Genomic DNA, 57,671 nt, shown 5'->3' on the forward strand with positions numbered 1-57,671 from the left:
CGAGTGCTGGCCGACAAGGCCTACGGATCCCGCGCCAACCGGTCCTACCTGCGTGGCCGTGGTATCCGGTGCACCATCCCGGAAAAGACCGACCAGATCCGCAACCGCAAGAACAAGGGCCGTGCCGGTGGTCGCCCACCGGCCTTCGATCCGGAGATCTACAAGCAGCGCCACGCCGTGGAATGCGGGATCAACCGGCTCAAACGCAACCGTGCCGTCGCCACCAGGTACGACAAACTCGCCGTCCGCTACGAGGCCACGGTCCACATCGCCACGATCAACGAGTGGCTACGACTTTGAGACACAGCCTAGTCGCGGCGGGCTTCTTCGCGCAGGGGTCCGCCGGGCCGGAGGAGTTTTTCCATGACGGCCAGCGGGTGGTGCTCGACGCGGTACCAGCTCCAGGTGCCGCGGCGTTCGCGGGACAGGATGCCCGCGGCGACGAGGATCTTGAGGTGGTGGCTGAGTGAGGACTGCGGCATGGCGAACTCGTCGGCCAGGTCGCAGAAACACGCCTCGCCCTGTGGGGACTGCCTGACCAGTGCGACGAGTTGGACCCGGACGGGGTCGGACAGAGCCTTGAAGAGCCGGGCCGCGGCCGCGGCGCCGTGGTCGTCGAGGGGGTCCTCGCCGACACGCAGAACTGCCAGCGGTACCACCCCGTTCCTCTGCTCGACCGTCGATCCACCCGCCATGATGACATCATCAGCATCCTTGGTGAATGGAAGGTGAACGAGGCTGGTCGGCGTCGGGCACGAGGAACTGATATCCGAGGCCGCGGATGACCCGAATCCACTGTGGATTGTGGTCGTCGTCACCCAGCCGTCTGCGCAACCGGGCGATGTGGACAGTCAGGGTGTTGCTGCGCGCTTTGGGACGGTCGTCCCAGACACCGCGCAGCAGCTCGGCGCGGGTCAGCACAGCGCCTGCCCGCTCGGCGAAGAATCGCAGCAGCAGGAACTCCAGCGGTGGCAGTTCGATGAGGCGCCCGTCGAGCCACATGCGGGGGACGGCGCCGTCGATGCGCAGCCTGCCCAGGTCGATCGCCATCGGCCGAAGTTCGACGTGGGTGGGGTCGGGCGCGAGGGAACGCAGCAGGGCGAGCAACTCGGTCGGTCGGTACGGGCGAGGTGCGACCATGCTCGCGCCCAACTCGGTGACCCTGGCGGCGAAGTCGCCGGACCCTGCTCCCGCGCCGACCACCACCGGCATGTCGGGGTCGTCGGCGCGGACGATGGACAGGAACTCGACCGGGTCGAGCCTGCCGACCGCGGGGCCGAGTACGACCACGTCCGGACACGTGCGGCCGAGCACGAGCAACGCTTCGGCCGGGTCCGCGCAGACCCGGACCTCGACGGGTTGCCCGGCCCACGCCGCGACGAGTTCGTGCACGATGTCGGCCTCGTGGTCGACTACGAGGACGGCAAGCCGGTCCGGCAGTCTGCCGTTCGCGGCCAGGCACGCCCGCCGCCGCGCGTGGAACTGCGAGTTGTCTGACTCCCACGGGCGCACCAGTGTCCCCTTCACGGTGTCAGCCGAATCGGCCGGAGATGTAGGCCTCGGTCCGCGGGTCCGCGGGGTGTTGGAAGATCGTCTCGGTGGTGTCGAACTCGACGAGCTTGCCGGTGCGGTGGCCGAGTTCGTCGGCCTCGGCGGTGAAGAACCCGGTGCGCTGAGAGATCCGGGCCGCCTGCTGCATGTTGTGGGTGACGATGATGATGGTGAACACGCTCGCCAGGTCCGCCATCAGGTCCTCGATCTTGGCGGTGGCGATCGGGTCCAGTGCCGAGCAGGGCTCGTCCATCAGGATGACCTCGGGCCGGGTCGCGATGGCGCGGGCGATGCACAGCCGCTGCTGCTGCCCGCCGGAGAGCCCGTAGGCGTTCTGCTTGAGCTTGTCCTTGACCTCGTCCCACAGGGCCGCGCCGCGCAGCGCCTCCTCGACGGTGTCGTCCATGTTGTCGACTTTCATACCGGTGACCCGCGGGCCGTAGGCGACGTTGTCGTAGATGGATTTCGGGAACGGGTTGGGCTTCTGGAACACCATGCCGATGCGGCGGCGGACCTCGATGACATCGACGCCGTCGCCGTAGATGTCCACGCCGTGGAAGGCGACCACGCCGTCGACCCGGGCTCCCGCGACCAGGTCGTTCATCCGGTTCAGGCAGCGCAGCACGGTGGACTTGCCGCATCCGGACGGGCCGATCAGCGCGGTGATCTCCGTGCTGCCGAAGTGCATGTCGACGTCGGTCACCGCGAGGAAGTCGCCGTAGTAGACGCTGAGGTCCTTGATGCTGATCACGCCGTCAGGTGCTCCGGTCGGGGATTCGAGGGCGTGCCCGGCCCCGGTGTGGATCTTGGCTACCGGGGCGTGGCGGACGGGGTCGGCTGAGGTCACAGTGGTGGACTCCGGTCGGGTCATGGGCGTACTCCTGTCACCAGTTGCGTCGGTAGCGGTTTCGCAGCCAGATCGCGACGGCGTTCATCGCCAGCAGCATGATGATCAGCAACAGGATCGCGGCATAGGCGAGGTCGCGGAACGCGACGCCGGGCTGCGGGATCAGGTTGTAGATCTGGACGGGCATGGTGGTGTATCGGGAGAGCACACCGTCGGGGTTGAACGTGACGAACGTGGTGGCACCGACCAGGATCAGTGGAGCCGCCTCGCCGATCGCCCGGGACAGCGCCAGGATCGACCCGGTCGCGATACCTGGCACCGCGGAGGGCAGCACCTGCTTCCAGGTGGTCTGCCACTGGGTCGCTCCCAACGCGAGCGAGCCGTCGCGGATTTCTCTGGGCACCGACCGCAGCGCCTCGCGGGTGGTGATGATGATGACCGGGAGGATCAGCAGCGCCAGCGCGATCCCGCCGGCGAGCAGAACGGCGCCGATCGAGACCGGGCCGCGCACGACGAACGCGAGCGCGAGGATGCCGTAGATCACCGCGGGCACCGCGGCGAGGTTCTGGATGTTCAGCTCGATGAGCCGGTTCCACCACCGGCGCGGATCGGCGTACTCCTCCAGGTAGATCGCGGCCGCGATCCCCAGGGGCAAGGCCAGGGCGGCGGTGACGCCCATGACCCAGAGCGTGCCGTAGAACGCCGACTCCACGCCCGCGGTCTCCGGGGTGATCTTCGAGGGCTGCGCGGTGATCAACTCCGGGCCGAACCGGGCGAGCCCGTCCCGCAGGATCGTGAACAGCAGGAAGAACAGGAAAACCACGGCGATCGCCAGGCACGCCCACAGCACCAACGCGAACAGGGCAGAGGCCGGGCTTGATCTGCGAGCGTCGGTCAGCGACCGCTCGGACGGCGGAACGGGGAGCCGGGTCGCGGTGCTCATCAGTAGGCCTGCCTGTACTTGCGGACCAGCCGGATGCTGATCATGTTGATCACCAGGGTGATGAGGAACAGCAGCGAGCCGATCGCGAACAGCGAGTAGTAGACCGGGCTGCCCTGGGGTGCGTCGCCGGTGGCGACCTGGGCGATGAACCCGGTCATGGTCTGCGCGCTCTCGGTCGGGTCGAGGCTGAGCCGGACCTGGTTGCCCGCGGCGATGGCGACGATCATCGTCTCGCCCACGGCGCGGGAGATGCCGAGCACGATCGCGGCGACGATCCCGGACAGCGCCGCAGGGAACACCACGCGCAGTGTGGTCTTCATCCGGTTGGCGCCCAAGGCATACGAGCCCTGCCGCAGCGCGCTCGGCACCGCCGACATCGCGTCCTCCGACAGTGACGCGACGGTGGGCAGGATCATGAAGCCCATGACGAGGCCGGCCGACAGCACGCTGAACAGGCCGTTGATGTCGACGAACGTCTGCAGCAGCGGGGTGACCACCGTGATCGCGAAGAAGCCGTAGACCACGGTCGGGATGCCCGCGAGTACTTCCAGGATCGGCTTGACGATGGACCGCAACCTGCTCGACGCGTACTCCGAGAGCAGCATCGCCACTCCGAGGCCGAGCGGGACGGCGACCAGCAGCGCGATCACGGTGGTCACCATGGTGGCGGTGACCAACGGCAGGGCGCCGTAGGACTTGTCGGTCCAGTCGAACTTGGCACCGAAGATCGCCGTCCACTCGGTACCGAAGAGGAACTCGACGATGCTGACGTTCTGAAAGAATGTGACCGTAGGGGCGAGCAGCGAGAACACGATGCCGACGGTGATCAGGACCGACAGCAGCGCGGCACCGACCAGCGCGATCTTGATGATCCGCTCGCCCCAGCGTGGATGCTGCCTGCTCAGGTCGATCGTCGCGCCGGAAGACCCGAGCGGGCGGCTCCCCCCGGTGGGGGAGCCGCCGCCCGGCCGGCGGATGCCGGTCGTCACTTGCCGCCTGCCTTGGACTTCAACGTGTCGAGCGCCGACTTGGCCTTGGCCTTCTGCTCATCGGTCATCGGCACGAACTTCGCCGCCTTGACGATGTCGTCGTTCTTCGCCAGATAGAACTCGGCGAACCCGACGACCTGGGCCTTCTTCAGACCCGCGTCGGAGACGTAGATGAACAGTGGCCGCGCGAGCGGGGAGTAACTGCCGTCCTGCGCGGTCTTGAGGGACGGCTCGACGCAGCCCTTGCCGCCGTCGACCTTGAGCGCCTTGAGCTTGTCGGTGGCCTCTTCGTAGTAAGAGAAGCCGAAGTAGCCCAGCGCGCCCTTCGAACCGCTGACACCCTGGATGGTGACGTTGTCGTCCTCGGTCGGGTTGTAGTCCTTGCGGCTGTCGCCTTCCTTGCCGTTGATCTCGGCAGTGAAGTAGTCGAAGGTGCCCGAGTCCGCGCCCGCGCCGTAGAGGCTCATCGGCTCGTTCGGGTACTTCGGGTCGAGCTCGTTCCAGTTCTTGATCGTCGAGGTCGGTTCCCAGATCTTCTTCAACTGCTCGACTGTGATGCAGTCGATCCAGTTGTTGTTCTTGTTCACCACGACGGTCAGCGCATCGTTGGCGACCTGGAGCTCGCTGTAGGCGATGTTCTTCTCCGTGCACAGCTTCTTCTCCTCGTCCTTGATCGGACGGGAGGCGTCGGAGATGTCGGTCTCGCCATTGCAGAACTTCTTGAAACCGCCGCCGGTACCGGAGGTGCCCACGGTGACGGTGACACCGCCGTTCGCGTTCTGGAACAGCTCGGCCGCGGCCGACGACAGCGGCTCGACGGTGCTGGACCCGTCGATCACGACCGGCCCGGACAGCGACGCACCGCCGCCACCGGGAGTGCTGCCGCCACCGTCGTTGTTGCCGCCGCAGGCGGCCAAGGTCAGAGCGGCGACCGCGACGACGGTCGCGATCGGCGCCCGCTTGAACTGGCGGATGCTCACTGGGTGCCCCTCCTGAGGGGATCGGTCCCGGCCCGTCCGGGACTGGTGTCGCCCCGCGAATACGAGACCCCTGGATCGAAGTTCACCGTTCTAAACGGACAGTGAACGCAAGATGACTTCGATGACTCGGATTGAAAAAAGTCGATCCAAATGGCTGAGGGTCACCGGCCGATCGCCATGAGTTGCCCGAATAGCGGTGCGAGCGCGTCCAGTCGGTCCGTCGCGACCGAATACCAGGCCCAGGAGCCGCGTTGTTCGCGGACGATCAGTCCCGCGGCGGCGAGCGCCCGCAGATGGTGGCTCACCGTGGACTGGGTCAACCCGATGCGGTCGACCAGGTCGCCGACACGCGACGCGCCGCGCGGCGCGTCGCGCAGCAGGGCGATGAGTCGGACCCGGGTCGGACTCGACAGCGCTTGGAAGATGGCGGCGATGACTTCAGCGTCCGGCAGGGCGATCGGCGCGCCGAGATCGCCCGCGCATCGAACGACATCGTTCATCGCGCCTTCACCGCCGAGGCTCGTCGAGGCTCCGCCATGGACCGAGGGTAGCGACTGCATTGATAGAAGTCGATGCAACCTGGTGACGTCGTACCCGAATCAGTCGTTTCAGCGACCACGGCCGAGCCGGAGGACTCACCAGCGTGACCGTCCCGCAGGTTCTGTTCGTCTGCGTCCACAACGTCGGCCGCTCCCAGTTCGCCGCCGCTCTGCTCGACTACCACGCCTTTGGGCCGGTGGGACATCTCGCCACGGCGCGCCGGCGCGCGTTCGCCAGCGAATCCCGCCGATGAGCTGCCGTTCGGTCCACTTCGGCGGGCGAGCTGGCTTCTTGCCATTCGGCAGGAGCGGTTCCAGCACCCGCCCATTACGCGTCGGTCAGGTCGGCCCGCCCCGCCACCGCTACGCCGGCCACGAGGTCCCCGGTGTTCTGGATCTTCTTCGTCGTTGACCGACCCACCGAAGACCTCATCTATTGATCAACGACACGCGACGCGAGCGGCAGGCTGGTCAAGTCTTTGAGACACGTCCTAGAAGCACGAGCGAGGGAGCGCGGGTATGGACATCGTGGCGATTGTGATCCTGGCGGTGGTGGTGCTGTTGGTCGCTATCGGCGTCGCGGTGTCCCGCCAGCACCCGACACTCAGTCCCCCGGGCGCGCAGGCCGCCGCGCACCGGGGGGAGTCGCAACCGGCCAAGCCGGGCGCGCGGGCCGCCGCGCACCGGGGGGTGTCGCAACCGCTCAAGCCGGGCGAGCTGGCCTGTCCGTTGTGTGCGCACTCGTTCCGCCCGCCCGACGTCACGGTCATGACCACGGCTCAAGCGAAGAGGTACGGCAAGGACTCCGAGCAGTGCCCGCGCTGTAGCCACATCTGGACGCCGCCCGGGCGCCCCGGGCGATCCACGATCGGTCCGTTCTAGCCCGACCTGGCAGTGAGTGGCACGGGAGTTGTTGCCACCGCTGTGACCTCGACTCCGCCACCGTGGCGGGCCGATGATCCGAAGCAGCGTTGCACGCATTCGGTTCGCGGCGAGCGGCAGGAGTCCCCGGATTCTCGGGGAACCGCGCCGGTTCGTGGCCACGGTGGTGAGGTGGAAGATGGTTGCGGTCGACGATCCCCGTGCCCGGCTGGACTTCCCGGTCTCCGATGAGCCGATAGCAGTCGTCGGCCTGGCGTGCAGGTTGCCCAAGGCGGCGGACCCGCAACGGTTCTGGGGCCTGCTGCGCGACGGCGTCGACGCGGTGACCGAGATCCCGGCGGGGCGCCTCGGCGCCGATTCCACCCCGGAGTACCGCTTCGGCGGTTTCCTCGACCAGGTCGACACCTTCGACGCGGACTTCTTCGGCATCTCGCCGAAGGAGGCCGCCGCGATGGACCCGCAGCAGCGGCTGGTGCTGGAACTGGCCTGGGAAGCCTTGGAGCAGGCCAGAATCGTGCCCGCCGACCTGCGCGACAGCCGCACCGGCGTGTTCGTCGGCGCGATCGCGGACGACTACGCCACGCTGGTGCGGGGGCAGGGCGACGGCGCCATCGACCGGTATTCGATGACTGGACTGCACCGCGCCATGATCGCCAACCGGGTGTCCTACGCCCTCGGTCTGCGCGGGCCGAGCCTGACCGTCGACGCGGCGCAGTCGTCGTCACTGGTGGCGGTGCACATGGCGTGCGAGAGTCTGCGCCGGGGCGAGTCCACGATGGCGATCGCGGGCGGCGTGCACCTCAACCTCGCGCCGGAGAGCACGCTCAGCGCGGCGCGGTTCGGCGGACTTTCCCCGGACGGCAAGTGTTTCACCTTCGACGCCCGCGCCAACGGCTTCGTCCGCGGCGAGGGCGGCGGCCTGGTGGTGCTCAAGCGGCTGTCCGCGGCGGTGGCGGACGGCGATCCGATCGTCTGCGTGGTCCTCGGCGGTGCGATGAACAACGACGGCGCGAGCGACGGGCTGACCGTGCCGAGCACCCGCGCCCAGGAGGAAACCCTTCGGCTGGCCTACGAACGGGCGGGCGTGGCGCCGGAGGCGGTGCAGTACGTCGAGTTGCACGGCAGCGGCACCGCCGTCGGCGACCCGATCGAGGCGGCCGCGCTCGGCGCGGTGCTGGGCGCGGGCCGACCGGCGGACCGGCCGCTGCCGGTGGGGTCGGTCAAGACGAACATCGGGCACCTGGAGGGCGCCGGGGGCATCGCGGGGCTGCTCAAGGCCGCGCTTAGCATCGCCCACGGGCAGCTCCCGCCGAGCCTGAACCACGAGCAGCCCAACCCGGCGATCCCGTTCGACGAGCTGCGCATCCGGGTGCAGCGCGAACTCGGGCCGTGGCCCAGCCCGGACGAGCCGCTGATCGCGGGCGTGTCGTCGTTCGGCATGGGCGGCACCAACTGCCACCTGGTACTCGGCGAATCGCCCGCGGGCCACAGCGAGTCTCATGTGGACGGTCCGGCCCCGGACGGTGAGCTGCCCTGGGTGTTGTCCGCGCGCAGCCGGGCCGGGCTGGCCGCGCAGGCCGCGCGGCTGGCGGACTCGGTGGTCGGTCTCGACCCCGCCGATGTGGGGTTGTCGCTGGCCGTGTCGCGGTCGGCGTTCGAAGACCGGGCCGTGGTGTTCGGCTGCGACGAGGGCGAACTTGTCGACGGCTTAAGGGGTTTGGCGGACGGGACCGGCGCGGCGGGGGTGACCGCGGGCCGGGTCGTCGGCGGACCGGGGCCGGTGTTCGTCTTCCCCGGCCAGGGCTGGCAGTGGGCCGGGATGGGCGCGCGGCTGATCGAGACCTCGCCGGTGTTCGCCGAGTCGATCGCCGACTGCGAGGACGCGTTGGCGCCGTACGTCGACTGGTCGCTGCGCGAAGTGCTGCTCGGGCTCCCGGACGCCCCGAGCCTGGACCGGGTCGAGGTGGTGCAGCCCGCGCTGTGGGCGGTGATGGTGTCGCTGGCGGCGCTGTGGCGGTCGGTCGGCGTGGTTCCCTCGGCCGTCGTGGGTCATTCGCAGGGGGAGATCGCGGCGGCCGTTGTGGCGGGCGGATTGTCGCTGGCCGACGGTGCGCGCGTGGTCGCGTTGCGCAGTAGGCTCATCGCCGGATTGCCTGCCGGGCAAGGCGGAATGCTGTCGGTGGGCCTCGCGGTGGCGGACGCGCAGGTGCTGATCGCGGACCGGCCCGCGGTGTCGGTCGCCGCCGTGAACGGCGTGTCGGCCACGGTGCTGTCCGGCGATCTGCCTGTCCTGGAGGAACTTCGGGCGCTGCTGGACGCGCGGGGCGTGCCCGCGCGGGTGCTGCCGGTCGACTACGCCTCCCACTCCGCGCACGTCGAAGTCCTGCGCGCGGACCTGCTCGCGGCCGTGGCCGACGTTCGCCCGCGCACGGGCGAGGTCCCGTTCGTCTCCGCGACGACCGGCGCGGCGCTGGACACGGCGAGCCTGGATTCCGAGTACTGGTACCGGAATCTGCGCCAGCCGGTCAGGTTCGACACCGCGATCCGCACCCTGGTCGATGGCGGTCACCGGCTGTTCATCGAGGTGTCCGGCCACCCCGTGCTCATGATGGGCGTTGGCGAACTGGTGGAGTCGCTGGACGTGACCGGTGCCGTGGTCGGGTCGCTGCGCCGCGACGATGGTGGGCTCGACCGGTTCTGGCGGTCGGCGGCCGAGGCGTGGACGCGCGGCGCGCCCGTGCGGTGGGCGGGGCGCTCTTCGGGGCGGGTCGTGGACCTGCCGACGTATCCGTTCCAGCGCAACCGGTACTGGGTCGACACCGCCACCGGAAAGCCGATCATCGCACCGTCGCGGGCCGTCGAGGTGGCGTCGCTCGTGGAGTCCGGTCTTGACGAGCGGGGGCTGCTGCGGGTCGTGCTGACCAACGCGGCCATCGTGCTGGGCCACGGATCGGCGGACGCCGTCGATCCCACCAGGACATTCAAGGACCTCGGGTTCGACTCGCTCGGTGCGGTGGAACTGCGCAACCGGCTGGCGGCGGTCACCGGGATGACCCTGCCGACCGGCGTGCTGTTCGACCATCCGACCCCCGCCGCGCTGGGCAGGCACCTCGCGGGCGGGCCCGCGCGAAACCGGCCCGTGACAACGCAAGCGCCCGCCGACGACCCCATCGTGATCACCGCGATGAGCTGCCGCTACCCCGGCGGGGTCGGCTCGCCGGAAGACCTGTGGCGCCTGGTCGCCGAGGGCGCCGACGCGACCTCGGAGTTCCCCGACAACCGCGACTGGGACCTCGCGACCCTGTCCGACCCGGACCCCGGCAGGCTCGGCGTCTCGCACACCGCGCGCGGCGGGTTCCTGCACGACGCCGACCGCTTCGACGCAGGCTTCTTCGACATCAGCCCGCGGGAGGCGACCGCGATGGACCCGCAGCAGCGGCTGCTGCTGGAGACCGCGTGGGAGGCGTTCGAGCAGGCGGGCATCGACCCGGTCTCCCTGCGCGGCAAGCAGGTCGGCGTGTTCGTCGGCGCGATGTCGCAGGACTACGGGCCGCGCCTGCACCGGCCGGTCGAGGGCTACGACGGCTACCTGCTGACCGGCACCACGGCCAGCGTCGCGTCGGGCAGGCTCGCGTACTACTTCGGGTTCGAGGGGCCCGCGGTCACCGTCGACACCGCGTGCTCGTCCTCCCTGGTCGCGCTGCACCTTGCTGTTCGGGCCCTGCGGGCGGGCGACTGCGACCTGGCGCTCGCGGGCGGCGTCGCGGTGATGTCCAGCCCCGGGCTCTTCGTCGACTTCAGCAGGCAGGGCGGGCTCGCGCCGGACGGCCGGTGCAAATCCTTCGGTGCGGGTGCCGATGGCACGGCGTGGGCCGAGGGTGTCGGAATGCTTGTGGTGCAACGACTTTCCGATGCCCGCAGGCGCGGCCACCGGGTGCTGGCGGTGATCCGCGGCTCGGCGGTGAACTCCGACGGCGCGTCCAACGGCCTGACCGCGCCGAACGGGCCGTCGCAGCAGCGGGTCATCGAGGACGCCCTCGCCGCCGCTGGTCTGCGTCCGTCCGATGTGGACGCCGTGGACGCGCATGGCACCGGGACCACACTCGGCGACCCGATCGAGGCCGAGGCGCTCATCGCCACCTACGGTCGCGACCGCGCGGCCGACCGTCCACTGTGGCTCGGCTCGCTCAAGTCCAACATCGGGCACGCCCAGGCGGCCGCGGGCGTGGGCAGCCTGATCAAGATGATCATGGCCGTACGGCACGGAGAACTGCCGCGGACCCTGCACGCCGACGAGCCCACCCCGCACGTCGACTGGTCCGGCGGCGCCGTCCGGCTGCTCACGCGGGCACAGCCCTGGCCGAACGCCGACCGGCCGCGCCGCGCCGGGGTGTCGTCGTTCGGGATCAGCGGCACCAACGCGCACGTGATCATCGAGGCCGCGCCCGAGGACACCGAGACCGCCGCCGGGTACGTGGGCGAGGTGCCGTGGGTGCTGTCGGCCCGCACCGAGTCCGCCCTCGCCGAGCAGGCAGGCAGGCTGGCCGAGTTCGTCCGCGAAAATCCCGCCGAACTCGGCGACATCGCCTATTCGCTGGGCTCCGCCCGGTCGCTGTTCAGCCACCGGGCCGCTGTGATCGGCGGCGACCGCGCGGAACTCGTGGCCGCGCTCGACATACTCGGTGACGACCCGAACACCGTGCGGGAAGCCGCGAAACCCGGTGGCCGCACCGCGTTCCTGTTCTCCGGTCAGGGTTCCCAGCGCGCCGGCGCGTGCCGCGAGCTGTATGCCGCGCGGCCCGCGTTCCGGCGGGCACTGGACGAGATCGCCGAAGCCTTTGGTACCAAGGTGGATCGTCCCGTGCTGGACCTTGTGCTCGCCGAGCCCGGCACGCCCGAGGCCGACCTGCTCGACCGGACCCGCTACACCCAGCCGGTGCTGTTCGCCATCGAGGTGGCGCTGTTCCGGCTGCTGGAGTCCTGGGGCGTGGTGCCCGACTTCCTGATGGGCCACTCGATCGGCGAGTTGTCGGCGGCCCATGTCGCCGGGGTGCTGTCGCTGTCCGACGCCTGCACGCTGGTGGCCGCCCGGGGCGCGCTGATGCAGGCGCTGCCCGAGTCCGGCGCGATGGTGTCGGTGCGGGCGGGCGAGGAGGAAGTCCGCGCGGTGGCGGGGAACGACGTCGACATCGCCGCTGTGAACGGGCCGAACTCCACGGTGCTCTCCGGCGACGAGACGGCGGTGCTCGCCGTCGCCGCGATCCTCGCCGAGCGCGGGCACAAGACCACCCGGCTGCGGGTGAGCCATGCCTTCCATTCGGTCCTGATGGAACCGATGCTCGCCGAACTGCGGCAGGTAGCCGAGACGCTGACTTTCCACCCACCGACCATTCCGATCGTCTCCAACGTCACCGGCGAACTCGCCGACCCGGCGCGGCTCGGCACCCCCGACTACTGGGTCGAGCAGGTGCGCGGCACGGTCCGGTTCCTGCCGGGCATCCAGGCGCTGCGCGCCGAGCAGGTCGACACGTTCGTCGAACTGGGCCCGGCGGGCACGCTCGCCGCGATGGTCGCCGACTGCCTGCCGGATGACGCCGATGTCCTTGCCGTGCCGCTGTTGCGCGACCGGCACCCCGAGCCGCGAACCGTGCTCGACGCCGTCACCCGAATCCACCTGCGCAGGCCCACACTCGACTGGGCGGCGGTGATCCCCGGTGGCCGGATGGTCGACCTGCCGACATATCCGTTCGAACGGCGTCGATACTGGCTGTCCTCCGTGGAGAGTGGCGGCACCGGCCTCGATCACCCGCTGCTCGACGCGGTCGTGGACGTCGCGGGCGCGGGCGAGGTGGTGCTCAGCGGGCGGCTGTCGCTGGGTGGCCAGCCGTGGCTCGCCGACCACGCGGTGGGCGAAGTCGTTGTGCTACCCGGGACCGCGATGGTCGAGGTGGTCACCCAAGCGTGTGCGCACGCGGGCGGCGGCTCGATCGAAGACCTGACCCTGGAGTCGCCGTGCGTGCTCGACGGCCGCGACGGCCTGGTCCTCCAGGTGGTTGTCGGGCCCGCGGACGACGACGGCAGGCGTTCGGTGAGTGTCTACTCGCGACCGGACCGGCGCGACGACGAGATCGAGTGGACCCGGCACGCCTCGGGCCTGGTGACCAGTGTTGCCGCCGAGCCGGACATCGCCGACTGGGCGGTGCACTGGCCGCCCGCCGGGGCCGAACCGGCCGACCTGGCTGATGTCTACATCAGACTCGCCGACCGTGGTTACCACTACGGTCCGGTGTTCCAAGGGCTGCGCGAACTGTGGCGGGTCGACGGCGACAAGTACGTCGAGGTCGAGCTGGGCGCCGAGCAGCGGGACGCGGCGCGCTCCTACGGCGTGCACCCGGCCCTGCTCGACGCGGTGCTGCACGCCGTCGTGCTGGACCGGCCCGACAGTGGGACCGGCGAGATCGCGCTGCCGTTCGCCTGGAGCGGGGTGCGCGTGCACGCCGTCGGGGCGGGCCTGCTGCGGGCGCGGGTGCGCTCGGTCGGCACCGACACGGTTTCCGTGGTCGCCACCGATGCGCTCGGCACCCCGGTCGTCAGCATCGATTCCCTGACACTGCGGCCGATCGCCGCCGATCGGCTGGTCGCCCGGGCCGCTACCCGGAACCTCTACGAGGTGCGGTGGGTGCGGATCGACCCCGGCGCGGCGGAGGCCGACGCGCAGTGGGCTGTGCTCGGCGACACCGAGCTGGTGCAGGAGACCGCGATCGAGCTGGGCGCGGCGGGCCGGTCGGTGCAGACGCACTACGACCTGATGTCGCTGGCCGATTCTGTCGGCTACGGCGGCGACGTGCCGTCCGTGGTCCTGGTGGATTGCGTTGGGGCAGGCGGAATCGTGCCCGCGGACGTGCAGGCGACCACGCACCAGGTGTTGGAGGTTGTGCAGTCCTGGCTCGCCGAGGAGCGGCTGGCCGACGCGCGGCTTGTCGTGCTCACCAGGGATGCCGCTGGGGCAGCCGAGGGGCCGACCGACCTGGCCGCGGCGACGGCGCGGGGCCTGCTTCGCAGTGCGCAGAACGAAAACCCCGGCCGGTTCGTGCTGGTGGATCTGGACGACGACCCCGCGTCCTACGGCGCGCTGCCCGCCGCCGTCGCGACCGGTGAGCCGGAGTTGGCCGTGCGGGGCGGCATGATCCACGCCGCCCGGCTGACCGGTGTGGCGCCGTCCGAGCCCGCGGAAACCCCGCTGGGCAGCGGAACCGTGCTGATCACCGGCGGCACCGGGGCACTGGGCAGTCTGCTCGCCCGGGCTCTGGTCGAGACCGGCAAGACCCGAAACCTGGTGCTGACGGGCCGACGCGGACTCGAAGCCGAGGGTGCGGCGGAACTGGTCGCCGAGCTGACCGAGGCGGGCGCGCGGGTCACGATCGCCGCGTGTGACGCGGCCGACCGCCGGGCCCTCGCCGAGCTGCTCGCCGCGATCCCGGCCGACCGGCCGCTCACCGCCGTCATCCACGCGGCGGGCGTGCTGGACGACGCCACCGTGGCCGCGACGAGTCCACATCGGATCGACGCGGTGCTCCGGCCGAAGGTCGACGGCGCGTGGAATCTGCACGAGCTGACCAAAGAGCTCGACCTGGCCGCGTTCGTGCTGTTCTCCTCCGTCGCCGCGACCATGGGCACGGCGGGTCAGGGCGGGTACGCCGCCGCCAACGCCTTCCTCGATGCCCTCGCGCGACACCGCCGCGGCACCGGCCTGCCCGCGGTCTCGCTCGGCTGGGGACTGTGGGCCGCGGGCATGGCCGAGACCCTGACCAGCGCCGACCTCGCTCGGATGGCTCGGGCGGGGATCGCCCCACTGTCCACTGAGGATGCCCTGGCGATGTTCGGTCAGGCGCTGGCGGTCGACGCCGCGCACCTGCTGCCGGTCCGGCTGGAGCTGTCCGCGCTGCGTGCGGATCCCCCGGCGCTGTTCCGGGGCCTGGTGCGGACCGCCGCACCCCGCGCCGTGGCCGCCGCGGGCGCGGCGACGGAGTCCGGCTCCGGCGGCTCGTCTGTCCTGTTGCGACGGTTGATCGCGGTCGACCCGGCCGAGCAGCGCCAGGAGATGCTCACGTTGGTCCGCGGGCACATGGCCAAGGTGCTCGGGCACGCCGACCCGACCGAGATCGACATCGACCGGCCGTTCGTCGAGCTGGGCATCGACTCACTATCCTCTGTGGAGCTTCGGAACCGGCTCAACAGCGCGACCGGGCTGCGGCTGCCCACCAGCCTGCTGTTCGACTACCCGACCGCCGGGTCGCTGGCCGACCACCTGCGCGCGGAGGTGGTAGGTACGGCGGTGCCGCTGCCCACCCCGGCCGCGGCGCCGGTCGCGAGCGTGGACGACGACCCGATCGCGATTGTGGGCATGGCGTGCCGGTTCCCGGGCGGGGTGCGCTCGCCGGAAGACCTGTGGGACCTGCTCGCCCGCGACGGCGACATCATCGGCGAGTTCCCGCAGGACCGCGGCTGGGACCTCGACGGGCTCTACCACCCGGACCCCGACCACCTGGGCACGTCCTACACCCGCAGCGGCGGCTTCCTCGCCGACGCGGCCGATTTCGACCCGGAGTTCTTCGGCATCAGCCCGCGTGAGGCGGGGGCGATGGACCCGCAGCACCGGCTGCTGCTGGAGGTCGGCTACGAGTCGCTGGAGCGGGCGCTGATCGACCCGTCGAGCCTGCGCGGCAGCCGGACCGGCGTGTTCATGGGGATCATGCACCACGACTACGACTCGGTGGTGCGCCGCGCGGCCGACAGCGTGGAGGGCTTCATCGGGGTCGGCGGCAGCATCGCGTCGGGCCGGGTCTCCTACCACCTCGGCCTGGAGGGCCCGGCGGTCACTGTGGACACTGCCTGCTCGTCTTCCTTGGTGGCACTGCACTTGGCGGCTCAGGCGCTGCGTACCGGTGAATGCGATCTCGCCCTGGCGGGCGGGGTCACGGTGATGGCGACCCCCGCGCCGTTCGTCGACTTCAGCAGGCAGCGCGGCCTGGCGCCCGACGGCCGGTGCAAGTCCTTCGCCGCGGGCGCGGACGGCACGGCGTGGTCCGAGGGCGTCGGAATCCTCGTCGTGGAACGGCTTTCCGCCGCACGCGAGCACGGCCACCACGTGCTGGCCATCGTCAGCGGCTCGGCGGTCAACCAGGACGGCGCGTCCAACGGGATGACCGCGCCCAACGGCCCGTCGCAGCAGCGCGTCATCCGGCAGGCGTTGGCCAGTGCGGGCATCGCTCCGTCCGATGTGGACATCGTGGACGCGCACGGGACCGGCACCAAGCTGGGCGACCCGATCGAGGCCGAGGCGTTGATCGCCACCTACGGCCGCGACCGGTCGCCGGACCGGCCGCTGTGGCTGGGTTCGCTGAAGTCGAACATCGGCCACACGCAGGCCGCCGCGGGCGTCGGCAGTGTGATCAAGATGGTGCTCGCGATGCGGCACGGCGTGCTGCCGCGCACCCTGCACGTGGACGAGCCGAGCCCGCACGTGGACTGGTCGGCGGGCGCGGTCCGGCTGCTGACCGAGGCCCAGCCCTGGCCGGAGTCGGCGGTGCGGCGCGCTGGTGTGTCCTCGTTTGGCATCTCGGGCACCAACGCGCACGTGATCGTGGCGCAGGAGCCCGTCGAGGCAACGGTTCCAGCGCCCACCGCGGGCGTCGTGGGCTGGACTCTGTCCGGGCGGTCGGCGACCGTGCTGGCCCGGCAGGCCGCTCAGGTGGCGGACTGGGCCGAGAGCGCGGGCACCGAGATCGGGATGGTCGGCGCCGCGCTGGCGCGGGGCCGTGCGGGTCTGGAACACCGCGCGGTGGTGACCGGCCGCGACCGGGCGGAACTGGTGGCGGGGTTGCGGGCGGTGGCGGACGGCCGCCAGGCGGGCACCGTGGTGACCGGGCGGGTGCTGGCGCGGAGCCGGACGGCGTTCGTGTTCCCCGGACAGGGCGGGCAATGGGCCGGGATGGCGGCCGGACTGCTCGACAGCTCGTCGGTGTTCGCCGAGTCGCTTCGGGCTTGTGACAACGCTTTGGCGCCGTTCGTGGACTACTCGGTCGAGGCGGTGCTGCGGCAAACTCCTGGGGCGCCTGGACTGGAGCGGGTGGACGTGGTCCAGCCGGTGCTGTTCGCGGTGATGGTGTCGCTGGCCGAGCTGTGGCGGGCGCACGGCGTCGTGCCCGACGCGGTGATCGGGCACTCCCAGGGCGAGATCGCCGCCGCGTGCGTGGCGGGCGCGCTGTCACTGGACGACGCGGCCCGCGTGGTTGCCGTGCGGTCCCGTGCGCTGCGGGCGATCGCGGGCCGGGGCGGCATGCTGTCGCTGGCCGTCTCGCTCGACCAGGCGCGGGCGCTCATCGCGGGCTACGCGGATCGGGTCGATGTCGCCACGGTCAACGGGCCCGAGTCCGTTGTCGTCGCGGGAGATCCCGACGCGCTGGACGACATCGCGGCGGACTGTGCCGCCGAAGGTGTTCGGGCTCGGCGCATTCCGGTGGACTACGCCTCGCACACCGGGCACGTCGAGGCGATCCGCGCCGAACTCGCCGACGCGTTCGCCGACCTGCGGCCGAGCGCGCCGCGCATCCCGTTCTACTCCACGCTCACTGCGGCACCGCTGACCGACGAGACCTTTGTGGATGGTGACTACTGGTACCGCAACCTGCGCCAGACGGTCCGGTTCCACGACACGGTCGAGGCGCTGATCGCGGACGGCCACCGCACCTTCGTGGAGATCAGCCCGCACCCCGTGCTCACCTACCCGATCCAGGACACCCTCGGCACCCGCACCGGGCACACCCAGGGCACGCTGCGCCGCGACCACGACGACGACCGGCAGTTCACCACCGCACTGGCCGAACTCCACGTCACCGGCCACCCGGTCGCCTGGCGCAGGGACACCGCGGGCACGCACATTCCGTTGCCCACCTATCCCTTCGACCACCAGCGGTTCTGGCCGCGCGCCGCGGCCGTGACCACGCACCGGGACACCGGCGGCCACCCGCTGCTGCACACCAGCACCGACCACGCCACCACCGGCACCACACTCCACAGTGGACTCCTCAGTACCCGCACCCACCCCTGGACCGCCCACCACGCGGTCTCCGGCACCACCCTGCTACCTGGCACCGCCATGGTCGAACTGGCCGTGCACGCCGGAACGCGGGTCGGGTGCGACCGGATCGAGGAACTGACCCTGGAGGCGCCGCTCGTCCTGGCCGAGGCGGGCCGGACGGTGCAGGTCGTGGTGGACCCGGTCGAGGCCGGACACCGTTACGCGGTGAGCGTGTTCTCCCGGCCTGCTGACAGTCCTGAATGGACTCGACACGCGATCGGCGTGCTGTCGGCCGAGCACTCGGAGCCGGGGGCGACGGACTGGGCCGTCCAGTGGCCGCCGCCCGGAGACGCGGTCGACCTGACCGACGCCTACGACCGGCTGGCCGACCGCGGCTACCACTACGGCCCGATCTTCCAGGGCCTGCAAGCACTCTGGCGTTCGGGCGAGGACCGTTACGCCGAGGTCGCGCTGCCCGAGCAGGAGCAGGCCGCCGCGTTCGGGCTGCACCCGGCGCTGCTGGACGCCGCGCTGCACGCGATCGTGCTGGACGGCGACACCGATCAGACGCGGATCGCGCTGCCGTTCGCGTGGAGCGGGGTGCGGGTGCACGCCGTCGGGGCGGTCGCGCTCCGGGTGCGGGTGCGGTCGACCGGCCAGGACACGGTGTCACTGGTCGCGACCGACCCCGCGGGCCGACCCGTGGTCACCGTCGAATCCCTGTCGCTGCGCCACATCCAGGCCGACCGGATCACGGGCGGCCACCCGCTGCGGGACACCCTGTACGCGACCGAGTGGGCTCCAGTGGCTTCGGCGCAGAACACCTTGCTGGACACGGAAATCGCGTCCTATCGCGACTTGCCCGCACTCGACGCTGTCCCGGATCTCGTGATCGCACCGTGTGCGGCCGAATCCGAGGGCACCGTGCCCGAGCGGGTCGGCGCACTCCTCGCGGAGGTGTTGCGTCTTGCCCAGGACTGGCTGGCCGACGACAGGTTCGCCGAGTCGCGGCTGGTGGTGCTGACACGCGGGGCGGTCGCCGTGGGCGAGGACGCGATCGACCCGGTCGTCGCGCCGGTCTGGGGGCTGATTCGCTCGGCCCAGAACGAGAATCCGGGCCGGTTCGTCCTGGTCGACGTGGACGACGACCCCGCGTCTCGTGCCGCTCTGCCCGCGGCGGTAGCCGGTGGGGAGACCCAGCTCGCGCTCCGGGCGGGCCGCGCCTTCGGGCCGCGCGTGGCGCGGCTCCAGCAGTTCGAATCGGACAGTTGGGTACCGGGGGAGGGAACCGTGCTCCTCACGGGCGGCACCGGGGCGCTCGGCGCCACGGTGGCCCGGCACCTGGTGACCGCGCACGGCGTCCGCAGGCTGGTGCTGACCAGCCGCAGCGGCAGTGCGGCGCCCGGCGCTGCCGAACTGGCGGCCGAGCTGTCCGAACTGGGTGCGGAGGTCACGGTCGCGGCGTGCGACGTCGCCGACCGGGCCGAGCTTTCCTTGCTGCTGAAGGAGATACCGCAACCGTTGGTCGCGGTTGTGCACGCGGCGGGCGTACTCGATGACGCCACCGTCGCCACCATGACCGACGACCGGTTGCGGCAGGTCCTGCGGGCCAAGGTGACCGCCGCGTGGAACCTGCACGAGCTGACCGGGGACCTGTCCGCGTACGTGCTGTTCTCCTCGCTCGCTGGTGTGCTGGGCAACGCGGGCCAGGGCAACTACGCCGCGGCCAACGTGTTCCTCGATGCCTTGGCGGCGCAGCGCCGCGCCGCCGGGTTGCCCGCGACCGCGATCGCGTGGGGCCTGTGGCAGCAGGAAAGCGGGATGACGGCCGGGCTCACCGACACCGACGTCGCCCGGCTCGCCAAGACCGGGATCACGTCGCTGTCCGCCGAACAGGGGCTCGCGGTGATCGACGCGGCGCTCGCGGGCGGGCCGCCGCAGTTCATCGCGGCTGCGCTTTCCCTTGCGGCGCTGCGGGAGCAGAGTGCGGCGGGCACGCTCGCGCCGATGTTCCGCGGCCTGGTGCCCGCGGTGCCGAAGCGGGCTGCCGCGGCTGTCGTGCGGCCGTGGTCCGATCGGTTGGCGGAGCTGACTTTGCCCAAGCAGCGCGAGATGCTGCTCGATCTGGTGCGCGCCGAGGCGGCCGACGTCCTCGCCTTCCCCGACCCGGCCGCGATCGACGCCGACCGGCCGCTGCTGGAACTCGGGTTCGATTCGCTGACGGCGATGCAGTTGCGCAACCGGCTGGCCACCGTCACCGGGCTGCGATTGCCCACCACGCTGGTGTTCGACCAGCCCACGGCCACCGCGATCGTGGATTACCTGAGCCTGGAACTGATTCCCGCGCCGCCGTCGCCGTCGGAGTTCGTCCGCGACCACCTGGACAAGCTGGAGGCGGCGCTGCTCGACGGCACGGCCGACGAGCCCGCCCGGCTCATGGCCGCCGACCACCTGCGCAGGCTGCTGTCCCAGCTCACCACGACGACCGATGACGACGTCGCGGACCGGCTCGAATCCGCGTCGGACGACGAGATGTTCGCCCTGATCGACAACGAATTGTGAGGGATGACCCGTGCACGCCGAGATGATGGACAAGGTGCGCGAGTTCGCGCGACAGGAACTCGTCGACGACCAGACGCAGCTCGACTCGTTCGCCGAGGTGCCGCTGCCGCTGTACCGCAGGTTCCACGACTTGGGGCTCGCGAACTGGTGGCTGACCGGCAAGGACGGCGAACCCGGCCTGGGCCTGGCGGACAGTGTGGACGTCGTGTCCGAACTGGCCTACGGCGACGCGGGTGCGGCGTTCACGCTGTTCATCTCGATCCTGGGCACCAGCATGGTCTCGTTGTACGGCAGCGACGAACTGCGGGAGCGCTACCTCGACCCGATGCGCGCCGAGGGCTCGTTCTGCGCGACGCTGGGCAGCGAACAGGATGCGGGCAGCGAACTTGCCCGAACCGCGACGACGGCCACTGTCGGCGCGGACAGCGTGGTGATCACCGGGGAGAAGTTCTTCTCCACCAACTCCGGCTTCGCCGACTTCCTGGTCGTCGTCGCCCGGTCGACGGACACCCCGCCCGGCCACGTGGCCGTCCTCGTGCCCCGCGACACCCCCGGCGTGTCGATCGAGCGGCGGTGGGAGATGAATGGCCTGCGCTCGTCCGGCACCTACCAGGTGAGCCTGCGCGAGGTCCGGGTCCCCGCGGCGAATGTGTTGCGCGGCCCCGGTTTGCGGATGCTGGAGGTCGGCCTCAACGCGAGCCGCATCCTGATCGCCGCCACCGCGGTCGGCATCGCCCGGCGCATCCGTGACCTGTGCATGGACTACGCGAAGACCAAGCCGCTCAAGGGTTCCACGCTGCTCAACAATCCCGTGTTCGCGGGAAAGCTGGGCCAGATGGAGATGCAGATCGAGGTCATGCGCAACCAGTGCCGCGCCGCGGCCACCGAGTACGACGAGATCATGGCCGCCCCCGACCCCGCGGCGGTGTTCGCCCGGCGGGGCACGATGAAGGCCGCGATGACCACGAAGCTGTTCTGCGGCCAGGCAGGATGGGACATCGCGGGCGTCGGCTCGGAAATGTTCGGCGGCCTCGGCTACACCCACGACATGGCCATCGGCAAACTGCTGCGAGACATGCGCTACGTAGCCATAGTCGAAGGCGGCGACGACGTCCTGCGCGACGTCATCTTCAGCCGCTACGTCATCCCCGTCTCCAAGCGGACGTGACGTCGGCGCGCTATTCGGCTCCGCGCGGTACCGACAACTTTCCGGCGGGTACGGCACCGGTCTCTGGCTGCCTGCTTGAAACGCGCTCGACCCCCGGCGCTGCCGGGGGTCGAGCGATCTGTGGTGGCAGTTCCGCGCGCGTGATGATCGGGGTGGTGACACTGCGGTCAGGCTAGGTCGACCTGCACACCAGCGGACAGCCCGCCTGCAACGGCGCCCTGAACGCGCTCGATGATCACATCACCGCAATGACCCGCCACCGCGTGCGGTCCGAGCAGGACCGCATCTACCGCGGCCGATTGCCCACAGTGCGGGAGTTCGACCTGATCAGCGGCCTGGCAGGGCTCGGCGCCTATCTGCTGCACCGCGAGCGCCACCCCAACCCGCCGTGCGAGGTGCTGGCATCAACTCACCGATGCCGAAGATACCGTGGCCGCGCTCAGACAGTCGTTGAAGCAGGTGATGCGCGATCAGTCGGAACCCAACCGTCGAAGTTGAGCCCTGCCTCGGCTGGCCGGTACCGCATCACTGGGTGACCGGCCAGCGGAGTTGGCTGTCGGGGTGATCCAGCCACACGGTCTGCTCGCTGGGGGTGACGGTGAGGCCGAATCGGTCCCATCCGGGCCGGTCGAGCCGGTTCCACAGGTCGTGGGCGGTCTCGATGATCTGCCACAGCCGACGGGGCCCGCCCTGGACGACCTCGTGGTCGCCACTGTCGGTGGTGTCCATACTGATGCGGGCCCAGGAGCCGTCCGGGGTGGTGACCGAGACGTCGGGTGGCCGGCCGGTGCCGGTGTCGGCGCTGCCGGTGAACCCGATGGAGATGTCGGGGCCGAAGTCGAACGCGGCGAGGAACCACACGATCATCGAGTTCCACGGGGTCTGCGGGTCGACCGTGGTCACGTGCCGCTCGACGCTGGTGGCGTCGCGGTCGGCCCAGGTCGGGTCGCGGTCAGGTTCGCCGGGCTGGGGGCGCAGTCCCATGAACGCGGCATAGGTGGGGTCGAACCGACCCTCGGCTCGGCTGAGCGTGGTGCGGGTGAGGCGGACGAGGCTGCCGGCGTTGTGGGCGATCTTCAGGTCGGTCAGGACCGCGCCGCCGACCGGGACTTGTTCGACCCAGGTCCAGGGGACCGAAGGCACCGCGCAGGTCGCGATAATCCGATCGAACGGGGCGCGCGCCGGCAGGCCGGCCGCGCCGTCTCCGGCGACGAGGGCGGGCGTGAATCCCAAGCGGCGCAGCCGTTCCCGCGCTGTGTCGATCAGGTCGGGTTCGACGTCGACGGAGTACACGTTGCCGGAGCCGAGCCGATGAGCCAGCAGCGCGGCGTTATAGCCGGTGCCGGTTCCGATCTCCAGCACCGTCTGTCCATCGTGGACGTCCAGGGCCTCCAGCATCCTGGTCATCAGACCGGGCTGGGTCGAAGACGACAACACTCGCGGCGGCGTGACGTCCTGGCGCAACGCGGTGATCAGCACCGAGTTCGAGTAGATCCTCTCCAGCCACTCCCGCCGGCCCTCGCCGGTCGTCGTGTCCGACCGCGTCCAGGCCCCGGTGCTGTTCTGCTGGAAGTAGTAGGGCACGAGCTCGTGGCGCGGAACCGCGCACACCGCGGCCCGCCACGCCGGGTCGCTGAGCTTGCCAGACTGTTCCAGGTCATCGGCCAGCCGCCGCGCCAAGGCGGGCCACTCCGTGTCCAGGGTGGTTGTCACGAGCGGTCTCCTCCGGTGAGCAGATCGGCGATGGCGGCGGTGATCGGCGCCCCGGTCTGGGCTTCCAGCCATCCATACTGCCCGCTGCTGTTGCTTTCCAAGAACACCCAGCGGTCCGTGTCTTTCTCGATCGCGAAATCCAACGCGGCATACGCCAGCCCCAGCATCTTCATATAGGTCCGAACACCGTCGGCGACCTGCGGCGGGGTGTCGACCAAGCGGTATGTCAGTGCCTCGAAGTCGGCCCGCCAGTCGACGTGGCTCGCCGCTGAGCCGGCGTTGATCAGGATGGTGAACATCTGCTCGCCGACGACCACCACGCGTGCCTCATGGGCCTTGTCGACCCACCGCTGCATCTGGGTCGCGGTCGAGGCGACCGACCCCATGCCAGCAAGGTCGGTGTCGGTGAGGCGGCGGGTGAACGCGACCTTGAGCGCTCCGCCCTCGGTGATGGTGTTCGGACCGAAGGATTTGCAGATCGTGTTGTCCACGCCCTGCTCAGCGGCGAACCGGGCCGCGGCATCTGGGCTGTTGGTCACCATGGTCGGCTGCACCGACAGGCCGCTGGCCGCCGCTGTCACCAGTTGCAGCGGCTTGAACACCGCGTCCGCTGCCCGGTTCGGGTGATTCATCCACAGCACGGGCAGCGCGGCCAGCACCCCGCCGAATCCGAGCCGGGCTTCTCGGTGGGCATAGGCGCGTTCCACCTCGGTCAGTCCGGCGGGAAAGCGGAACGCGGCCGGATCTCGATACCAAATCGAGCCGATGTCAGCCAGGTCAACGCCGCGGTGCTTGGTGCGCATGGCACCGGCCCAGCGGCCGGTGTCGTCGAGGTGCGCGTCGAGCACGAGCTGGTCGGGGAACCAGCTCGTGTCGACGCGGAACACCGCGACGTCCCGCTTTGTGAGCATCCGCACCACCGCGTCCACGGGGGCGTCGGCCTCTTGGGCGAAGATCACCACGGTGTTCGGGCTCATTTCTCTTCCCAGCCCCAGTTCTCTTCCGGGCCTTCGTCCCCGTCGGTCGAGGACTTGGACTCCCACTCCTTGCCCATCGTCTCGATGAGCGGCACACCGTCGTCGCCGACGGCGACCTGCGACTCGTGGCAGTACGAGTAAGACCTGGACACCGGCGTCGGCTTGCGCTGGGCCGACAGCAGCCCGAACGGCCGGGTCTCCGGCGGCCCCGGGGCCGCCGAGGCCACCGGGACCCGAACGCAATAGCGGATCTGGGCGCTGGACAGCGGATTGCCGTCCAGCAACGGGTCAAGCACGCTGGTCATTTCACAGTCCTCCTACGAACTCGCGGGCTTCGCCGGTCGGCTGCCCCGTGGTCCACGCAACACCTGCTGGACTCTCCGAAGTTGCACTGAAATTGCACAACCGGACACGCACCGTGAACACGGGTCTAGGAACACACCCACACCCCACCTACGCTGGGCGGGCACCCATCAACGAGACGAGAGGGCACGGCGATGGCATCCAGCCCACTGGCCACCGGCGAGAACATCACCGTGCTCCGCAAGGCAGCGGGCCTGACCCAACGCCAGATGGCCGCCCGCGCGAACATCTCGCTGAGCATGCTGTCCAAGGTCGAGATCGGCGACCGCGCCGCCGGGCATGCCCTGGTCGCCGCCGTCGCCCGCGCCCTGGGTGTCCCAATCGAACGTGTCCACGGCCAGCCCTACGAGGCCGAGCACCGCGCCGCCGGAACCACCGCCGCCATCGACGCTCTGCGCGGCGCCCTGCGCGGCTACGACCTGCCACCCGCCGCCCAAATCGACGCACGCCCGCTTGACCAGCTCCGCGTCGATGTCGGGCAGTTGTCCCAGATGCGGCGGGCAGGCCGCTACACCAAGCTCGCGACCACACTGCCCGCGACGATGGAAGAACTCACCCTCCTCATCCACACCACCGACGGCGCCACCGAACGAGAGCAAGCGTTCCGACTGCTCGTTGACGCCTTCTACGCTGCGCACGGCCTCGCCTACCGACTCGGCTACGGCGACCTCGCCGAGTCCATCGAGCACAAGCTCGCCTGGGCCGCCGATCACTCCGGCGACCCCTTGGCCATCGGGTTGGCCCAGTGGACCAGGGCAAACTCGTTCCAAGCCGCCGGGGACTACGACCGCGGCCTGCAACTGCTCGACACCGCGCGAGAGCACCTCAACAGCTACCTTGCCACAGGCGACCCGGCCGCGATCACCGTCTACGGCAGCATGCACCTGCGCGCGGCCACCCTCGCCTCCCGCGCAGGCAACGCCGACACCACCGAGGCCCACCTGCGCGCCGCCCGCGAACTCGCGGCCAGAATCCGCCACGACCAAGTCCACTACCAACTCACGTTCGGGCCAGCGAACACCGCGATTCACGACATCGCCGCCGCGGTCGAACTCGGCAACGCCGAACACGCCGTGACCGTCGGGACCGCGCTCAAGACACCTCGCGGACTGCCCGCCACCCGCGTCGGGCACCACTACCTCGACCTCGCCCGAGCACACCTCATGCTCGGCGATCGCCCCGGCACACTCACCGCCCTGGAAAACGCCCGCCGAGCCGCACCCGAGCAAACCCGCTACCACCCCATGGTCCGCGAGACTGCCCGCGTCCTCGTCAGCCTGCACCGCCGCGCCAACCCCGACCTCACCCGATTCGCCACCTGGCTTGGACTCGCCAACTGATCACCCGACGTCGCTGCCAATCCTTCGACGTCCCCCATGTGTCAGAACTACTGGCATCACAGCGACCTGCGAGTACGGGCTTGACACCCGAAGATAGCCAGCGGGCCGCTGGCCCTGTTGGCCACTGCGATGCGACGCGGCACCACCGTGCCCGGTCAGACCGCAGCGATGGCCACGATCGGGGACTGGTTCGACCGCTGCCGGGTCGGCACCGGAAGAACCGCGTGGTGGCCGGGCAGGATCACCCTGTTCGAACAGCGAACCGGCGTCATCGCGCACGATTGCCCGCAGCGCCCGTCTTGGTGCTACGGAACCCCCGGCCATGCCCGCGCCCAGCAACTCGCCGCCCTCGCCCTCGGCGACCAGCAACGACGACGACAAGCGGAGGAAGCGTTGGTGGGGTGCGTCACCGACAACCGGCAACTCGCGCTGCTCCGGGACAACTCGCTGTGCCACGGTGGGGCCGGGCTCGTCCTCACCACCTGGCGCGCGGCCACGGACGCCGACCCCGGCAGCGAACTCGCCGCCGTGCTGCCACGCCTTCGCACCGGCTTGGAACAGCGGCTCCACCTCGACGGCCCGCCCAGCACTGGCGGGCTACTCGAAGGCGAGGCCGGGATGCGCCTGGCCGGGCACACCGTCGACACCGACACGCCGGACACCACCCGCTGGGACCTATGCCTGTTGCTCACCGGCTGACCCGCTCCACCACAGACCTGCACAATCACAACAACAACCGGAAGGAACCGATGAACACCACCACCGACAGCGCACCGGAGACGCTGCGGGGCACCATGGTCGACACCGTCAAGGAAGGTGGGTACGCCCGCACCAGCGCGGTCGAGGTCGCGATGCGCGCCGTGGCCCGCCACGAGTTCGTGCCCGAAGCCACCCTCACCGACGCCTACGCCGACATCGCGGTCATCACCAAACGCGCCGCCGACGGCTCAGCCCTGAGCTGCGCGTCGGTGCCCACCGTCGTGGCCATGATGCTCGACCAACTCGACGTCCGCCCCGGCCACAACATCCTGGAGATCGGCGCGGGCACCGGCTACAACGCCGCCCTCCTCGCACTTCTTGCAGGCGCCAGTGGCCGGGTCACCACTGTCGACATCGACCCGGAGGTCACCGCAGGTGCTCGCCGCGGCCTCGACGCCACCGGCAACCAGCACATCCAGGTGATCACCCGCGACGGTGCCCTCGGCGCACCGGAGAACGGTCCCTACGACAGAATCATCGTCACCGTCGGCGCCTGGGACCTGCCCGCCGCGTGGCGCGAGCAACTCGCCCCCGGCGGACGCCTGGTGGTGCCGCTGCGCTGGCGGGGGCAGACCCGCAGCGTCGCGTTCGTCCGCGACGGAGACCGGCTCAGCTCCGACCGCACCGACCTGTGCGGGTTCGTCCCCATGATCGGCCAGGAAGGCGAACATACCGGTGCCATCGACGCTGACGGTCTGGTCAGCCTCTACTACGACGTCGACCAGGGTATCGACCCCGCCGCCCTGCGCGGAGCGCTGGACCAGCCCAAGACCACAGTCTGGTCCGGGGCCACCGTCGGCCCCACCGACTCCTTCGACGGGGTGTGGCTGAACCTCACCGCCACTGACGCCGGAACCTGCCGTATCGCCGCCGAGGACGAGGCGGTCAGCAGCGGCCTATGCACCCCGGCGATCCAGTGGCGCACCCCAGCGATCACCGACGGCACCAGCCTGGCCTACCTGACCTACCGCCGCCTGGATGATCCCGAGCGGCGTTCCGAACTCGGCGCGATCGGCCACGGCCTGGCCGGACAGGATCTGGCTGAGCGGCTCTGCGCACAGGTCACCGCGTGGGACCGCGACCGCGGCCACCAGCCCCGCATCGACGCCTACCCCGCCGGGGCCTCGGTCACCGGGTCGCCCGCGGGGGTGGTCATCGACAAACAGGACGCGAGGCTCGTTCTGTCACTCTGAACACCGCATCACTGTCCGCGACCCGGCCTCGCTCATCGGCGGGCCGGGCCGCGGGCTGTCGCCCCTCCTGGTCATTAGGGTCGATGCCCATGGAGTCACGCGAGCTGCTGCAATCAGCTCAGCGCTCGACAACAAGCGAACTCGCGGCATTCACGCAGGGCGGGCACTCCCACGGTTTGGCGAGTCGGTTGCGCATCTCCAGGACGGTGAGGAGTCGACGCCGAGGTCGCCGAAGGACTGGATAGTCGAGGGCGGCGACGATGTCCTGCGCGACGTCATCTTCAGCCGCTACGTCATCCCCGTCGCCAAGCGGACGTGACGTCGGCGCGCTATTCGGCTCCGCGCGGTATCGACGAGATATCGGCCGCCTGGGTCCATTCGATGGTTTTCGGAAGGGTGCGGGTGCGCAGAAATTCGGCGAGCACGTCGAAAACGATCTCCACGGGAACCTCCGCGCGGGGTGGTACAGCGGTATCGTGAATTCCGGCAGGGTGGTAGGTCCGCCACGCGGTGTTGGTTCCGATCGCGGGTACGAGACTGGTGGTGGAGTCGGCCCATTTCACGGCGCCGATGTCGTTGTGGACACCGAAGTTCAATCGCACGCGGTCCAGGGAGAAGGTGTCTTGCGGCCCCGCTGAGATGCCCCACATCCAGGGGATCCCTTCGGCATTGAGGGCCCGTACCCTCGCCACGAGGTCGATGCCATCGGGAATCCGGTCCACGTGCAGGTAGGGATGGTCAAGAATGTCGGTCATCGTACTGCCTTGCCTTTGTAGGTGCGGTGGAATGGGTCTCCTTGTGCGTCGGTTCCCAATACGGTGAGCTGGGAGCCGCATGGAATGAAGCTGGGCAGCACGGCATCGCACCCGTCTATGGCGCCTGGTTCGGAGCCGCAGGGGGCGTGATTTATTATCACCTGCGCGGACCGGGCGCCGGTGCCGGTCATGGGTGAATTTCGCCGGCCTCTGCGGACACGTGGCGGGAGGTCCTCGAAATGTGGTATCGCGTCTGGCGGGTAACGGTCGCCATGTCGATTGGCGATCCCGCCGAAAAATGTTGTATCAATGGGTCGTTCTTGGGTACTTTCGCTACCCGCATGCGTTCGAGAACCACCCTGCATTACCGCTTGTGCCGTTGATGCCAACCGCTGTCGCAGTTCCTGGAGGCGTTCGCATAGCGTTCCTGTTCCCCTTGAATGGCAAGGGTTTCCCGCGTCAACGTCTCGCCGACCGGGCCGCCTGCCTGCTGGATGAACTGCACTACAGTCGTCAACTGTTCAACTGCGGCTTGAAGATGTTCGACCGGCAGTTGCTGACTCGCGGCGTTCAGCGCGCCTGCCGCTTCTTCGACGTGACCTGCCACGTTGGTCCTTCTCCCCGGGTCGTTGGCGTTACCGGGCGCTAGTATGGAGTATCAGTTAGTTTGTTCAGTTCGTCGCGGGTCTGGTCGATCGGCTCGATGATCGCGCGTGTTGCCGAATCATTCGGGAACAATCGGCGCAGCTCGTGTTCCAGTTCGCTGGTTACCATTATCAACTGTTCAACAGACTTTCGTGGAGCGCTCAATGCGGCGCGGGTCCACTCCGCTGTGAGGTCCAAGTCGCCCTGCCGTAGGGCGACGACGGCCAGTGTCAACCGGGCTTCGGTGGCGCGCATCGGACTCCTGTCGGTTCCGTCCGGGCGTCGGGAAATACGCAGAACTTCCCGTGCGTGGTCGGCCGCTCGTTGGTCTTCGCCGACCAACCGGTAACAATCCATAGCGTAGAAGTCCCACTTCTGTGGATCGATGACAAAGTGGTTCTCCGGGCGATGGGGACGTTCATGTCGGCTGAGCAATCGGTATCCGTCGTCCAGAATCTTGGCGACTTCATCCCGCCTGCCCATACGGGCGGCAGCCTTGGCGGACTGCGCGGCGAGTTGGACGACCACTGATGTGTTGGGCGCCGCCTTGGCACCCGCGTTCGAGTACGCGGCCACCGACTCCAGGCGATCTTGGGTCAGCGCAAACCACGCACTCATCTCGAACGACCACGCGACAATTTCGCCGTGACCGGTTTCCTGGCCGAGGCGGAACGCGGCGGCGCGGTGCAGTTCGGCTTGGCGGTGTTGGCCGGTGTCGTAGTCAATGCAACCAATGAGCAATATCAGCCAACCGGCCAAGACGAGCAATTCGCGGTGTTCGCGGAGAGTGCAGGAGCCCTTGAGCAGGCGAGACAGGTAGTGTAGGTACTGGTGGGCGTCGGCTTTCAATTCGGCCGCATCCCGCCAGGCGTAATCGCAGCACATTTCTTCGACGACCGCTTGGAGTTGTTCAACGGTTTCCGGGCCGACGTCCGTCCGATGCAACTGGCGCATGACATCGTGCACTTCCCAGGACATCGAAAGTGTCGGGTTGCTCGTCGCGCGCGGCAGGCGGACTCCGCGTAGCGCCGCCGCCTTGGATCGTGCTTGAGCGAGGTCGGTTTCCGTCGTACGGCGCTCGTGCTCCGCCTTCACCGCATCCAGTTCGAGAAACGCGGCGAGCAACGCACCGTCCGCTTGACACGCGGCGTCAACCGACCGCCAGAACCGCTCCCCGGCTCGGGCGCGGCCTTTCTCGATGTGTGCCACCGTGGTCCGGTCGCAGTAGGCGATCTTGGCAAGTTGGGTTTGCGTCAAACCGGCGGCATGGCGGAAGACGGTCAGGCGTTCACCGAGTGAACGGCGCAACTCTGTGATCGCCGTCGCTTCTCGTGCCATGTCGCCCATCCTCGTGTCGCCGCTCGACCACCGTAGCAAGGAAGCCGCAGGTGGGGGCCGGTGTGCCCACTATGCCCACATACTTGCGCACGTACCCGCCGACCATCCGCGCCGCCGAGGTGGGGGCGATTCCATCGGTACCATCAACCGGCTGCGGAGATCGTGTGTTGGTTCATAGTTGAGCCGACTCAGCCTCGTCTTCGGCTTCCCGCATAGTCTTGGCGTCGGTCAACGCTCGTGTGGCCAGTGCTACGAAGCGGGTCAGGCTGTGCTCGTTGAACGCGAACTCGAAACTGTCGGACCGGTTGCCGAACACGAAGTCGATGTCGTCGTGGTTATGCGCGACATACTTCATGTCGCAGTTCTTGCCGACCGTAACCCACGCGCCGACCTTGAGTGCTGTATGCATGGTGTCTGCCTCCGAATGCTCCGATGGTGCCCGTTGGTGGCAACTGACGTCGCAAGCGGTTCCGGTCGAGCGGAATGCCTATGGGAGCTGCTTGCGGCTCAGGTGCCTGAAGGCAGGAAACCCGCCGCCCGGCCTTGTGCGTCACTCTGTGTATGGCTGTTTCACACTTGTTGTCACAGCCGTGACCTGCGCACTACGCGCAACCCACCTCGGTGACGACGGATCATCGGTCCGCGCTGGGTTCGTAGGCGCTCGACGGTGCGCGTCGGCAACCTTGAGTAGGGCCGCCGTGGTGATCTTCTTCTTTCGTCGGTGAGGTGTGCGTCGACGTGCTTCTCGATGCCCTCGACGCCAGCGCATCCCCGGACATGCCGAGCTGGGCCATCGTCCGGTCCACGGCGTCGGCCGCGCTACTCGTCTCCGCGCGGTATCGATAACCTTTCCGGCGGGTACGGCATCGACACGCCCGGGTCCCTGCGTCGGACTGGGCCGCAGAAGCGAGGTCGGTCAGGTGCTGGGCGAGTTTGATCGCGCAGGCCAAGGCTGGCCACGTCGTGTACCTGACATGCCCGGACGATGACGATGCTGTTGCCGTGGCGCCGATCGAGGTCGTGCGGGCCGGGCCTGCCGCACTGGGCCGTGGCGAACAGGCGCCTGGCGGCTAGATCAGGCGGCTGGTGAAGCCCGCGTCGACGAGCCGTTGGTAGGCGGCGTGCACGGGTTCGGGAACCCATTGGGCGATGGCGAAGCGGAGGCGGGCGTACTCGGTGATGCGTTGGGTGTCGCCGACGAGCATGTTGATGACGCGGTCGACGTCGCCGATCGTGGCGATGTACTCGTCGAGCGGCAGCGGCTGGGATGAGCAGGTGACGTCGACCTCGGGCCAGACCTTGCGGCAGGTCGCGTAGGCGCGTCGCTGCTGGTAGGGCCGGGAGATCAGCATGACCGAGGTCGGATGGATGCCCGCGTCGGCGAGGACGTCGCGGGTGTTGGTGAGGTTCTGGCTGGTGTTGGTGGCCTCGGTTTCGATGAGGATGGCGTTGGCGGGGACGCCGAGTTTGATGGCGTGCTCGCGGTAGTGGACGGCTTCGCCGCGGGGGAACCGTTCGATGGTGCCGGGGGCGTTGGCGCCGGTGAACACGATCCGCTCGAACATGCCCTGCTGGTAGCGCTGCGCGGTGTGGATGGCGACGCCGAGATCGTGGGAGCCCAGGCCGATGCCGACGTCGCAGCGGCGGGGTTGGTGGCCCATGTCGTGGTAGGCCCACAGGGTTTCGACGTCGGCACGCAGGATCGCGTGCAGTTCGGTGGTCGCCATGACCGGCAAGGTTACGGCCGGCGTGGGTCGGTGCCGTGCACGCCCATCCGGTGCGCCAGCTCGATCGCCCGTTGCGACGGGCGTGGGTGGCGGATCATCTCGCGGACGAGAAGCCGGGAGAGCCGGTGGTAGCGGACCGCGTCACCCGCGCGCCAACGCGCCTGACTTCGGCGCAAGGGTCAGCGGTCCGCGCTGGGTTCGCAGGCGCTCGCACGGTGCGCGTCGGCGACCTTGAGCAGGGCCGCCGTGGTGATCTTCTTCTCTTCGTCGGTCAGGTGTGCGGCGAAGTGCTTCTCGATGCCTGCCAGGTAGACGGGGACGGTTCGGCGGAACGTGGTGCGGCCCTCGCTGGTCAGTAGCGCCCAGACGACGCGACGGTCGTTGGTGTCGGTTTCCTTGCGCACCAGGCCTGCCCGCGCCATCTCGTCCACCAGTCGGCTGACGCGGGTTCGGCTCAGGACGACCCGATCGGCGAGTTCGCGCATGCGCAGCCCGGACTTCCCGGCGCCGTTGAGTTCGAGTAGCACGTCGTACCAGGTGAGGGGGACGGTGCCGACCCGGTCCAACTCGTGCTCGATGGCGCGCAATGCCGCGTTGTAGGAGAGCAGCACGGCCCGCCACGCCTCGATGCCGAGTTCGTCAGTGCGCCGGGGGACCCGCATGGTCCGAGCGTAGCGCATTGCGTGCGTCTGCACACACCTGTTAAAGTGCGTGCAGACGCACATTTCTGCGAACGAAGGGGACCATTATGGCTCGCGTACTCACCACCGACGAGGTCAAGCAGCGGATCGACGCGGGCTCGGCCGTCGTGCTGGAGGCGCTGCCGCAGTCGTATTACGACGAGGCGCATCTGCCCGGCGCGATCAATCTGCCGCTGGACGAGGTTGACGTTCGGGCGGCCGCGCTGATCCCGGACAAGGGCGCCGAGGTCATCGTCTACTGCTCGAACGAGGCGTGCTCGAACTCCGGCATCGCGGCCGACCGGTTGGTGGAACTGGGCTACCGCAACGTCTTCACGTACGAGGCAGGCAAGCAGAACTGGGTGGAGTCGGGTCACCCCACCGAGTCGACCGTGCCGTGAGCGCTGTCGGGACGAGGCTGGACAGGTCCCGGGAACGGGCGTTAGGCCATGCTCGCGCCGACGAGTTCGGTGCCGAGGTAGTCGGCGAGCAGGGCGGGTGTGGGGTAGTGGAACAGGACCGTGGCGGGGAGGCGGACCCCGGTGGTGGTGGCGAGGCGGTTGCGCATCTCCAGGACGGTGAGGGAGTCGAAGCCGAGGTCGCCGAAGGACTGGTCGGTGCCGATGGCGGCGGGTTCGGGGTGGCCGAGGACTACGGCGGCCTCGGAACGGACCAGTCTGAGCAGGGACTCGCGGTCGGTGCCGGTCTCCGGCGTCCACTGTGGACCGACTGTCGCGGCAGCGGGTGCCAGGGTTCGGACCGGTGTGCTGACCAGGCCGCGCAGGACCGTCGGCACCGCGTCGCCGCGGGTGCGCAGGCCGGTGAGGTCCAGTTTGATCGGGACCAGCACCGGCCGGTCGAGGCGCAGCGCCAGGTCGAACAGCGCCAGCCCCTCGTCGGTGGCCAGCGGCTGCACGCCGGACCGGGTCAACCGGGCCAGATCGCCCGCGTCGAGGTGGCCGGTCATCGCGCTTGACGCGCTCCACAGGCCCCAGCCGAGGCTGGTGCCCGGTAGCCCCCGCGCGCGGCGATACCCGGCGAGCGCGTCGAGGAAAGTGTTGGCGGCGGCGTAGTTCGCCTGACCGGCGTTGCCGAAGGTGGCCGCGGCGGAGGAGAACAGGATGAACGCGGCCAGGTCGAGATCCTTGGTCAGCTCGTGCAGGTGCCAGGCAGTGTCCACTTTGGGCGCCAGCACGGTGTCGAGTCGGTCGGGTGTGATCGTCTCGATGGTGCCGTCCGCCAACACGCCCGCGGCGTGCACCACAGCGGTAAGCGGGTGCTCGGCGGGGATCGCGGCCACGACGTGGGCGAGCGCGGCGCGGTCGGTGCCGTCGCAGGCCACGGCGCGGGCGCGGGCACCGAAGGCGGCCAGATCGGCCACCAGCTCGGCCATCCCGTCCGCGTCCGGCCCGCGCCTGCTCACCAGCAGCAGGTGCCGCACACCGTGCGTCGCGGCCAGATGGCGGGCGAGCAGGCAGCCGAGCGTGCCGGTGGCGCCGGTGATCAGCACCGTGCCGTCCGGGTCCAGGTCGGGCCCGCGGGTCGCGGACGTGCGCGCCTTGGCCAGCCGGGGTGCGGACAGTTTTCCCGCGCGGATGGCGAGTTGGGGCTCGCCCGCGGCGACGGCGGCGGGCAGCGCGGCCACGCTGGCGTCGGACGAATCGAGGTCTACCACCACGATCCGCCCGGGATTCTCGGTCTGCGCGGACCGGATGAGGCCCCAGCAGGCCGCGGCGGCCAGATCGGTGCACGCCTCGTCGCGCACGGCGACCCCACCCCGGGTGACGACGACCAACGTGCCGACGGGGTCGGCCAGCCACTCGCGCACGGTGACGAGCAGGCCGTGCACCGACGACCGGACGGCCTCCGGCACCGACTCGCCTGCCGCGGGCGGGACCACCAAGACTGTGACATCGCCCTCGCCGAGCGGGATTTCGTTGCGGGACAAAGACTCTGTGATCCCGTACGGGTCGTCGCCGACGACCGTCCAGGTTCGCTCCGCGGGAACTGGGGCGGACACGGGGAGCCAGGTCAGTTCGAACATCGGCTCGTCGTCGCGCGGGTCGTCGTTCGCCGCGGCGAGCTGCTCGACGCTGATCGAGCGGGCGCTGAGCGCGTGCACGGTCAGCACCGGCACACCGCTCGGGTCGGCGGCGGTGATGGCTACGTCGCCGTGCCGGTCGGTGCGCAGCCGGGCCCGCAGGGTGGTGGCGCCGGTCGCGTGCAGGCTGACCTCGCTCCACGAGAACGGCACCATGATCGTGTCGTCCGCGACGCCCAGCGGGTGCAGGACGGCGTCGAGCAGGGCGGGGTGGATGCCGTACTGGGCGGCGGAAACCTGCTCCGACTCGGGCAGCGCGACTTCGACGTAGAGGTCGTCGCCCTCGCGCCAGAGTCCTTGCAGGCACTGGAAAAGCGGCCCGTACCGCATCTCCTTGGCGGCCAGCCGGTCGTAGAGGTCGTTGATCTCGACCGGCGTCGCCCCGGGCGGGGGCCAGCACGACAGGTCGGCGACGGCGACGGGCAGGCGCTCGCCAGAGACGACGCCGGTGGCGTGTCGAGTCCACTGTCGACGGTCGGCGTCGACCGGCCGGGAGTGGATGCTGAACGCCCGCCTGCCGTCCGCGTCAGGCTCGGCGATACCGAGCTGCACGCTCAGCGAACCGGTCTTGGGCAGCGCCAGCGGACTCTCGATGATCAGTTCGTCCAGGTGGTTGCCGCCCGCCTGGGTTGCCGCGTGCAGCGCCATGTCGATGAGCGCTGTGCCGGGCAGCAGCGTCGCGGCGCCGATGACGTGGTGGCTGAACCAAGGTTGCGTGTTCGCGCTTAACTGTCCGGTGTGGAGGGTTGCGTTCGTCGTCGCGTGGTCGACCGTGGTGTGCAGCAGTGGATGGCTGTGCGCGAACCGGGTCGCCGCGGGCGCCGGGTGCGGCCAGAACCGTTGGGACTGAAAGGGATACGTGGGCAGCGGCACGTGCGCGCCCGCGGTGTCCCAGGCGACCGGGTGCCCGGCGACGTGTAGCCGTGCCAGCGCGGTGGCGAACTGCTGGGGATCGTCGTGGTCGCGACGCAGCGTGCCCTGGGTGTGTCCGCCGCCGCGGTGGGTGTCGAGGATGTCCTGGATGGGGTAGGTGAGCACGGGGTGCGGGCTGATCTCGACGAAGGTGCCGTGCCCGTCGCGGACCAGGGCGTCGACGGTGGGGTGGAATCCGACGGTGGTGCGCAGATTGCGGTACCAGTAGTCCCCGTCGAGCGGCGTGTCCTGGTCGAGCGGCTCGGCGGTGACGGTGGAGTAGAAGGGGATCAGCGGCATCTGCGGGTCCAGCCCGGCGAGCGCGTGCCGGAGTTCGGAGTGGACGGTCTCGACCTGGTGGGTGTGCGAGGCATAGTCCACGGGGATGCGTCGGGCCTGCACTCCGTCGGCTTCGCAGGCCGCGGTGAGGTCGTCCAGCGCGTCCAGGTCGCCCGCGACGACAATGGACTCAGGTCCGTTGACCGCGGCCACATCGATCCGGCCCGGGTAGGCGGCGATCCGTTCGCGCGCCTGGTCGAGCGGGACGGGCAGGGACAGCATGCCGCCGCGTCCCGAGATGGCGCACAGGGCGCGGGCGCGGACGGCGACCACGCGGGCCGCGTCGTCCAGTGACAGCGCGCCCGCCACGCAGGCGGCGGCGATCTCGCCCTGGGAGTGGCCGATCACCGCGTCGGGGAGCACGCCGCGGGTCCGCCACAGGGCCGCGAGCGACACCATGATCGCGAACAGCGCGGGCTGGACCACGTCCACCCGCTCAAGCCCGGGCGCCCCTTCGGTCTCCCGCAGCACCGCCTCGACCGAGTAGTCCACGAACGGCGCCAAAGCCCTGTCGCACGCCCGAAGCGCTTCGGCGAACACCGGCGAGGTGTCCAGCAGCCCGGCCGCCATTGCCTGCCACTGGCTGCCCTGCCCCGGGAACACGAACACGGTCTTGCCGTACGCACCTGTCTTTCCTGATACCACGGTCGCCGAGGGCTGACCCGCGGCCACCGATCGCAGCCCGGCCACCAGTTCCCGCGCGTCACGGCCGAGGACCACCGCTCGGTGCTCGAATCCGGCCCGCCCGCGCACCAGCGCGGCGGCGACCTCGGCGACGCCGACCGTCGACCCGGAACCCGTTGCCCAGTCGGCCAGCTTGGCGGCCTGTTCGGCCAGTGCCGCGGCGGACCGGCCCGACACCGCCCACGTCACCACGCCCGTCGACGTCGGCCCTCTGTCCACAGTGGCCGGTGCAGGTGCCTGCGCGACGATCACGTGCGCGTTCGTCCCCGAGATGCCGAACGACGACACACCCGCGCGCCGTACCGCCGACTCCGGCCAGGCCCGGCCCTCGCTGAGCAACTCGACCGCGCCGCTGGACCAGTCGATGTGCGGGTTGGGTTCGGTGGCATGCAGGGTCTTCGGCAGGGCGCCGTGCCGGATGGCCTGCACCATCTTGATCACACCCGCCACCCCGGCGGCGGCTTGGGTGTGGCCGATGTTGGACTTGATCGATCCGATCCACAGTGGACTGTCGGCGGGCCGGTCGCGGCCGTAGGTGGCGAGCAGGGCCTGCGCCTCGATCGGGTCGCCGAGAGCGGTGCCGGTGCCGTGGGTCTCCACGAGGTCGACGTCGGCTGGGATGAGCCGGGCGTTGGCCAGCGCCTGCTGGATGACGCGCTGCTGGGCGGGCCCGTTGGGGGCGGTCAACCCGTTGGACGCGCCGTCCTGGTTGATCGCCGAGCCGCTGACCACGGCCAGCACGGGGTGTCCCAGCCGCTGGGCGTCGCTGAGCTTCTCCAGCAGCAGCACGCCGGTGCCCTCGCTCCAGCCGGTGCCGTCGGCGTCGGCGGAGAACGCCTTGCAGCGCCCGTCGGGGGCGAGGCCGCGCTGGCGGGCGAACATCACGAAGGTGCCTGGGGTTGCCATCACGGTGACGCCGCCCGCGAGCGCGAGGGTGCACTCGCCGGAACGCAATGCCTGCGCGGCAAGGTGTACGGCCACCAGCGACGACGAGCACGCGGTGTCCACAGTGACCGCCGGGCCCTCCAGGCCGAGGTGGTAGGCGACCCGGCCCGAGCCGATGCTGCCGCCGACGCCGAGGAAACCCTCGGTGTCCTCGGCCGCGCCGCCGACCACGTCGGCGTAGTCCTGGTACATGATCCCGGCGTACACGCCGGTCCGGCTGCCGCGCAGGGCTGTGGGGTCGATGCCCGCGCTTTCGATTGCCTCCCAAGAGGTCTGCAGGAGCAGCCGGTGCTGCGGGTCGATGGCGCGGGCCTCGCGCGGGCTGATGGCGAAGAACGCGGCGTCGAAGTCCGCGGCGTCGAGCAGGAAGCCGCCATGGCGGGTGTAGGTGGTGCCGGGGTGGTCGGGATCGGGGTGGTAGAGCCCGTCGAGGTCCCAGCCGCGGTCGGTGGGGAACTCGCCGATGGTGTCCTCGCCGCGGGCGACCAGGTCCCACAGGTCCGCGGGCGTGCGTACCCCACCGGGGTATCGGCACGCCATGCCGACGATCGCGATCGGCTCGTGGCCGGCGGCGCTGAGCCGCTGGTTCTCCTGGCGCAGCCGCTCGGTCTCCTTGAGCGAGCTGCGCAGGGCCTCGACCAGTTTGTCGGTGGGGGCGGTCATCTTCTACCTCACACTGTCGTCGGCGGAGAGCTGCGGCCCCATGGCGAGTTCGATCAGCGAGAACGCGTCCAGGTCATCGATCGAGCCGCTCGACCCGACCGGGTCCGCGGCCGATTCCGCGCCCACCCCGGTCAGCGCGAGCAGCGGGTCGAGCAGCCCCGCCGCGCGCAGTTCGGCCAGCGACACCGTGCTCAGCGCGGCGCGCAGCCGGGCCTCGGTGTCGGACGGGACGAGGTCGTCGCGCAGCCGCGCGGCCAGGGCCCGCGAGGTCGCGTAGTCGAAGATCAGCGTCGCGGGCAGGGTGAGTCCCGCGGCGGACTGCAGGGCGTTGCGCAGTTCGATGCCGGTCAGCGAATCGAAGCCCAGTTCGGTGAACGCACGGTCGGGGTCGACCGCCGTGGCGCCGTCATGTCCCAGCACCGTGGCGGCCTGCACGCGCACCAGTTCCAACAGGACTCGGTCCTGTTCGGCGCGCGGTAGCGGGGCAACCCGCTCGCGCAGACCGATCGCCGGGCCGGGCCGCGTCGCCCGGCCCGACGGGGCCCGCACCGGCGCGGGTGCGTCTCGGGTCGTCCCGGCGTCGAGGGCCGCCAGGACGAGCACGGGGTCGGCGCCGCGAACCGCGCCGTCGAACAGTGCCAGACCGTCCACTTCGGACAATGCGCGCATGCCGGACCTGTTCAGGCGCTGGACATCGCCGCCTGCCAGTGTGCCGCCCATGCCCGCCTCCCACAGGCCCCACGCGAGGGAAACCGCGGGCAACCCCGCGGCGACCCGGTGGGCGGCCAGCGCGTCGAGGAAGGAGTTGGCCGCGGCATAGGACGCCTGGCCCGCACTGCCCAGGACCCCGGCCGCCGAGGAGAACAGCACGAACGCCGACAGGTCCGCGTCGCGGGTCAGCTCGTGCAGGGTCCAGGCCGCGTCCACCTTGGGCGCGAAGACCCGGTCGATCCGGTCCGGGCTCAGCGCGTCGAGCACGCCGTCGTCGAGCACACCCGCGGCGTGCACCACGGCGCGCAGCGGGTGCGCGGCCGGGATGTCCGCCAGCAGATCGGCCACCGCGGCGCGGTCGGCGACGTCGCACGCGACGATGGTCACCTCGGCGCCGAGGCAGGCTAGTTCGGCACGTAATTCCTTGGCGCCAGGGGCATCCGGGCCGCGTCTGCCGGTCAGCAGCAGGTGCCGCACGCCGTGCGTGGCGACCAGGTGCCGGGCCACGACGGTGCCCAGCGCGCCCGTGCCGCCGGTGATCAGGACGGTGCCCCGGGCATCCCACGGTGTGGTGTCCACTTCGGATGCTTCGGCGCGAGTCAGCTTGGGCAACCGGATCTCGCCCGCGCGGATCGCCACCTCGGGCTCGCCCAGTGCGACCGCGGCGGCCAGCGCCTGATCGGACTCCGTGCTCCCGTCGACGTCGACCAGGACGAAGCGGCCGGGGTGCTCGGTCTGCGCCGAGCGCGCCAGGCCGCGTACGGCGGCGTGGCCGAGCGTCGCCCCGGTGTCGGTGACGAGTACGAGAGTCGACGCGCTCAGCCGGGGCTCGGCGAGCCACTCCTGTACCAGCGCCAGGGTCCGATGGGTCGCCGCGTGCGCGGCCTGGTCGACCGCGCCGGGGTCGGCGCCGATCACGGCCACCACGGCGTCCGGCGCGGTGCTCGCGGCGGCAGCCACGTCCGGGCACGCGTCGGTGCCGAGGATCACCAGTTCCCTTGACACACCTGGGATCGGCTCGACGGGCGGCCAGTCGACCCGATGGCGGTACCCGGCGATCGCCGCCCGCATCGGGCGCAGGGCGAGCCGGTCGATCGAGCACACGGGGGTGCCGACCGGGTCGGCCATCGTGACCGACACGCCGCCCTCGGTCGGGTCGATTCGGACCCGGAGCGCGGTGGCCCGAGTCGCGTGTAGACAGACGCCCGCGAAGGCGAATGGCAGCCGCGCGGACGTGGTGTCGCGCAGCGCGGCGCCGTGCAGCGCGGCGTCCAGCAGCGCCGGGTGCAGGCCGTAGCCCGTGACGTCGGTGCCCTCGGGCAGCGCCACCTCGGTGAACAAGGTCTCGCCGTGGACCCAGGCCGCCCGCACACCGCGGAACAGCGGGCCGTGGCTCAGGCCGAGCGCGCCGAGGTCGGCGTACAAGTCTTCCACCGCAAGGGGTTCGGCACCCTCGGGCGGCCAAGTGGTCAGTTCCGCGCCGGGCACGTCGGCCTCGGCGAGGACACCGGTGGCGTGGTGGGTCCAGTCGGCACCGGAGCGGGCGTAGACGTCGACCTTGCGGTCCGCCGACACCGCGACCTGCACCCGCACGCCCGCGTCGGCAGGCAGCACCAGCGGCTCGCGCAGGGTCAGGTCTTCGACCGTGTGGCACCCGACTTCGTGCGCCGCGCGCAGCACCAGGTCCAGCAGGGCCGCGCCGGGCAGCACGACCGCGCCGTCGATCACGTGCTCGGCCAGCCACGGGTGCGTCCGGGTCGACAGCAGGCCGGTGAACACCGATCCGCCGCCGTCGGCGAGGGTGACCGCGGACCCGAGCAGCGGGTGCCCGGTGCGGTCCGCTCCCGCGGCGGGGGCGTCGAGCCAGTGCCGCGTGCGCTGGAACGGGTAGTTCGGCAGCTCGGCCCGCCGGGCGGCGCCGAAGACCTCGGACCACGCGACCGGCAGGCCGCGCACGTGCTGGGTCGCCAGCGCGGTGAGCAGCGTCCGCCGGTCGGGTTCCCCGGCCCGCAGCAGGGAAGTGACCACGACGCCGGGGCGGTCGATGATCTGGGTGGTCGCGGTGGCCAGCACCGAGGTCGGCCCGAGTTCGAGGTAGTGGGTGACCCCCTCGGCGTCGAGATGCCTTACACCGTCGAGGAAGCGGACCGGTTTGCGGATGTGGTCGACCCAGTAGCCGGGGTCGCGGAGCTGCTCGTCGGTGGCGGGCAGGCCGGTGAGGTTGGAGACGACCGGGATGGTCGGCGCGTGCAGCGTCATCCCGCCGACGATCTCGCGGAACTCGGCGAGCACGCCGTCCATGTGCGGGGAGTGGAACGCGTGGCTGGTCTTGAGTTCCCGGGTCCGGCGCCCCCGGCCGTCGAAGAGTCGGGCGATCATGGTGACCGCCGCGGTGTCGCCGGAGATGACTGTCGACTCAGGACCGTTGAGCGCGGCGATGGACACCTGCCGCGTCTTGCCGCGCAGCATCGGCGCGAGTTCGGCCTCCGTGGCGGCGATGGCGACCATCGTGCCGCCCGCGCGGGCGGCCTGCATCAGCGCGCCCCGGGCGGTGACCAGCCGTGCGGCGTCGGGCAGGGTGAAGACTCCGGCCACGTGCGCGGCGGCGATCTCGCCGACCGAGTGTCCGATCAGGAAATCCGGTCGCACGCCCCAGGATTCCAGCAGCCGGAACAACGCGACCTCCAGCGCGAACAGCGCGGGCTGGGTGTACTCGGTGCGGTTGAGCAGCGCGGCGTCCGGGTCGTCCGGCCCGCGCGACATCAGCTCGCGCAGCGGCCGGGGCAGGTGCCGGTCGAGTTCGGCGCACACCGCGTCGAGGGCGGCGGCGAACACCGGGAACTCCTCGGCCAGTTCGCGGCCCATCCCTGGACGCTGGCTGCCCTGGCCGGTGAACAGGAACGCGGTCGACAGCTTGGCGCCGCGTTCACCGGCCACCACGTCGAGACTGGCACCGCCCTCGGCGAGGCGGTCGAGCGCGGCGCGCAGGCCGTCGCGGTCCTCGGCCAGCACCACGGCCCGGTGCGCGAAGGCGGTCCGCGCCGCGAGGCAGGCACCGATCTCGGCCACGTCCGGGCCGTCCGGGTCAGCCGCGATGTCGCTCAACCGCTTGGCCTGCAAGCGAAGCGCCGGTTCGGTGCGCGCCGACAGCACGCACGGCAGCACACCGCCGGGGGTCTCCTCGTGCGTGTCCTCGGCGGGCGCCTGCTCGACGATGAGGTGGGCGTTGGTGCCCGAGATCCCGAAGGAGGACACTCCCGCACGGCGCGTCCGCTCGCCCCGCGGCCAGGGGCGGGCGGCGGTCAGCACCTCGACGGCGCCGGAAGTCCAGTCCACGTGCGGGTTCGGCCGCTCGACGTGCAGGGTCCTGGGCAGCTCGCCGTGCCGCAGCGCCAACACCATCTTGATGAGTCCGGCCACCCCGGCCGCGGCCTGGGTGTGGCCGATGTTGGACTTGACCGAACCGATCCACAGTGGACTGTCGGCGGGTCGACCCTGGCCGTAGGTGGCCAGCAGCGCCTGCGCCTCGATCGGGTCGCCGAGGGTGGTGCCGGTGCCGTGCGCCTCCACCGCGTCGACATCGGCCGGGCTCAGCCCCGCGTTGTCCAGCGCCATCAGGATCACGCGCTGCTGGGCGGGCCCGTTGGGCGCGGTGAGCTGACTGCTGGCACCGTCCTGGTTGATCGCGCTGCCGACGATCACCGCGAGGATCGGGTCGTCGTCGCGGCGGGCGTCGGAGAGCCGCTTGAGCAGCACCAGCCCGCCGCCCTCGGCCCAGCCGACGCCGTCGGCCGTGTCGGCGAACGATCGGCACCGGCCGTCCGGGGACAGGCCGCGCTGCCTGCTGAACTCAACGAACGGGGTAGGCGTGGCCATGATCGTCACCCCGCCCGCGAGCGCGGCCGAGCAGTCTCGGTCACGCAATGCCTGGCAGGCGAGGTGAATGCCGACCAGCGAGGACGAGCAGGCGGTGTCCACAGTGACCGCCGGGCCGCGCAGGCCGAGATGGTAGGCCACCCGGCCGGAGGCGACGCTGGGGGCGCTGCCGGTCAGCAGGTGCCCCTCGTCGGCGTGTCCTGAGTGGACGAATCGGCTGCCGTAGTCGTTGTACATGACCCCGGCGTAGATGCCCGTGCTGCCCGCGCGCAGCGTGGCCGCGTCGATGCCCGCGTTCTCCACGGCTTCCCAGGCCAACTCCAGCAGCAGCCGCTGCTGCGGGTCGATGGTGCGCGCCTCGCGCGGGCTGATGCCGAAGAACTCGGGGTCGAACTCGGCGGCGTCGTGCAGGAAACCGCCGTGCCGGGTGTAGCACGTGCCGTGCTTGCCCGGGTCGGGGTCGTAGAGCGCGTCCAGGTCCCAGCCGCGGTCGCCGGGGAACTCGCCCACGGTCTCGGTTCCCTCGGTGAGCACGCGCCACAACCCTTGCGGGGTCTGGATTCCGCCGGGCAGCCGACAGGCCATCCCCACGATCGCGATCGGCTCGGCGCGGTCCTGCTCGGCCTCGCGCAACTGCTTGCGGGTCTGGTGCAGCTCGGCGGTCACCCGCTTGAGGTAGTCGCGGAGCTTGTCCTCGTTGGTCATGGCGCGCTGTACTCCTTCTTCACCGAGGTGCGACCCGGGTTCGCTGCAGTTCGAGTCGGGAGACGTCCATCACGCGACCGGCGTCGGTGACGATCTCGACGGGGGCGGGATGGCCGAGGAATGCGAGCAGGCTCGCGGTGAGCCCGTACGCGCCGACGTTGGGGATGGACACGAGCCCGCCCGCCCGCGGGTCGGCGAGCGTCGTGTCGGGGGCCAGGGTGTCCAGCGGTGTGCACAGCGGGCCCACCACCGTGCACCGCGTGCCCGCACCCGAAATGTCGGGCACCGGCAGCAGTGTCGGCTCCATCGGGCGCAACCTGCGCAGCCCCGACATGCCGCCGAGGTGGTTGATCCCGGCGTCGAGCAGCACGAACGTCCGTCCCTTTGAGACCTTCACCTCGACGATCCGGCTCAGCAGCGTGCCGCAGTCGCCCGCGAGGTAACGGCCGGACTCGAAGGAGATCCGCGGCAGGCCGCGGCGCCAGCCGGGCAGGTGCGCGTCGAGCAGCGTCATCAGCCGGGCGGCCAGGTGGGGGAATCGGGGTCGGGCGCCGCGCACGGCGTACGGGGCGCCGAAGCCGCCGCCGAGGTTCACCTCGGCGATGCCGGTCAGCACACCGGAAAGCCCGGCCGCGATCCGAATGGACACCTCGAACTGCTTGACCAGCGCGGCCTCGTCCTGCAGGTTCGTGCCCGCGTACAGGTGCAGCCCGGCGATCCGGGCGGCCTTGCGGCTGCCGAACAGCTCGGGGCTGGCCGCGATCCACGACGCGTCGGCGCCGAACTGCGACGCCACACCGGTCATGGTCAGGCCGGTGCCCGCCGCCGACTCGTCCGCGTTCACCCGCAGCAGGCAGTCCACCGAGACGCCGTGCGCGGCGGCCAGACGGTCTACTGTGGACAGATCGGTGGGCGAGTCGACGGAGAACCGGCGGATGCCGCGGCGTAGCGCGTGGTCGAGGGTGTCCTCGGTCTTGGCCGGTCCGGCGAGCTGGATCAGCTCTGGGGCCATCCCGCCCGCGATGGCGGCGTCCACCTCGCCGGACGACGCCACCTCGGCGTGGCAGCCCAGTGCCGCGAGCTGCCCGACCACCAGGGGATGCGGGTTCGCCTTGAGCGAGTAGTGCACGTCGGTGGCTGTCGGGACGGCCGAGCACAGGTCGTCGTGGGCGGCGCGGACGGCGGCCAGATCGTAGACGTAGGTCGGGGTGCCGTACTCGGCTGCCAGCGCGACCAAGTCCGTCTGTCCTGTGTGGACTGAGAGGGTGGCGGTCATCGCGCACCCGCCGCAGTCCAGTCGGCCCAGCCCGCCAGCACGCCCGCGCGGTCGATCTTGCCGTTGGTGGTGAGCGGCAGCGACTCCAGCACCAGGCACTCCGGCGGGACCTTGGCGTCCTCCATTCGGACGCGCAGCTCCTTGGCCAGCCGCTCGCGGGTGATCTCGCCGGTGACCGCGAGCCGCGCGCCGTGCTCGTCGCAGGCCGGGAGCGCGATCGCCAGCAGCACACCGGGAATGTCGGCGGCGGCGGCCTCCACCTCGGCGGTGCTGATCCGAAAACCGTTCTGCTTGTAGACTTCGTCGCCGCGCCCGACGAAGTACAGGTACCCGTCGGCGTCCATCCGGCAGCGGTCGCCGGTGTGCAGCGCGGTGCGGCCGAGATAGTCGCGGCGGAACCGGGCCGCGGTCAGCTCCGGGGCGTTCCAGTAGCCCGCCATCACGTGCGGGCCGCGCACGACCAGCTCGCCGACCTCGCCCGCGGGCAGCCGGTCGCCGTCCGGTCCGACCACGAACGCCTCGGTGCCGGGCAGTGCCCGACCGACCGCGCCCGGCCGGGTGCGGTCGAGATCGGGTTCGCCGATGGCCACCCGCTTGCACTCGGTCAGCCCGAACATCCCGACGACCGCGAGGCCCGGGACCAGCTCCCGCATGGTGGCGGACAGCGCGGGGGACAGGTTCGCCCCGGTGTTGGTCACCATCCGCAGCGGCGGCGGTTCGGCGGCGCGCCGGAGCAGGTTGCACAGCATGACCGCGAGGCTCGGGACCAGCGGCAGCACCGTGACCCGGTCCTCGACGATGCGCCGCAGCAGCCCGGCGGCGGCGTCCTGGTCGACCCCCAGCACCAGCGTCGCGCCCGCCGCGCAGCTCAGAAACGCTTGGTAGAGCCCGTAATCGAAGGCGAGCGGCAGACAGCACAGCACGACGTCGTCGGACCGGTAGCCGAGCCTGCCCGCGATCGCGTCGACCGCGAAGAGCACCTGCTGGTGCGTGGACACCACGGCCTTGGGCAGCGCGGTGCTGCCCGAGGTGTAGATCAGCGACACCGGCTCGGAGGCCAGCAGCCCGCTGTCGTCGGGCGACCAGCCGTACTCGTCGGCGTCCGGCAGTTCGGCCAGGGTGAACACCGGCGCGGCGGTCAGCTCGCGCGCCTGGGCCGCCGCCTCCGTGCCGCCGAGCACCAGCCGCGGCGCGCAGTCGGAAAGGATGTGCCCCAACAGGTACGGCCGGGTCCGGGCGCTGACCACCACGTAGCTCGCGCCCACCCGGGACGCGGCGTAGACCAGCGCCACGGTCTCCATGTCGTTGTGGTCGAGGACCAGCACCCGGTCGCCGCGCTCGACGCCGTGGCGGGCGAGCCAGCCCGCCGCCGCGACACTGCGCGCGCGCAGTTCGGCGTAGGTCCAGCGGCGGTCGCCGCGGCGCACCGCGGTCCCGTCCGGGGTCCGCCGGGCGCGGTCGTCGAGCAGAGTGTGCAGTAGCGCCGCGGTCATCGTCCCCACGACTCCTTCCGGCTGTGCTGATGTGTTTGGGAGCAGCGGGTTTCAGGCGCTGATGATGCCGACATTGGCGGCCCGGGTACCGGCCTGGAACCGGCTGATCGCGTTGAGGTTCCGCATGAGCCGGGCGATGTGGCGGCGGCAGGCGCGCACCGACATACCCAGGCGCCGGGCGATGGTCTCGTCGGTCATCCCCTCGGCGAGCAGCTTGGCGATGTCGCGCAGGATGATGTCGTCGATGCCCTCGTAGCCCGCCTCGGTGGCGTTGTAGGGCTGGCCGGTGGACCAGATGTACTCGAAGACCTGGCCCAGCAGCGTTGCCAGCACGGGATTGTGCATCTCCAGCGCGTCGGCCAGGTCCGGCACGACCGCGCATTTGCCGTCGAACACCACGAACGGGCTCGGCAGCAGGTCGGTGGTGCGCACTTGCGCGCCCGCGCCGACGATCCGCTTGATGTACGCGCGGGAACGCAGGTCGGCCCGCGCGGAGTGCTGGTAGAGCACCCGAACCCGCACCCCTCTGTCCACAGCGGACAGATCGCGGGCGAGTGCCTCGTCGTCGGCGGTGGTGTCCTCCCAGTCCACGCCGCGCGGCCGGACGCTGACCAGCTCCTCGCGGCACCCGGTCGTCGCCATGGCCAGCGCGCCCCGCACCTCGGCGCGGTCGCGCAGCGGGCGGATCTCGCTCGCCGGGTCCGAGACCGGCCGGGACTGCGCGTAAAGCGGCAGCAGGCCGCTGAGCTGGGTGCGGATGTTGGTGATCAGGTCGCGTCGGTGGTGGATCTCGCCTTCCAGCGGGGAGATCAGCGCCGCCGAGGCCACATCCGGGTCCACCGGGACGAAGCCGTGCGCGTCGCCCGTGTCCGGGCGCAGCAGGTGCAGGTCGAGCAGGCGCTTGACCAGGTCCTCCAGCAGGTACTCGGTCAGGTTCAGGTCGGCGGCGACCGTGTCCGTGATGCGGACCGAGCCCGCGCGCAGGGCGTACTGGTACACGGCCTCGGTCAGCTCGCACACCACGGTGCGGTCCGGGTCCGGCGCGACCCGCAGGTACGGGTGGTCGCGGCGGACGTGGTGGTCGAACCCGTCGAAGCCGTCGAACCCGTCGAACCCGCCGGACGGGATCGACGCCTCGGGTAGCTGATGAATGGTCATGTGACCAACTCCTTGGATCGACAATCGCCGCACCCGTGCGGGGCGGTCCGCCAGATATTCCCGACGGCCCAGATATTCCTGACGGCCAAGTCTGTTCCGGCGGGCAGCGCGGCCCAAGTGGCGCTACCGCCATGGCGTTTACGACAGCTATCCGTCGCACCCGCCATGGCCGTTGCGCCAGCTATCGCCCGACCCTGAGATATCCGACAGTGAGTCATCACCATCGCAGCCGGAGAAAATTTGGAGGATTCGTGGCAATCGTCGGCGTCGTTGGCGCGGGTGTCATGGGCACCGGCGTCGCCCAGAATCTCGCCCAGAGTGGTCATCAGGTCGTGTTGGTCGATCTCAGCAAGGAGATCCTCAACGAGGCCATGGAGAAGATCGAGCGCAACGCCCGGATGAGCAGGCTGCTCGGCGGTCCCGCGGTGGACGTCGCGGAGGTCATGGCGGCCATCACCGTCGACGTCGAGATCTCGGGCCTGGCCGAGGCCGAGATCGTGATCGAGAACATCACGGAGAACTGGGACAGCAAGCGCGCGGTCTACGCGGAGCTGGACAAGCACTGCGGGCCCGACACCGTGTTCATCGCCAACACCTCGGCGATCCCGATCACCAAGATCGCCTCGGTGACCCGGCGGCCCGCCAACGTGATCGGCGTGCACTTCATGAACCCGGTCCCGATGAAGCCCGCGTGCGAGTTGATCCCCGGCTTCCACACCTCGCCGGAGACCATCCAGCGGACCCGGGACCTGTTGGCGGACATGGGAAAGAAGGGCATCGACGTCAAGGACGCGTGCGGCTTCGTGTCCAACCGCGTGCTGATGCTCACCGTCAACGAGGCGGCTTTCCTGGTGCACGAGGGCGTGGCGGACGCCGCGACCGTGGACGAGGTGTTCCGCAGTTGCTTCGGGCACCCCATGGGCCCGCTGGAGACCGCCGACCTGATCGGCGTGGACACGATCCTCTACAGCGTCGAGGTGCTCTACGAGCAGTACTCGGACAGCAAGTACCGGCCGTGTCCGCTGCTGCGCCAGATGACCGACGCGGGCCTGCACGGCCGCAAGACCGGGCGCGGCTTCCACTGGTACGACGATTTCGGGCGCCTGATCCAGACGGCCCCGCAGACCAATTCGGTCGAGGATGCAAAGGATGCCGCTCATGCCTGAGAAAACCGCAACCGAGATCCGGGACTTCATCACCGGCCGGTACCCCCAGGTGCAGTTCTCGGACGACGAGAACATCTTCGCGCTGGGCTTCATCAATTCGCTGTTCGCGATGGAACTGGTGATGTTCATCGAGAAGACGTTCGTCATCACCATTTCCAACTCGGATCTGCAGATGGACAACTTCCGCACGGTGAACGCCATGGCCGCGCTGGTCCAGAGCAACCGGGTCATGGCGGGCCAGAGGTAGCGGGCGCCGTGACCATCACAGACGCGAGGGCGGCGGTCGAGCCCTACACCTGCACCCGGCCGGACCGCGCGGTCGCCCGCCGGTTCGTCGACGAGCACATCGTGCCCAACGCCGACGCCTACGACCGGGCCGAGTGGATCCCCGAGGACCTGCTCGACCGGATGTCCGCGGCGGGGCTGTGGGCGCCGTTCCTGCCGACCGAGTTCGGCGGCATGGGCCTGGACATGGTCACCCTCGGCGGCATCCACGAGGAGGTGGGCCGCGGCTGCTCGTCGGTGCGCAGCCTGCTTACCGTGCACACCATGGTCTCCTGGGCCGTGCAGCGCTGGGGAACCCCGGCGCAGCGCGACCGGTGGCTGCCCGAACTCGCCCAGGGCGCGACCCTTGGCGCGTTCTGCCTCACCGAACCCCAGGCGGGCAGCGACACCCAGGGCATCGCGGCCACCGCGGTGCGCCGGGGCGGCGACTGGGTGCTCAACGGGGTCAAGAAGTGGATCACCGGCGGTCAGCGGGCGGACCTGTTCCTGGTGTTCGCCCGCACCCAGCGCGGTGTCGGCGCGTTCCTGGTGCCGAGATCCGCGCCCGGGCTGGAGATCAACCCGATCGGCGACATCCTCGGCACCCGGGCCAGCATGCTGGCCGAGGTCGTCCTGCGCGACGCGGTCGCGGGCCCGGACGCGCTGCTCGGCCCGGACGGGTTCGCCTCCGGGATGGTCCTCACCGGCGTGCTCGACCTGGGCCGCTACAGCGTGGCGTCCGGGTCGGTGGGCATCCTGCAGGGCTGCCTGGACGCGTGCGCCCGCTACGCCGAGTCGCGGACCGTGGGCGGCAGCGGGCTGCGCGACTTACAGCTCATCCGCGCCAAGATCAGCGACATGGTGACCGACACGCAGGCCGCCAGGCTGCTCTACGAGCACGCGGGCCGACTGCGCGACCAGGGCGACGAGGCCACCCTGATGGCCACGTTCGTGGCGAAGTACTTCGCCTCGCGCGCCGCCGCCCGGCACGCGAGCGAGGCCGTGCAGATCCACGGTGCCAACGGTTTCGGAACCGACTACCCGGTGGCCCGGTTCTACCGCGACGCCAAGGTGATGGAGGTCATCGAGGGCAGCTCGGAGATCCAGCAGATCACCATCGCCGAAGACGCCTTCAGGAGGTGTGCCTGACATGAGCGTGGAAACCACCAGCCCCACCAAGGTCGACGGGAAACCGCGCCAGGGCCGGGTGAAATGCATCGCCTGGGACCTCGACAACACCGTCTGGGACGGCGTCCTGCTCGAAGGCGACGACCTGCGGCTGCGCACCGACGTGGTCGAGGTCATCGCCGAGCTGGACCGGCTCGGCGTGCTGCACTCGGTGGCCAGCAAGAACGACCCGGACGCCGCGATGGCGAAGCTGCGGGAGTTCGGCATCGAGGAGTACTTCATCTACCCGCAGATCGGGTGGAACGCCAAGTCGGCGGGCATCGCGCAGATCGCCAAGTCGATCAACATCGGCGTCGACGCGATCGCCTTCGTCGACGACCAGGAGTTCGAGCGCGACGAGGTCGCGCACGCGCTGCCCCAGGTCATCTGTGTCGACGTGGTGGATCTGCACACCGCGGTCCAGGAGCCGGAGTTCCGGCCCCGGTTCGTCACCGCGGAATCCGCCACCCGGCGGGACATGTACCGCCAGCAGATCGCCCGCGCCGAGGCGGAGCAGTCCTATGTCGGGCCGAGCGAGGAGTTCCTGGCGAGTCTGGCGATGGTGTTCACCATTTCCGGGGCCCGCCAAGAGGATCTGCAGCGCGCCGAAGAGCTGACCATCAGGACCAACCAGCTCAACTCCACCGGCCGCACGTACTCCTACGAGGAACTCGATGTCCTGCGCACGTCGCCGGACCATCTGTTGCTGGTGGCCACATTGGACGACAAGTACGGCAGCTATGGCACGATTGGCTTGTGCCTGCTTGAGAAAGGCACCGAAGCCTGGTACTTGCGGCTGCTGCTGATGTCGTGCCGAGTGGTCTCCCGCGGTGTCGGCACGGTGCTGCTCAACCACCTGATCGGACTCGCCGCGGGCGCGGGTGTGCCGCTGCGGGCAGACTTCGTGGAGACGGGGCGCAACCGGATGATGCAGATCACCTACGCGTTCGCCGGTTTCCAGGAGGTCTCCCGCGACGGCGACACCGTGGTGCTCGAACGCGGTGCCGAGGACATCCAGCCGCACCCGGCCACGGTCACCGTGGTCACCGATGACGCCGGGGTGAACGGGCGATGACCGCCGCCTCCCCCTGGCTGCCGTTCGGGTCGGCGCCCGACTCCCGCGTGCGGCTGCTGTGCCTGCCGCACGCGGGGGCGGGTGCCTCCGCGTACCGCGCCTGGGCCAAGGGTTTGCCCGCGGACATCGGGGTGTGCCCGGTGCAACTTCCCGGCCGGGAGTCCAGGATGGGGGAGCGCCCGTTCGACCGGGTGGAACCGCTGGTCGAGGAGTTGGCCGCGGTCGTGGCCGAGCTGGTCGAGCCGCCGTACGCGTTGTTCGGGCACAGTTTGGGGGCGCTGGTCGCCTTCGAGTTGGCCGTCCGGCTGCGCGGACTCGGTGTGCCGGAACCGGTGCACCTGTTCGTGTCCGGCAGGCAGGCGCCGCGGATCGTGTCCCCGCTGCCCGACCTGCGCGACCTCGACCTGGCCGACCTGGCCGCTGAACTCGCCCGGCTGGGCGGGACTCCCAAGCAGGTGCTCGACAACCTCGACCTGCTCGGCTGCATCGCACCGATGCTGCGGGCGGACTTCGCGGTCAACGAGACCTACCGCTACACCGAGCGGCCGCCGCTGGAGCTGCCGGTGACGGCGTTCGCCGCCACCGCGGACCCGCGGGCCGACCTGGCCCAGATCACCGCGTGGCAGGAGCAGACCAGCGCCGGGTTCCGGGTGCACCGGCTGCCCGGCGACCATTTCGCGGTGCTGCGGCAGGCCGCGTTCGTGCACGCGCGGATCGCGGACGCACTGGCACCCGCGCCAGTCACAGTCCACTAAAGACAGTCTACTTGGTACTCGTTCGGCGCAAGGAGGCGCAGTCATGACCGACCCGACGCACGCCCCGCTGGTCCGGCTTGGCAGGTTGCTGGACGAGGGGTCGCTGACCGAACTGCACGACAGCGACGAGTTCGCGGCGAGCATGGTCCGCGGCCGGATCGAAGGCGAGAAGGTCGTCGCGTTCTGCACGGACGCCACCCGCAAGGGCGGCGCGCTGGGCATGGGCGAGTGCGTCCGCATCGCCGAGGCCATCGACCTCGCGGCGAGTGAGGGCACGCCCGTGATCGGGCTCTGGCACTCGGCGGGCGCGAAGCTCGCCGAGGGCGTGGAGGCCATGCACGGGATCGGCCGGATCTTCGCCGCGATGGTTCGGGCCTCGGGCAAGGTGCCGCAGATCTCGGTGGTGCTCGGGCCGGCGGCGGGCGGTGCCGCCTACGGGCCCGCGCTGACCGACGTGGTGATCCAGGCCAGGGCCGGCCGGATCTTCATCACCGGCCCGGACGTGGTGCACAGCGTCACCGGTGAGCGCATCGACATGGACGGGCTCGGCGGGCCGGAGGCGCACGGCAAGCGCTCCGGGGTGGCGCACGTGACGACCGAGTCCGAGGACGACGCCTACCGCGAGGCGCGTCGGCTGGTGGAACTGTTGTCCCGCAGGGGTTCCTTCGACGTGGCCGCGATCGGCCCCGGCGAAGACCTGCGGGCACTGCTGCCCGAGTCGCCGCGTCGGGCCTACGACGTGCATCCGCTGCTCGCGTCCATTGTGGACGATTCGTCGTTCTTCGAGCTGCACGCGAAGTGGGCGCCCAACGTCGTCGTCGGCTTCGGCAGACTCGGCGGCGGCACGGTCGGCGTGGTGGCGAACAACCCGCTGCGCAAGGGCGGCTGCCTCGACGCGCTCAGCGGCGAGAAGGCCGCGCGGTTCGTGCGGATGTGCGATGCGCTGGGCGTTCCGCTGCTCGTCGTGGTGGACGTGCCGGGGTACCTGCCCGGCGTCCGCCAGGAGTGGGACGGTGTGGTCCGCCGCGGCGCGAAGCTGCTCTACGCCTTCGCCGAGGCGTGCGTGCCGAGGGTGACCCTGGTGACCCGGAAGTCTTACGGCGGCGCGTATATCGCGATGAACTCGCGGTCGCTGGGCGCCACCGCGGTGTACGCCTGGCCCGACGCGGAGGTCGCCGTCATGGGGGCCGAGGCGGCGGTGCGCATCCTGCACCGCAAGCGGCTCGCCGCGGCCGACGAGTCGACGCGCGCGTCCGTGCTCGCGACGCTGGTCGAGGAGCACGAGCGCGTCGCGGGTGGTCTGGACCGCGGCCTCGACCTCGGCGTGATCGACGAGCTGATCAAGCCCGAGGACACCCGCGGCAGGCTGATCGCCACCTTCGCCGCCGCGACGGCCACCGCGGTGCCGGTGCGCGGCGACCACGGCAACATCCCGCTCTGATCTCCCACGAGTTTCCCGGAGGAATCCGATGACCGCCGTCATGACCGGCCCCCTGAGCTACGGCCAGCTCTCCGTCTGGCGGGACGTGGAGTGCTTCCCGCCGGAGAAGCGGTACCAGGCGAACATCGTGCAGGCGCTGGAGTTGGGCCCCGACTTCCCGGTCAGCCGGGTGCGCGCGGCCGTCGAGGTGTTGCGCGCCAGGCACGAATCCCTGCGCACCGTCTACGACTTCACCGACCCCGCGCTGCCCCGCCAGATCGTGCGGGCGCTCGGCGCGTCCGACCTCGTGCTGCGCGAGATCGTCCCGCTCGACGGCGAGGACTCGGCCGCCGCCGTGGCCCGGGTGGTGAACGAGATGGACACCGAGTCGTTCGACCTGACCACCGAGGAATCCCTGCGGCTGGCCGTACTGGCGGTCGCCGGTGAGCCGACCCAGGTTGTCTTTGCCCTGCACCACATCGCGGCCGACCTGTGGGCCCTCGACGTGCTGCGCGCCGAGTTCGAGCGCCTCCTGCACGGCCACGACATGCCCGCGTCGACCATCTCGCCGTGCGAGCTGGCGGTGTCGCAGCACTCGGCCAAGTGGGCGGCCCGCCGCGACGCCGCCGCGACCCACCTGCGGCACGTGTTCACCGCCGCCGCCGAGACCACCGCGGTCGACATCGTCATCGCGCCCGGCCCCACGGCCCGGGCGAACCTCGCCTCCCGGATCGCCAGGTCCAGGGCGGGCGCGCGGGCCGAGGAACTGGGGATCTCGGTGCCCAGCCTGGTACTGGCCGCGTACTGCCACCAGGCGCACGAGGTCGCGGGCGCGCCGGACATCCTGGTCAACACGATGTCCACCAACCGCCTGCACCCCACGACCGCCACACTGGTCACGTCGATGAACCAGTGGGCGCGGATGGTCAGCCACCGCGCCGAGGGCCAGTCCTTCGCCGACTTCGCCCGCGCGTTGCACTGGACGAGCCAGCGCGCCTACCGATACGGCTGTTACGACGTGGACGTCGACGTCCGCATCCGGGGCGAGGTCGAGTCCACGGTCGGCCCGATCCGGCCCGAGTTCAGCTTCAACTACGTCCAGGTGGAGTCGGGCGAGGTGCGGCCCGCCGACGCTCCCGAGTGGGAGGTGTCGCCGCTGCCCGCCATCACCGTGGGGGGACCGAACTTCTACCTGGTCGCCACCGAGGGGCCCGAGTTCGAACTCACGGCGCGGACCCGGTGGACGTCCTTCGGCGAGCCCGAGATGGCCGAGTTCCTCACCGCGGTACACAGCCTGCTGATCTGAGTCCGGTAGATCACTTGCTATATGAGGATCAGGGGCACGCGAACTCCGGCGGCGTCGGCGAGTTTCCCAAGGTCGTTCGGATCGGAAGTCAACACGGCGCCGCCGTGGCTGATCGCCGTGACGACGACCGCCGCGTCGACCACGTCCGCTGTGCCGGACAGGGCCAGCAATCGGCCGACTGCTTCCGCCACATCTTCGGTGAAAGACACGGAGCGGCACATCCGGCGCAGTATCGCCAGCGGCGCCTGCCGGGGGCTTGCGCGCCATACCTGAGCCAGCACGACGGTGGGCAGCAGAGCGGGAGTGCCCGCTTCAAGGGTGTCACGGCAGGCCCCATAGACCCGCCCCCTTGGATTGCCTTCCACGTGGATCAGCGCGCCCGCGTCAAGAATCAGGCCCCGGCCACTCACCCTGCTCGCCGCTCGTCCGACAAGCCAAGCAGTCGAGCCAAGGCCGCTCTGCGCGCGGCGGTCTCCTCCGGTGAATCCGGGCCGCCGACACCCGCGTCGGCCAGTTGAGCACGAATCTGCTCCAGTTCATCAGGATCAGGTTCGCCGAAGCTCGCGGCATACTCTTGAGCTGCGGCGTGGGCCTCGGCCAGATCGGCGGCGGTCTCGGCGGCTTCCGCCAGCCACGTCGACAACGGCACGCCTGCTCGCTCCGCTGCTCGGCGGGCACGCGCGACGACGATGTCCGGCAGCGACACGCTGAGCTTCTCCACAGCCATGACTGAACACTGTACCCGTTCGGGTGCTACCACGGTACTACCAATCGCCTCGGTGTTCGGATCCACCATCCGCGCTGAGTGTCAGCTGGGTTTCACCAACTGGCTGATCCGCTGCGGGGAGACGCCAAGGATGCGCGCGGCGTCCTGTTTGGACATGCCCGCGCCGAGGATGTGGGCCACGGCGCGCCGGATGTTCTCGGCGGCATTGCGCTGTGCACGCTCGGCATCGCGGCTGTCCTGGCGTGCCCGCTTGACTTCGTCGCCCAACTCGCCGGGAAGCTCGAACTCGACCTGAACATCGACTTCATCGAGCGGTATCCCGTCCATCGCGGACACAAGGTCGGTAGCCATCCGCACGGCTTCGGCGGTCGACCGAGCCTGGGTGACTCCGACGCCGGTCACGTCGACTACCCACCACTTGCCCTCACGGCGCGCTGATGCGCGATATGTCGTCATTGCAACCATCCTTCGGGGAGGCATGCCATCTGCTTGCCGATGCTGCGCACCACTCCAGCGGTGTCAGGCGGTGGTTCGGGACCGGCGCCCGATGTCCGCCGCATGGACAGCCGAACACTTCATGCCCTCCCGTGTTTCGAAGCGGCAGGCAACCATGCGATGCCAGGATCGCGACTACGTCTCCCGTTTCATGGGCTTGAACACCATGACAATAATCTAGGGGGCCTTGATGGGCAATATAAAGTCCACCTAGATAGTTCACTCGATCGAGAGTGGCGGTCCGTCAACGCTCAGTGCATCCAGCCTCCCCGCGGTCGACGCGGCCGCGGGGAGGACTCATGTGGAACCCCTGCTGCGTTCTGCGGTATTCTGCGTGAGCACTGGTCATGAGATCGGTGAAGTGGACCCGGCAGCCTTCTGGACGGTGGGCGAGCCGGGTTTCGCGTATCCAGAGCCTGCTTGCCTGTCAGGCGACGCGGATCTCGGTGACCAACTCTCGTACCCGCGCCTTCCACTGCCCGCCACGTTGCCAGCACCATGCCACCGCGTCCGGGATGGCCAGCAGCGGCTCGGCGTGCGCTCGCAGGTGTTCGAATCTCAGGTTCGGACAGCCGAGCAGCCGCTTCTGCTCATAGAGCACTCGCTCGTCGACCTCGACCACGGACTCGTCGAGTTCCAGGACCAGCATTCGCGTCCCGACCAGCGACAGATCGGCCATCATCGCCCGCAAGCACTCCCGTCGCTGCTGGTGGTGCAGGTTCTCGGCCGCCACCGCGGCGGCGGCCAACAACAGACCTCGGGTCTTGGTCTCGTCCACGAACACGTGCGCCGCCGGCATCGGTCGAGTTATGGCCGATCGGGCCGACAACGCGGGCGAGTGGCGCACCTGGGTAGCGGACCCCCACTGGGTATGACTCGATGGGGTGAATATGGGGGCGTTCGACCTACGGCCATCACGCCGACGGCGGGCACGCTTGGGGTCACCTGGCCATGGCCGGGACGACATCCAGGCAACAGGACCGATTTCACGTCAAGGGAGTCCTGTGCTTGCGGGCGAAAGGATGGAACATGACGTTGTCAGGATTGCAGACGTCCGACGCGACACGGCCGGACATCGACGCCGCGAGACTGAGTCACCGTGAGTGGCAGGTGCTCGAATTGCTCGTCATCGGGTTGACGAATCGCGCCGCCGGGCGTCGGTTAGGGATCTCGGAGCGGACGGTGCGGGAGCACATCGCGCGCATTTTCCTCAAGCTGCGCGTCTCCTCGCGGGTCGAGGCGGCGGTCATCGCCACCGAATGGCGGTTGGCCAAGCAGCAGCTCACCGCCGCGCCGCCCGCGGCGATCAGCGCTTAGGAGAAAACCGTGTCGGATTCGAGGCTCAGAATGGTAAGGCGAGGCAGATGACTACCGAAGGGCTGCACGCGGAGGGACTGGTCAA

The 57,671-nt window shown here is 70.2% G+C and carries 43 protein-coding genes and 1 pseudogene (1 of these 44 running past the window's edge); 17 read left to right on the plus strand and 27 right to left on the minus strand.

Annotated elements, in window-relative coordinates:
- The coding region (locus ACT4N7_RS23410) for a transposase (protein WP_444830980.1) at positions 1-300 on the plus strand (300 nt) is incomplete at its 5' end.
- A gap of 8 nt (positions 301-308) precedes the next feature.
- Here ACT4N7_RS23410 and ACT4N7_RS23415 read toward each other — a convergent pair.
- The 8 genes from ACT4N7_RS23415 to ACT4N7_RS23450 all read right to left on the minus strand — a co-directional run bounded on the left by ACT4N7_RS23415 (position 309) and on the right by ACT4N7_RS23450 (position 6,170).
- Positions 309-695 (minus strand): ArsR/SmtB family transcription factor, encoded by a 387-nt coding sequence (locus ACT4N7_RS23415; RefSeq protein ID WP_444830981.1) that lies wholly within the window; start codon positions 693-695, stop codon positions 309-311.
- A 10-nt stretch (positions 696-705) separates the two neighbouring features.
- The gene (locus ACT4N7_RS23420; RefSeq protein ID WP_444830982.1) at positions 706-1,527 is read right to left on the minus strand and encodes a response regulator transcription factor; all 822 of its coding nucleotides are present in this window, start codon (positions 1,525-1,527) and stop codon (positions 706-708) included.
- Positions 1,528-1,531: 4 nt separating this feature from the next.
- Positions 1,532-2,422 (minus strand): phosphate ABC transporter ATP-binding protein PstB, encoded by an 891-nt coding sequence (gene pstB, locus ACT4N7_RS23425; RefSeq protein ID WP_444830983.1) that lies wholly within the window; start codon positions 2,420-2,422, stop codon positions 1,532-1,534.
- 13 nt (positions 2,423-2,435) lie between these two features.
- Positions 2,436-3,341 (minus strand): phosphate ABC transporter permease PstA, encoded by a 906-nt coding sequence (gene pstA, locus ACT4N7_RS23430; RefSeq protein ID WP_444830984.1) that lies wholly within the window; start codon positions 3,339-3,341, stop codon positions 2,436-2,438.
- Positions 3,341-4,330, minus strand: a complete 990-nt coding sequence (pstC, locus tag ACT4N7_RS23435; protein ID WP_444830985.1) for a phosphate ABC transporter permease subunit PstC — start codon at positions 4,328-4,330, stop codon at positions 3,341-3,343. The genes pstA and pstC overlap by 1 nt, the downstream gene beginning before the upstream one ends.
- Entirely contained in the window at positions 4,327-5,310 is a 984-nt protein-coding gene (locus ACT4N7_RS23440) for a PstS family phosphate ABC transporter substrate-binding protein (RefSeq protein ID WP_444830986.1), read from the minus strand. Before ACT4N7_RS23440 ends, pstC begins: the two co-directional genes overlap by 4 nt.
- 161 nt (positions 5,311-5,471) lie before the next feature.
- The gene (locus ACT4N7_RS23445) at positions 5,472-5,870 is read right to left on the minus strand and encodes an ArsR/SmtB family transcription factor (RefSeq protein WP_444830987.1); all 399 of its coding nucleotides are present in this window, start codon (positions 5,868-5,870) and stop codon (positions 5,472-5,474) included.
- 75 nt (positions 5,871-5,945) lie between these two features.
- On the minus strand, positions 5,946-6,170 hold the full coding sequence (locus tag ACT4N7_RS23450) for a transposase (RefSeq protein WP_444830988.1): 225 nt from the start codon (positions 6,168-6,170) through the stop codon (positions 5,946-5,948).
- Positions 6,171-6,368: 198 nt separating this feature from the next.
- Here ACT4N7_RS23450 and ACT4N7_RS23455 point away from each other — a divergent pair, with 198 nt between their 5' ends.
- The 3 genes from ACT4N7_RS23455 (at position 6,369) to ACT4N7_RS23465 (ending at position 21,541) form a co-directional block, all read left to right on the plus strand.
- A complete protein-coding gene (locus ACT4N7_RS23455; protein ID WP_444830989.1) occupies positions 6,369-6,731 on the plus strand; it encodes a hypothetical protein in 363 nt (120 codons plus the stop codon).
- A gap of 178 nt (positions 6,732-6,909) precedes the next feature.
- Positions 6,910-20,373: a type I polyketide synthase gene (locus ACT4N7_RS23460; RefSeq protein ID WP_444830990.1), complete on the plus strand. Its 13,464-nt coding sequence runs from the start codon at positions 6,910-6,912 to the stop codon at positions 20,371-20,373.
- Between the two features lie 10 nt (positions 20,374-20,383).
- Positions 20,384-21,541 (plus strand): acyl-CoA dehydrogenase family protein, encoded by a 1,158-nt coding sequence (locus ACT4N7_RS23465; RefSeq protein WP_444830991.1) that lies wholly within the window; start codon positions 20,384-20,386, stop codon positions 21,539-21,541.
- 525 nt (positions 21,542-22,066) lie between these two features.
- On the opposite strand, the gene tgmC is transcribed toward ACT4N7_RS23465, so the two are convergent.
- Genes tgmC through tgmA form a run of 3 tightly spaced genes read right to left on the minus strand, consistent with a single transcriptional unit; the run spans position 22,067 to position 24,536 of the window.
- On the minus strand, positions 22,067-23,254 hold the full coding sequence (gene tgmC, locus ACT4N7_RS23470; RefSeq protein WP_444830992.1) for an ATP-grasp peptide maturase system methyltransferase: 1,188 nt from the start codon (positions 23,252-23,254) through the stop codon (positions 22,067-22,069).
- Positions 23,251-24,231: an ATP-grasp ribosomal peptide maturase gene (tgmB, locus tag ACT4N7_RS23475; RefSeq protein WP_444830993.1), complete on the minus strand. Its 981-nt coding sequence runs from the start codon at positions 24,229-24,231 to the stop codon at positions 23,251-23,253. Before tgmB ends, tgmC begins: the two co-directional genes overlap by 4 nt.
- Positions 24,228-24,536, minus strand: a complete 309-nt coding sequence (gene tgmA / locus ACT4N7_RS23480; RefSeq protein ID WP_444830994.1) for a putative ATP-grasp-modified RiPP — start codon at positions 24,534-24,536, stop codon at positions 24,228-24,230. Before tgmA ends, tgmB begins: the two co-directional genes overlap by 4 nt.
- A 192-nt stretch (positions 24,537-24,728) precedes the next feature.
- On the opposite strand from tgmA, the gene ACT4N7_RS23485 reads away from it, so the two are divergent.
- The 3 genes from ACT4N7_RS23485 (at position 24,729) to fxlM (ending at position 27,886) form a co-directional block, all read left to right on the plus strand.
- Positions 24,729-25,934 (plus strand): helix-turn-helix domain-containing protein, encoded by a 1,206-nt coding sequence (locus ACT4N7_RS23485; protein WP_444830995.1) that lies wholly within the window; start codon positions 24,729-24,731, stop codon positions 25,932-25,934.
- Positions 25,935-26,042: 108 nt separating this feature from the next.
- Positions 26,043-26,633 (plus strand): lanthionine synthetase LanC family protein, encoded by a 591-nt coding sequence (locus tag ACT4N7_RS23490; RefSeq protein WP_444831031.1) that lies wholly within the window; start codon positions 26,043-26,045, stop codon positions 26,631-26,633.
- Between the two features lie 50 nt (positions 26,634-26,683).
- Positions 26,684-27,886 carry a methyltransferase, FxLD system gene (fxlM, locus tag ACT4N7_RS23495; RefSeq protein ID WP_444830996.1) on the plus strand — a complete coding sequence of 401 codons (1,203 nt, stop codon included), beginning with the start codon at positions 26,684-26,686 and terminating at the stop codon, positions 27,884-27,886.
- A 329-nt stretch (positions 27,887-28,215) separates the two neighbouring features.
- On the opposite strand, the gene ACT4N7_RS23500 is transcribed toward fxlM, so the two are convergent.
- The 7 genes from ACT4N7_RS23500 to ACT4N7_RS23530 all read right to left on the minus strand — a co-directional run bounded on the left by ACT4N7_RS23500 (position 28,216) and on the right by ACT4N7_RS23530 (position 33,013).
- Positions 28,216-28,641 carry an Imm1 family immunity protein gene (locus ACT4N7_RS23500; protein ID WP_444830997.1) on the minus strand — a complete coding sequence of 142 codons (426 nt, stop codon included), beginning with the start codon at positions 28,639-28,641 and terminating at the stop codon, positions 28,216-28,218.
- Positions 28,638-29,006: a DddA-like double-stranded DNA deaminase toxin gene (locus tag ACT4N7_RS23505; RefSeq protein WP_444831032.1), complete on the minus strand. Its 369-nt coding sequence runs from the start codon at positions 29,004-29,006 to the stop codon at positions 28,638-28,640. Before ACT4N7_RS23505 ends, ACT4N7_RS23500 begins: the two co-directional genes overlap by 4 nt.
- The gene (locus tag ACT4N7_RS23510) at positions 29,006-29,248 is read right to left on the minus strand and encodes a hypothetical protein (protein ID WP_444830998.1); all 243 of its coding nucleotides are present in this window, start codon (positions 29,246-29,248) and stop codon (positions 29,006-29,008) included. The genes ACT4N7_RS23505 and ACT4N7_RS23510 overlap by 1 nt, the downstream gene beginning before the upstream one ends.
- Before the next feature lie 38 nt (positions 29,249-29,286).
- On the minus strand, positions 29,287-30,624 hold the full coding sequence (locus ACT4N7_RS23515; RefSeq protein WP_444830999.1) for a helix-turn-helix domain-containing protein: 1,338 nt from the start codon (positions 30,622-30,624) through the stop codon (positions 29,287-29,289).
- Between the two features lie 172 nt (positions 30,625-30,796).
- Positions 30,797-31,033, minus strand: coding sequence for a hypothetical protein (locus ACT4N7_RS23520; protein WP_444831000.1), 237 nt, complete (start codon positions 31,031-31,033; stop codon positions 30,797-30,799).
- Positions 31,034-31,694: 661 nt separating this feature from the next.
- Positions 31,695-32,351, minus strand: a complete 657-nt coding sequence (locus ACT4N7_RS23525; protein WP_444831001.1) for a YdcF family protein — start codon at positions 32,349-32,351, stop codon at positions 31,695-31,697.
- 179 nt (positions 32,352-32,530) lie between these two features.
- Positions 32,531-33,013, minus strand: a complete 483-nt coding sequence (locus ACT4N7_RS23530; protein ID WP_444831002.1) for a MarR family winged helix-turn-helix transcriptional regulator — start codon at positions 33,011-33,013, stop codon at positions 32,531-32,533.
- An 86-nt stretch (positions 33,014-33,099) separates the two neighbouring features.
- Between ACT4N7_RS23530 and ACT4N7_RS23535 the strand changes: the two genes are divergently transcribed.
- Positions 33,100-33,432: a rhodanese-like domain-containing protein gene (locus ACT4N7_RS23535; RefSeq protein ID WP_444831003.1), complete on the plus strand. Its 333-nt coding sequence runs from the start codon at positions 33,100-33,102 to the stop codon at positions 33,430-33,432.
- A 41-nt stretch (positions 33,433-33,473) separates the two neighbouring features.
- On the opposite strand, the pseudogene ACT4N7_RS23540 reads toward ACT4N7_RS23535, so the two are convergent.
- The 5 genes and pseudogenes from ACT4N7_RS23540 to ACT4N7_RS23560 all read right to left on the minus strand — a co-directional run.
- Positions 33,474-38,660 (minus strand): annotated as a pseudogene (locus ACT4N7_RS23540) (SDR family NAD(P)-dependent oxidoreductase); the annotation flags it as partial.
- An 18-nt stretch (positions 38,661-38,678) separates the two neighbouring features.
- The gene (locus ACT4N7_RS23545) at positions 38,679-43,967 is read right to left on the minus strand and encodes a type I polyketide synthase (RefSeq protein ID WP_444831004.1); all 5,289 of its coding nucleotides are present in this window, start codon (positions 43,965-43,967) and stop codon (positions 38,679-38,681) included.
- Positions 43,968-43,986: 19 nt separating this feature from the next.
- Positions 43,987-45,204: a type III PLP-dependent enzyme gene (locus ACT4N7_RS23550; RefSeq protein WP_444831005.1), complete on the minus strand. Its 1,218-nt coding sequence runs from the start codon at positions 45,202-45,204 to the stop codon at positions 43,987-43,989.
- 35 nt (positions 45,205-45,239) lie between these two features.
- Positions 45,240-46,736: a class I adenylate-forming enzyme family protein gene (locus ACT4N7_RS23555; protein ID WP_444831006.1), complete on the minus strand. Its 1,497-nt coding sequence runs from the start codon at positions 46,734-46,736 to the stop codon at positions 45,240-45,242.
- Between the two features lie 51 nt (positions 46,737-46,787).
- A complete protein-coding gene (locus ACT4N7_RS23560; protein WP_444831007.1) occupies positions 46,788-47,894 on the minus strand; it encodes a LuxR C-terminal-related transcriptional regulator in 1,107 nt (368 codons plus the stop codon).
- 251 nt (positions 47,895-48,145) lie between these two features.
- On the opposite strand from ACT4N7_RS23560, the gene ACT4N7_RS23565 reads away from it, so the two are divergent.
- The 7 genes from ACT4N7_RS23565 to ACT4N7_RS23595 are packed head-to-tail and all read left to right on the plus strand — an operon-like array spanning position 48,146 to position 55,047.
- On the plus strand, positions 48,146-49,060 hold the full coding sequence (locus ACT4N7_RS23565; protein WP_444831008.1) for a 3-hydroxyacyl-CoA dehydrogenase family protein: 915 nt from the start codon (positions 48,146-48,148) through the stop codon (positions 49,058-49,060).
- On the plus strand, positions 49,053-49,307 hold the full coding sequence (locus ACT4N7_RS23570; RefSeq protein ID WP_444831009.1) for an acyl carrier protein: 255 nt from the start codon (positions 49,053-49,055) through the stop codon (positions 49,305-49,307). The genes ACT4N7_RS23565 and ACT4N7_RS23570 overlap by 8 nt, the downstream gene beginning before the upstream one ends.
- Positions 49,308-49,315: 8 nt before the next feature.
- Positions 49,316-50,473, plus strand: coding sequence for an acyl-CoA dehydrogenase family protein (locus tag ACT4N7_RS23575; protein ID WP_444831010.1), 1,158 nt, complete (start codon positions 49,316-49,318; stop codon positions 50,471-50,473).
- Between the two features lies 1 nt (position 50,474).
- A complete protein-coding gene (locus ACT4N7_RS23580) occupies positions 50,475-51,566 on the plus strand; it encodes an HAD-IIIC family phosphatase (protein WP_444831011.1) in 1,092 nt (363 codons plus the stop codon).
- On the plus strand, positions 51,563-52,321 hold the full coding sequence (locus ACT4N7_RS23585) for a thioesterase II family protein (RefSeq protein ID WP_444831012.1): 759 nt from the start codon (positions 51,563-51,565) through the stop codon (positions 52,319-52,321). Before ACT4N7_RS23580 ends, ACT4N7_RS23585 begins: the two co-directional genes overlap by 4 nt.
- A 43-nt stretch (positions 52,322-52,364) precedes the next feature.
- Positions 52,365-53,762 carry an acyl-CoA carboxylase subunit beta gene (locus tag ACT4N7_RS23590; protein WP_444831013.1) on the plus strand — a complete coding sequence of 466 codons (1,398 nt, stop codon included), beginning with the start codon at positions 52,365-52,367 and terminating at the stop codon, positions 53,760-53,762.
- Between the two features lie 28 nt (positions 53,763-53,790).
- Positions 53,791-55,047, plus strand: a complete 1,257-nt coding sequence (locus tag ACT4N7_RS23595; protein WP_444831014.1) for a condensation domain-containing protein — start codon at positions 53,791-53,793, stop codon at positions 55,045-55,047.
- A gap of 17 nt (positions 55,048-55,064) precedes the next feature.
- Here the strand turns inward: ACT4N7_RS23595 and ACT4N7_RS23600 are convergent, their stop codons facing one another.
- From ACT4N7_RS23600 to ACT4N7_RS23615, 4 genes are all read right to left on the minus strand, one after another.
- Entirely contained in the window at positions 55,065-55,457 is a 393-nt protein-coding gene (locus tag ACT4N7_RS23600; RefSeq protein WP_444831015.1) for a PIN domain-containing protein, read from the minus strand.
- A complete protein-coding gene (locus ACT4N7_RS23605; protein WP_444831016.1) occupies positions 55,454-55,774 on the minus strand; it encodes a hypothetical protein in 321 nt (106 codons plus the stop codon). The genes ACT4N7_RS23600 and ACT4N7_RS23605 overlap by 4 nt, the downstream gene beginning before the upstream one ends.
- An 81-nt stretch (positions 55,775-55,855) precedes the next feature.
- A complete protein-coding gene (locus ACT4N7_RS23610; RefSeq protein ID WP_444831017.1) occupies positions 55,856-56,230 on the minus strand; it encodes a hypothetical protein in 375 nt (124 codons plus the stop codon).
- A gap of 466 nt (positions 56,231-56,696) precedes the next feature.
- Positions 56,697-57,068, minus strand: a complete 372-nt coding sequence (locus ACT4N7_RS23615) for a hypothetical protein (RefSeq protein ID WP_444831018.1) — start codon at positions 57,066-57,068, stop codon at positions 56,697-56,699.
- A 230-nt stretch (positions 57,069-57,298) separates the two neighbouring features.
- Here ACT4N7_RS23615 and ACT4N7_RS23620 point away from each other — a divergent pair, with 230 nt between their 5' ends.
- Both ACT4N7_RS23620 and ACT4N7_RS23625 read left to right on the plus strand, forming a co-directional pair.
- A complete protein-coding gene (locus tag ACT4N7_RS23620) occupies positions 57,299-57,586 on the plus strand; it encodes a response regulator transcription factor (RefSeq protein ID WP_444831019.1) in 288 nt (95 codons plus the stop codon).
- A 47-nt stretch (positions 57,587-57,633) separates the two neighbouring features.
- Positions 57,634-57,671 carry the 5' portion of an ABC transporter ATP-binding protein gene (locus tag ACT4N7_RS23625; RefSeq protein ID WP_444831020.1) on the plus strand. It continues 865 nt past the right edge of the window, so the window shows 38 of its 903 coding nt (coding positions 1-38); its start codon is at positions 57,634-57,636; its stop codon lies beyond the right edge, outside the window.

It is taken from the genome of Actinokineospora sp. (assembly GCF_052390155.1).
In the GTDB taxonomy this organism is placed as follows: domain Bacteria; phylum Actinomycetota; class Actinomycetes; order Mycobacteriales; family Pseudonocardiaceae; genus Actinokineospora.

Excerpts from the sequence above, each read along its gene's own strand:
- ACT4N7_RS23515 (WP_444830999.1), bottom strand. The coding sequence starts at position 30,624 with ATGGCACGAGAAGCGACGGCGATCACAGAGTTGCGCCGTTCACTCGGT.
- ACT4N7_RS23570 (WP_444831009.1), top strand. The coding sequence starts at position 49,053 with ATGCCTGAGAAAACCGCAACCGAGATCCGGGACTTCATCACCGGCCGG.
- ACT4N7_RS23445 (WP_444830987.1), bottom strand. The coding sequence starts at position 5,870 with ATGCAGTCGCTACCCTCGGTCCATGGCGGAGCCTCGACGAGCCTCGGC.
- ACT4N7_RS23460 (WP_444830990.1), top strand. The coding sequence starts at position 6,910 with ATGGTTGCGGTCGACGATCCCCGTGCCCGGCTGGACTTCCCGGTCTCC.
- ACT4N7_RS23580 (WP_444831011.1), top strand. The coding sequence starts at position 50,475 with ATGAGCGTGGAAACCACCAGCCCCACCAAGGTCGACGGGAAACCGCGC.
- ACT4N7_RS23605 (WP_444831016.1), bottom strand. The coding sequence starts at position 55,774 with ATGGCTGTGGAGAAGCTCAGCGTGTCGCTGCCGGACATCGTCGTCGCG.
- tgmB (WP_444830993.1), bottom strand. The coding sequence starts at position 24,231 with ATGAGCCCGAACACCGTGGTGATCTTCGCCCAAGAGGCCGACGCCCCC.
- ACT4N7_RS23455 (WP_444830989.1), top strand. The coding sequence starts at position 6,369 with ATGGACATCGTGGCGATTGTGATCCTGGCGGTGGTGGTGCTGTTGGTC.
- ACT4N7_RS23535 (WP_444831003.1), top strand. The coding sequence starts at position 33,100 with ATGGCTCGCGTACTCACCACCGACGAGGTCAAGCAGCGGATCGACGCG.
- ACT4N7_RS23585 (WP_444831012.1), top strand. The coding sequence starts at position 51,563 with ATGACCGCCGCCTCCCCCTGGCTGCCGTTCGGGTCGGCGCCCGACTCC.
- ACT4N7_RS23415 (WP_444830981.1), bottom strand. The coding sequence starts at position 695 with ATGGCGGGTGGATCGACGGTCGAGCAGAGGAACGGGGTGGTACCGCTG.
- pstB (WP_444830983.1), bottom strand. The coding sequence starts at position 2,422 with ATGACCCGACCGGAGTCCACCACTGTGACCTCAGCCGACCCCGTCCGC.
- ACT4N7_RS23595 (WP_444831014.1), top strand. The coding sequence starts at position 53,791 with ATGACCGCCGTCATGACCGGCCCCCTGAGCTACGGCCAGCTCTCCGTC.
- fxlM (WP_444830996.1), top strand. The coding sequence starts at position 26,684 with ATGAACACCACCACCGACAGCGCACCGGAGACGCTGCGGGGCACCATG.
- ACT4N7_RS23620 (WP_444831019.1), top strand. The coding sequence starts at position 57,299 with ATGACGTTGTCAGGATTGCAGACGTCCGACGCGACACGGCCGGACATC.
- ACT4N7_RS23555 (WP_444831006.1), bottom strand. The coding sequence starts at position 46,736 with ATGACCGCGGCGCTACTGCACACTCTGCTCGACGACCGCGCCCGGCGG.
- ACT4N7_RS23520 (WP_444831000.1), bottom strand. The coding sequence starts at position 31,033 with ATGCATACAGCACTCAAGGTCGGCGCGTGGGTTACGGTCGGCAAGAAC.
- ACT4N7_RS23560 (WP_444831007.1), bottom strand. The coding sequence starts at position 47,894 with ATGACCATTCATCAGCTACCCGAGGCGTCGATCCCGTCCGGCGGGTTC.
- ACT4N7_RS23530 (WP_444831002.1), bottom strand. The coding sequence starts at position 33,013 with ATGCGGGTCCCCCGGCGCACTGACGAACTCGGCATCGAGGCGTGGCGG.
- ACT4N7_RS23500 (WP_444830997.1), bottom strand. The coding sequence starts at position 28,641 with ATGACCGACATTCTTGACCATCCCTACCTGCACGTGGACCGGATTCCC.
- tgmA (WP_444830994.1), bottom strand. The coding sequence starts at position 24,536 with ATGACCAGCGTGCTTGACCCGTTGCTGGACGGCAATCCGCTGTCCAGC.
- ACT4N7_RS23505 (WP_444831032.1), bottom strand. The coding sequence starts at position 29,006 with ATGCAGGGTGGTTCTCGAACGCATGCGGGTAGCGAAAGTACCCAAGAA.
- ACT4N7_RS23590 (WP_444831013.1), top strand. The coding sequence starts at position 52,365 with ATGACCGACCCGACGCACGCCCCGCTGGTCCGGCTTGGCAGGTTGCTG.
- ACT4N7_RS23615 (WP_444831018.1), bottom strand. The coding sequence starts at position 57,068 with ATGCCGGCGGCGCACGTGTTCGTGGACGAGACCAAGACCCGAGGTCTG.
- pstA (WP_444830984.1), bottom strand. The coding sequence starts at position 3,341 with ATGAGCACCGCGACCCGGCTCCCCGTTCCGCCGTCCGAGCGGTCGCTG.
- ACT4N7_RS23525 (WP_444831001.1), bottom strand. The coding sequence starts at position 32,351 with ATGGCGACCACCGAACTGCACGCGATCCTGCGTGCCGACGTCGAAACC.
- ACT4N7_RS23610 (WP_444831017.1), bottom strand. The coding sequence starts at position 56,230 with ATGACGACATATCGCGCATCAGCGCGCCGTGAGGGCAAGTGGTGGGTA.
- ACT4N7_RS23545 (WP_444831004.1), bottom strand. The coding sequence starts at position 43,967 with ATGACCAACGAGGACAAGCTCCGCGACTACCTCAAGCGGGTGACCGCC.
- ACT4N7_RS23485 (WP_444830995.1), top strand. The coding sequence starts at position 24,729 with ATGGCATCCAGCCCACTGGCCACCGGCGAGAACATCACCGTGCTCCGC.